Source organism: Vibrio sp. Vb0888, assembly GCF_033338835.1.
GTDB lineage: Bacteria > Pseudomonadota > Gammaproteobacteria > Enterobacterales > Vibrionaceae > Vibrio > Vibrio alginolyticus.
On the sequence record NZ_JAWOTL010000019.1, the window covers coordinates 1 to 57,671 of the forward strand.

Consider the following 57,671-nt stretch of genomic DNA (forward strand, 5'->3'; position numbering starts at 1 on the left):
GGAGCGACACACGAGGTTCGAACTCGTGACCTCAACCTTGGCAAGGTTGCGCTCTACCAACTGAGCTAGTGTCGCATCAACAACGTTTCCGCTGTTTAGGGCTGCGAATTATAAGAGCATTTTTTTGTGATGCAAGTCCTTCCTTCAAAAAAACTTTATTTTTTTACTGAACGACGAAAAAGCAATCAAAAGCGATATAAATTACAACAATTTGGATCGCAACCTTAACAGTTAAATCTTGAAAATAGTACCTCGATAGTACTTAAGTTCTGCGATGGACTCACGAATGTCGTCCAAGGCCAAATGTGTTCCCTGTTTTGTGAACCCATTTAGCACCTCAGGTTGCCAGCGACGTGCTAGTTCTTTAAGAGTACTAACGTCAACATATCGGTAATGGAAGAACTCTTCCAACTCAGGCATATGCTTGTATAAAAAGCGGCGATCCTGCCCAATGCTGTTACCACATATTGGCGAAGCTCCTTTCGGCACCCATTTTTCTAAAAATTCAATGGTTTGTGCGACTGCGTCTTGTTCTGAGATTTGACTGTTTCGAACGCGCTCCACCAAACCGCTTGCCGTATGCGTATTAGTGCACCAGTCGTCCATTTTCACCAGTTCTTCTTCCGGCTGATGAATCGCTAACACTGGACCTTCAGCCAAAATATTTAGTTCGCTATCTGTGACAATAGAAGCAATTTCGATGATTTTGTGCGTTTCAGGATCAAGCCCTGTCATCTCTAAATCAACCCAAATTAGGTTTTGATCGCTAAAGGACATGGTTACGCCGCCTATTTGTTTATCGATAAAAGAGGTACTATACCTCAAAATACGAGAAACACGATACTCATACACGGAGCCAAGAGTACGGCTCAACCATTTGAGTAAATTCACATAAAGTACAGAATTGTGGCAAAGAAGAAAAAGTTAACCAAAGGTCAGGTGCGACGCGTACGTAGCAACCAACAAAAGCGTTTGAAGAAGCAAGAAGAGTCCATCCAGTGGGATGAAAACATGCTAGGCGCCAGCAAGCAAGGTCTCGTGATCACTCGTTTTGGTCAGCACGCGGACATTGAAGACCTTGAAACAGGCGAAATTCAACGCTGTAACCTCCGCCGTGGTATTGAGTCTCTAGTATCTGGCGATCGTGTTTTATGGCGCGAAGGATTGGAGTCTATGGCGGGCATCTCTGGTGTTGTTGAAGCGGTAGAACCTCGCTCTTCAGTGCTCACTCGTCCAGATTATTACGATGGCCTAAAACCCGTTGCAGCCAATATTGATCAAATGGTCATTGTCTCTTCGGTATTACCAGAGCTATCGCTAAATATTATTGACCGCTATCTCGTTGCATCAGAAACACTGAATATTGCGCCATTGTTGGTCTTAAATAAGGTCGACCTTCTAGAAGCCGATGATCGTGCAATGTATGAAGAATGGCTCAAAGAATATGAACGTATTGGCTATAAAGTGCTTCTGGTCAGCAAGAAGTCTGGAGAAGGCATTGCTGAACTAGAAACCCTGCTGCGTGACCGAATTAATATCTTTGTTGGTCAATCAGGCGTAGGGAAATCCAGCTTAGTCAACGCGTTAATGCCGGAACTAGAGAGCGAAGTGGAAGAAGGCGAAGTCTCTGAGAACTCTGGCTTGGGCCAACACACCACGACGGCTGCACGTTTATACCACATTCCAACGGGTGGCGATTTGATCGACTCACCTGGAGTACGTGAATTTGGTCTTTGGCATTTGGAAGCAGAAGAAGTAACAAAAGCATTCATTGAATTTCGACCATATTTAGGTGGTTGCAAGTTCCGAGATTGTAAACACAATGATGACCCAGGCTGCCTTCTACGTGAAGCTGTCGAGAACGGGGAAATTAACGAAACTCGCTTTGAAAACTATCATCGCATTTTGGAAAGCATGGTTGAAAATAAAGCAAATCGTCAGTATTCACGTAATAAAAAAGCCGATCTGTAATTGAGTTAAGGCTGTAACTGTGTAAAAAGTCTTCACCTAATACTGACAAGCAAATTAAATTTCAGTAACATCACGCGCCCTAAAGCGCGAATCTAACAGAAGTATCGGAATTAAAGATGGACAAGTTTAAAGTTGGACTGCAGTACTGGATCCCACAACACGGCCTCACTCGCCTAATGGGTAAACTGGCTTCAGCAAAAGCTGGCGGTCTAACAACAGCAGTTATTCGTTGGTTTATCAAACAATACAATGTGAATATGGATGAGGCAAAGCACTCAGATCCTAAGCATTTTAAAACGTTCAACGAGTTTTTCGTTCGTGAGCTAAAAGAAGGCGCACGCCCAATTTCTGAAGGCGAAAACGTCATCACTCATCCAGCCGACGCTTGTGTTAGCCAGTTTGGCCCTATTGAAGATGGTCAACTTATCCAAGCAAAAGGTCATCACTTCTCAGCACAAGAATTGCTGGGCGGTGACGCGAATTTAGCGGACGAATTTAAAGATGGTTCTTTTGCCACATTGTATCTATCTCCGCGCGATTACCACCGTGTACACATGCCATGTGACGGCACTCTGCGCCAAATGATTTACGTACCAGGTGACCTGTTCTCAGTAAACCCTCTGACAGCAGAAAACGTACCGAACCTATTTGCACGTAACGAGCGTGTGGTGTGTATCTTCGATACTGAGTTTGGTCCAATGGCACAGGTGCTTGTTGGTGCGACAATTGTTGGTAGCATTGAGCAAGTATGGGCTGGCACGATCACTCCGCCTCGTGGAAACACTGTCTACAAATGGGATTACCCAGCAGAGGGTGACAAGGCCGTGATCTTGAAAAAAGGTGAAGAGATGGGCCGCTTCAAACTGGGTTCTACTGTTATTAACCTGTTTGCCAAAGACGCGATTGAGTTTGACGCAAGCATGGAAAACGGTAAGCCAACCGTTATGGGCACACCTTACGCCTTGAAAAAATAAGTAAAACACCGTTAAAGAGCCCTTTATTAAGGGCTCTTTTTATTGATAAAAAGCAAAACTCCGTTCGAAATTTAGCCTCTATTTCTCAAACTCATACCTGCCTCTAAGACCCTCATTCCACAATCAATTATCCTGCGCTTAGAATGAATATTTAGAGGGGCAGCCAATGCCAAAGATGAGTGTAAACACGTTGGCGAAATTGCTGGTGTGCTTTTTAATTCCGCTCGGTGTTTTGATGATGCCGATCGATGCTATTCCTATTAACGATCTCACTTTAATTCAGCATCGCCTGTTGGCTATTTTTCTTCTTGCTGCCCTACTTTGGGTTCTCGAGCCGGTTCCCGTTTTTGCTACGTCCATTCTTATTATCGCTCTTGAACTGATCATGATATCGGATAAAGGTTTGCATCTATTTCGCAATCCACCAGCGGGGCATGATTTAGGAGAGTTAATTGCTTACACCGATATTTTCTCGGCCTTCTCTTCACCGATCATTATTCTTTTTATGGGTGGTTTTGCTCTTGCGATTGCGGCTTCCAAATACGAGCTCGACAACAACCTCGCCCGAGTACTATTAAAACCATTCGGCACCCAACCTAAGTTCATCATGCTGGGCTTGATGTTAATTACCGCCGTTTTTTCAATGTTTATGTCCAATACTGCCACGACCGTGATGATGCTAGCCCTGCTTGGCCCCATCGTCGCTTCAGCACCTAAAGGGGATTTAGGCATTAAAGCACTGGTGTTGTGTATTCCAATTGCCGCGAATACAGGCGGCATTGCGACTCCGATAGGCACGCCACCTAATGCGATAGCGCTTCAATATCTCACTGGAGAAAACGCGATAGACTTCCTATCGTGGATGACAATGGGTCTACCATTTGTGTTGGTACAACTCACTGTAGCTTGGTTCTTGTTGCAAAAGCTGTTTCCGTCTAGCGAACCAGAAATGAAACTAAAGCTAGATGGTACATTCAAAAGGAGCTGGCGTGCGATCGTCGTCTACATCACTTTTGCACTAACCATTTTGCTTTGGATGACAACGAAAGTGCATGGCATGAATACATATGTTGTCGCGATTATCCCACTAGCAGTGTTCACGTTAACGGGCATTATGGGAAAAGAAGAGCTCAAGCTGATTAACTGGGATGTTTTATGGCTAGTTGCCGGTGGTATAGCAATTGGCATTGCCTTAGACAAAACGGGCTTAGCCGAAGCATTAGCGCACGCCATTGATTACAGCCTGCTATCACCATTTGCCGTTGTTTTAGCCCTATCGGTAGTGTGCTGGTTAATGGCGAACTTTATGTCTAATACCGCAACGGCAAACTTATTGATGCCTATTGCTGCCGCTATTGGTACATCCATGCCAAGCCTTATTGCGGTTGGTGGCCTACAAGGTTTACTGGTTGTCGTCGCCTTCTCCGCATCACTTGGCATGATCTTACCGGTTTCCACACCACCAAACTCTTTGGCTTATTCAACAGGCCTCATCGAGAGCAAAGACATGGCGAAAGTAGGCCTGATTCTCGGTTTGATTGGTCTACTTATCGTGTATGGCGCAGTTTTGGTACTGTTTTAATCGAAGAGCTCCATGAAAAAGCGTGTTATCATGGAGCTGCTCTCCAGCTACTGCCCTTACAGAGCGGCTTTTACATCCCATAAATTTCGTGCATATTAAGACTCCTCTACTCTACAAGGACGTCGACACATCATGGGTTACGAATGGCTTGCTTTATGCGCCGCTTTTCTGTGGGCAGTTTCTAGCCTAATTTCGGTCATTCCTGCACAACACCTAGGCGCATTTTCTTACAGCCGCTGGCGTATGGGCTGCACAGCCGTGATCTTATCAACAATGGCCTGGATAACTGGCGGCTGGTTAACGGTTTCTTGGGAACATGTAACGCCAATGATGGCCTCAGGACTGATTGGTATTTTTATTGGCGATACCGCTCTATTCGCGTGTTTGAATCGTATGGGGCCAAGACAAGCCGGGTTACTCTTCTCTTGCCACGCCGTGTTCTCTGCCATCTTGGGCTACTTCTTATTTAGCGAAGTCATGACCACAATAGAACTACTGGGCGCATCATTGGTATTTAGCGGCGTGGTGATGGCGATATTCTTTGGCCGAAGAGGTCAAGTGAATAACGTCTTGGAAGACATTAAAGGTAACATCTGGGTAGGTATTGGACTTGGCTTAACCGCAGCAATGTGCCAAGCATTGGGAGGCATTATCGCCAAGCCAGTAATGCAAACCAGTATTGACCCAGTTGCGGCTTCTGCTATTCGAATGATCAGTGCCTTTTTCGCCCACAGCATGTTGTTAGTTCTAGGGGTCAAAGTCGCTCGCTCGACGCAACACATTACTTGGCGCGTATTTGGTATTACTGCCCTTAATGGTTTCTTGGCGATGGCCGTCGGCATGACGCTAATCTTATACGCACTGCAAGAAGGAAATGTAGGTATGGTTGCACTTCTATCTTCAACCACGCCAATTATGTTGCTACCACTGCTCTGGATTTACACTAAACGCCGACCAAACCGATTTGCATGGTTGGGCGCAGCCCTAGCTGTGATTGGTGCTGGCATTTTGGTTCAGTAACCTTACAGACCAGCCCTTACTGCCAGATACAAAAAAGCCCGAGTTTAAACTCGGGCTTTTGTCATTCGGAGCCGTTAGTTAATTATTTAACTAGTACTTCACCCGTCATTTCTGCTGGGATTTCTAGACCAGCTAGAGAAAGCATGGTTGGTGCAAGGTCAGACAGTTTACCGCCTTCTTTGAATTCAACCGCTTTGTCACCTACATAGATTAGAGGTACTGGTAGGTTAGTATGAGCAGTGTGGATGCCGCCAGTTTCAGGGTCGATCATCATTTCTGCGTTACCGTGGTCCGCAGTGATCAATAGTTGACCGCCAACTTCTTTGATTGCTTCAACCACTTTACCCACACTTTCATCTAGAGCTTCGATTGCTTTCTCAGCCGCTTCATAAACGCCAGTGTGACCAACCATATCTGCGTTCGGGTAGTTACAGATGATGGTATCGAACTTACCAGACTTGATAGCCGCAACCATCTTATCTGTTAGTTCTGGAGAGCTCATTTCAGGCTGCATGTCGTACGTTGCAACTTTTGGTGAAGCAACCAATTGACGCTCTTCGCCTTCAAATTCGTTCTCAACACCACCGTTGAAGAAGAAAGTCACGTGTGCGTATTTCTCTGTTTCAGAGATACGTAGCTGAGTTTGACCTTGTTTAGATAGCCACTCACCGTAAGTGTTTTCTAGAGACGCAGGTGGGAATGCGATAGCTAGAGGGATATCAGCCGCGTATTGAGTCAGCATCACAAAGTTGATTGCTGGGAATACTGCACGCTCAAAGCCGTCAAACGCAGGAACGAATGCACGAGTGATTTGACGTGCACGGTCAGCACGGTAGTTCATGAAGATAACCGCATCACCATCTTGCATGATTGCGTCTTCTTGACCTTCCGCTTTGATAGCTGTTGCTTTAACGAATTCGTCGTTTTCTTCACGAGCGTAAGCCGCTTCTAGACCTGCAACTGCCGTTTCTGCTGTGAACTCAGCTTTAGCTTGAGTTAGAAGATCGTAAGCAACTTGGACGCGATCCCAGTTGTTGTCACGGTCCATTGCGTAGTAACGACCTACTAGAGAAGCAACGCGGCCTTTACCTAGTTTCGCAAATAGGTCTTGGAAACGTTGTAGTGAGTTTTCAGCACTACGTGGTGGTGTGTCACGGCCGTCTAGGAAGCAGTGTAGGTAGATTTTCTCTGCGCCACGCGCCGCTGCCATTTCAACTGCAGCGTAAATGTGGTCTTCGTGAGAGTGAACACCGCCTGGAGACATCAGGCCCATGATGTGTACTGCTTTTTCAGCTTTCACAGCAGAGTCGATTGCTTCAACTAGCGCAGGCGTTTGTTCGAACTCACCATCAGCAATTGATTTAGTGATACGAGTCAGGTCTTGGTATACAACGCGGCCTGCACCAATGTTAGTGTGACCAACTTCAGAGTTACCCATTTGACCATCAGGAAGGCCAACATCCATGCCTGAAGCAGAGATTAATGTGTGTGGGTTATTCGCAATCAGAGCATCCATTACTGGTGTTTTCGCATTCGCAATTGCGTTACTTGCTGTGTCTTCACGGTAACCGTAACCGTCAAGGATAACTAGAGCCAGTGGCTTCTTAGCTGACATAGTGATGACCTCATCAAATTTAAGTAACTTTTGGCGTAGGGCCTCGCTGCCCTATCTAACCTTGAAACAAAACTAGCGTAATTTTACTACACTTTTTAACCAAAACTGTAGGTTAAGATCAAATAATGTTTGCGATTTATTGTTGCTATCTTACAAGTTAAGCGAACAACGAGTCAGTGCCGACAATCGTGTTCCACAAGCATAGTCATTTCTAATACGCTTTGTACACCCCAGTCTAAGTTCGGTTTTCTTACGCTTCTCATTCTTATTTTTGCACTTGAAACAGCGCTCATTTAAAGCAACATCAAACAAGATGGGTTAATACCTATTGTTCTCTTTTCTCAGTAAAACAGAAGTCACTTAAACCGATAAGTCCAATAGGCAAAAGCAATCAAGCTACCAGAGCAAAATGTACGGATAGTAAGGGCATAAAGGGTTTATAGAGATCTCAATTATTCGTTAGAAAATTTTAACCCTCTCGCCTAAGAGCCGTAACCTCGCTATACTCCTGCTTTATTTTTCCGCCAACAGCGTAAGAGCTCAAGACATGCAAGAGTACATTGAATTTTTCCAACAGAACATGATTCTATCTTTGGTTTGGGTAGGTCTTCTTGTCGCCTTTATCATGAACATCGTGAAGTCAGCGACAGCCGCATACAAAGAAATCAACGTAAACCAACTGACTCATCTTATGAACCGTGAAAACGGCGTTGTAGTGGATATCCGTACCAAGGACGAGTTCAAAAAAGGTCATATCACCGACTCACTTCACATTTTACCGTCAGACATCAAAGCGGGTAACTTGGGTAGCCTTGAAAACCACAAATCAGACCCAATCATTGTGGTATGCAAGACAGGACAGACCGCTCAAGAAAGCGCAAACCTATTAGTAAAAGCTGGCTTCGAAAAAGTGAGCCTACTAAAAAATGGTTTGATTGCGTGGAACGAAGCGAACCTGCCGTTAGTTCGCGGTAAAAAGTAGGAACGTGGCAAGAACGAAAGTTCGCGTTTAAACGCGCTTTTACCAAGCCTCGCGGACAAAAAACTGAGCAAATTGAAAGCAGTTGGAGCACTAAGTTGTGACGCTTTGCACGTAATACACGCTTCATCTAGTCAAGGTAGATTGGCTCAGTTAGTCTCAGGACATACCAGTTTTCTGAGCTTAGACGTTTCTAGGCTCAACAAATATTGATTTAAGGATTAAAAAATGGCTGAAGCAGCACCTCAAGACGCACAACAAAACTTCGCAATTCAACGCATCTTCCTAAAAGACGTTTCTTTTGAAGCGCCGAACTCTCCAGTAATTTTCCAGAAAGAGTGGAACCCAGACGTTAAACTAGACCTAGACACTCAAAGCCGTGAGCTTGGTGAAGGCGTTTACGAAGTTGTTCTACGCCTAACCGTTACTGTGAAGAACGAAGAAGAGACTGCGTTCCTATGTGAAGTTCAACAAGGTGGTATCTTCACTGCTGAACAAATGGAAGCTGGTCAACTTGCACATTGCCTAGGCGCATTCTGCCCGAACATCCTATTCCCATACGCTCGTGAAACTATCTCAAGCCTAGTCGTTAAAGGTACGTTCCCTCAACTGAACCTAGCGCCAGTAAACTTTGACGCGCTATTCATGAACTACCTACAACAGCAAGCTCAACAAGGCGAAGCTGAAGCGTAATTCACGTTTTATAAGTGACGAATAGCCACAGTGCTGACGTCACCGACTCAAATAAAATGCACAGAGCGTCTACCATTCGATGCAATGTGCATTTTTTATTTCTGACAAAAGTTCCTAGTTCCTAATCGTCAGAAGGCGTAAAATTTGACGATTAGGAACTAGATTCTACTAGTAGCAAGACAATTAGGCGGTAGCATGACACAAGCAAATACAAACAATGCTTACGGTAAAGACATCGCAATGACTGTGATTGGCGCAGGCTCATACGGCACCTCTTTGGCAATCTCACTCGCTCGTAACGGCGCGAACGTTGTCCTTTGGGGACACGAGCCAGAGCACATGGCTCGCCTAGAAGCAGACCGAGCTAACCATGCCTTCTTACCAGGTGTTGATTTCCCTGAAAGCTTGATCATTGAATCGGATTTAGAAAAAGCCGTTCAAGCAAGCCGAGATTTGTTGGTTGTGGTTCCAAGCCATGTCTTTGGCATCGTGCTAAACAGCTGTAAACCATTCTTGCGCGAAGACTCTCGCATCTGTTGGGCAACCAAAGGGCTTGAACCTGAAACGGGGCGCCTACTGAAAGACGTTGCTTATGACATTATCGGTGAAAACTACTCACTAGCAGTATTGTCTGGCCCAACGTTTGCGAAAGAGCTCGCAATGGGTATGCCGACTGCAATTTCAGTTGCGTCTCCAGATTCTGAATTTGTTGCGGATCTACAAGAAAAAATCCACTGTAGCAAAACCTTCCGCGTATATGCCAATAGTGACTTTATTGGTATGCAATTGGGCGGCGCTGTGAAAAACGTTATTGCGATTGGTGCGGGTATGTCTGATGGTATTGGTTTTGGCGCCAACGCCCGTACTGCATTAATTACTCGTGGCTTGGCTGAAATGAGTCGCCTTGGTGCTGCGCTGGGTGCACAGCCAGAAACCTTTATGGGCATGGCAGGTTTAGGCGATCTTGTCCTGACATGTACCGATAACCAATCACGTAACCGACGCTTTGGCTTGGCATTAGGCCAAGGTAAAGACGTTGATACGGCTCAAGAAGAAATTGGCCAAGTGGTTGAGGGTTACCGCAATACAAAAGAAGTATGGCTACTCTCTCAACGTATGGGTGTTGAGATGCCGATAGTTGATCAAATTTATCAAGTATTGTATCAAGGAAAAGATGCGCGCTTAGCAGCGCAAGATTTACTTGCTCGTGACAAAAAAGCCGAAGGAAAGTAGCAATCTACCGCCCTTTGCAGCTCATCTGAGAAAAATTGAAGTTGTCGGGTCACGGAAGAACCACTCTGGATATTGAGAATGAAACACTGCGAAAAACAAAAAGTCTGGAACAAAATTGTCTCAGAAGCCCGTGAAATGTCAGAACAAGAGCCTATGCTGGCGAGCTTCTATCATGCCACCATTATCAAGCATGAAAGTTTGTGTGCCGCTCTGAGTTATATTCTGGCTAACAAATTGAACACCGCTTCCATGCCAGCGATGGCTGTGCGTGAAGTGGTTGAAGAAGCCTTTGCAGCTGATCCAACCATCACTGACGGCGCGGCTTGTGATATTTGTGCCACGGTCAATCGCGACCCTGCTGTTTCAATGTACTCAATGCCATTGCTGTACCTAAAAGGCTATCACGCACTGCAAGGCTACCGAGTAGCAAACTGGCTGTGGAAGCAAGGTCGTCACGCTCTTGCGACTTACCTACAAAATCAGATTTCGGTAGCATGTCAGGTCGATATTCACCCTGCAGCGCGCATTGGTAGTGGTATCATGCTCGACCATGCAACAGGCATCGTGATTGGTGAAACTGCCGTGGTCGAAAACGACGTGTCTATACTGCAAGATGTCACCCTTGGTGGTACTGGTAAAGAATGCGGTGATCGTCACCCGAAAATTCGCGAGGGTGTGATGATCGGAGCTGGTGCAAAGATTCTTGGCAATATCGAAGTCGGTGAAGGCGCGAAAATCGGATCTTGCTCTGTGGTATTGCAAGCCGTGCCTCCTCACACAACGGTGGCTGGCGTGCCTGCAAAAATCGTCGGACGTCCAAAAACGGACAAACCCTCTCTCGATATGGATCAAGGCTTTAACGGCAAGTCGCAAAGCTTTATCCATGGAGATGGTATTTAATCGTCAACAAACCTTTTTGACAACAACGTGGTAGGTAACTCTCAAGTGCGAAAACAAAATCACCCTGTTCTACGCTCGGCTATTTTATTAACTTGTGCTTTATCTGCCACTTATCCCATTACCTCCTCTGCTGTGAGTCAGCAAGAGCTCAAAGGCGTATCCAGTGAGATAAGCCGCCAGCGCAAATCGCTCTCTTCCCAAGAAAAGCAGCTCAATGAGTTACAGAAGTCACTAAAAGATCAAGAGCTTGGAATTTCTAAGCTTGAGCGTGAAATACGACAAACCAAGTCTAATCTCGCGCAAGCAGACAAAAACATAGAAAACCTGGAAGAGAAAATTGCCTTGCAAGAAGCACAGCGTCAAGAGCAAGAAGAAGAACTCAAACAGCTACTGCAAACGTATTACGTAACCGAGCGAGCGAAAGCCAATGGTCACTTGTTAAATCAAGGTGTGGAAGAAGACCGCATGAGCCAATACTTCCAGCATTTAGCTAAAGCACGTGCTGAAGTGATTGATGCGATCACCAAAATAACCCAAGAATTAGCGCACAACAAAAACCAACTCGAGCTAGAAAAAGAGCAAATCGAGACTCTGCTCAAGCAGCAATCCGAAAAACGTACAGCGCTAGCGAGTACACAATCCAAGCGTAAGCAAACCCTGAATAAAATTCAGAGCAGTATCAAGAATGACAAACGCTACTTAGCCGAGCTGCAACGCAACGAAACCCGTTTAAAAGCAGAGATCGCCAAAGCAGCGAAGCGTAATGCGGTGCCAATGGACGGACTCGGCAAACAGCGCGGTAAGTTGCCTTGGCCACTCAAAGGCAGTGTGTTACACAACTTTGGTACGCGACAAACCGGGCAGGTAAACTGGAAGGGCATGGTGCTGTCTGCCAACTATGGTCAACAAGTGAAAGCCGTTTATCCCGGAACTGTCGTATTTGCGGAGTATCTGCGCGGATACGGTTTAGTGGTACTGCTCGACCACGGCAAAGGTGACATGACCCTCTATGGTTACAACCAAGCCTTAACTAAAAAAGAAGGCGACCGAGTCACCGCAGGCGAAGTGATTGCTCTCGCGGGTGATACGGGCGGTCAAGACAGGCCATCGCTGTACTTCGAAATTCGTCGTAATAGTGAAGCGCAGAATCCGAAATCTTGGTTAAAGCGCTGATTATCTGACTTATTGACTTGTCATAAAAAAGGAGCCACTCGGCTCCTTTGTTGTATTCATGTTTTGGAAAACGCTATGCGTAGTAGGTTTCTACCGCATCAATAAAAGCATTCACATCATCTTTGCTTAACGCGTTGATTCCTGCCGCCGCCTCTCGCCCCCCACCTGTCGGGAACTGACCACACACGGCAACGGCACCTTGTTTATTGTTTAATGGGGCACGGAGTGAAACCGTATAAGTCCCATCTGAATTTTCAGTAAGTACCGCATGCGCAGAGTCAGGGGTTTGGTTTGCTAGCCAGTTGCCATAAACACCACTGATTCGGCGTGATGCCGCCGTGTTTGGTAACTCAAACAACTTCAGCTTACCGCTCTCATGCATGGCAGGCACTGCGAGAGCCGCCTCCATGTCTTGTTGGTAAGCCGATTGCAATTGGTAGTATGGCGAGGCCGTATCTTCAATAGCTTCAAATGGTGACGTGTACTTCAGCAAAGCTCGGTACAGCTCCGCAGGGTGAAAGTGTAAATCTTCGACCTTCGATCCGTAGCCGTTGTAGTTAATTAAAGTACCCAGCTCTTTTAGCTGCTCTTTCTGTTGCTGCAACAAGCCCGCGTTATTCGCTAACTCATCGGCTTTAGCAATCATGTTATCGCCATAAGCCGCCGTAATCGCCCAGTCATGAAAACGCCCATCAAGCAACTTATCGACAATCAACGCCGTGCACATGTTGGCATCGAGATCGATGTGCGCATCCAAATTACCATGCTGAGGAATGTCGCCCGCTTTGTGATGATCGGCGTAAAAGACGTGCGCGCCTTGAGCCAAAGCTTGCTCTAGACCTGCCATGTTCTTTTCCATCGAAATGTCTAACACAGTCAGCTCATCACCCGCTTGCACGTCTACTTTTTCCACCAGCTTGATGTCGCGCTTTACACCGGTTATTAACTGGGCATCGACAGGATCAGCCAAACGCAATTGTAGAAGAGCAATGATGCCATCAGCATCACCATTAAAAATGTCGTAATTCATGGGGCGATAGTTCCTTTATCGAGAATCTTATCCCTGCAAGGGTTTTTAGCGTATGGGACTATTGTGCGTGGCATATTTGACAAGTCAACTCGAGCCACGACTCGAAAATGAGAGTGACTCTCGAAATATTAAGCAGTTTGACGTTTAACTGTGTAGATTGCTAACCGCATCTTCTAATAACAGTAGCTGCTCTAAGCCCTGCTCAGTTGCTAATGGCTTAACGACATTAAGCATCTGCAACATCCCTTGCTTCACCATTTGCTCGGTAATGTTGGTTTTTGAAGCCATCGCGGATTGATACGCCAACCAACTACACGCAATCAAGTGTAATGTACATACCAATGACTTCAACTGTTGTTGATCGACATTCAACAGCTTCATCGTTACGAACTCTTGCATAATAGCAATGAGGTTCGCTTGCAGCTTCTCTTGCACATCGATGTACTGTTCGTGTAGCTGTTCATCTCGTGACAAGATTTCTGGTAAGTTTGCGTAGAAAAAGCGGTATTTCCACATCAAGGTAAAAATAGAGTCTAGGTAGCTCTTCAGCATAGTCAGGCTCTCTTGCGAACCTTGAATAGGGGTAAATCTTTCTAAAAGTTCTGCTGAATAAAGCGCAAAGATCTCACGAACGATTTCTTGCTTATTGCGGAAGTGGTAATACAGATTACCAGGGCTAATTTCGATGTGATCGGCAATGTGATTGGTGGTGATGTTGCGCTCACCATGTTGGTTGAACAACTCCAGTGCCGCGTAGACGATTTTGTCGCGCGTTTTCATTGTTATCGTGTTCCCTCTTCATTAACGAATCGAGTATAGCGACTTCACCAACCTAGGTCGATAGAGGCTCCAAATACGGTAACATAACAGACCAGTTAAGATGCCAGTTGAGTTGGCGACAAGGTCTAACCAAGAAGTTTGTCGCCCTACATACCCTTGCAACCACTCAATAACGGCGCTGAATAGCAAAATACTAATCGCCACCGCCCAACGTTGACGCCAACGCCACACACAAAAACAACCTAAAAACGCAAAGCCGCTATACGCCATAGCGTGCTGCATTTTGTCGAGATACGCGATATTGCCCCAGTCTTGCAGTTCACCTGAACTCAGAGATAAAAAAGCGATCAATATGGCGTAGCTAAAGATGACGAAACGTGCAGCCGTCAGGTTCATTGGACGTCCTTATGCAATTGGAAATGGAAAGGCCGTCACTTGATCAATGTGGTCACAGCCTAGCGCCAGCATGATCAAACGATCGATACCCAACGCGACCCCTGCACAATCTGGCAACCCTGCTTCCAGTGCAGAGATCAGATGATAATCGATCGGCTGTGGTTTTAAACCCATTTCGATACGCTTTGCGTTATCTTGTTCAAAGCGCGCTAATTGCTCTTTCGGGTTATCCAGTTCATGAAATCCGTTCGCCAGCTCTATCCCCTTAAAGTACACTTCAAAACGATCCGCGACGCGATGATCTTGAGGATTGATTTTCGCAAGCGCCGCCTGTGATGCAGGGAAGTCGTACACAAAAGCCGGCACGTCCTGACCAATTTTGTTTTCTACTCCCACGTTAAATAGTAGTTGCAGCAGCGTATCGCGATCTTCTTCTGGCTCAGCAATGTCACTCAAACCCAGCTTGCTTGCCGCCGCTTTCAGCTCAGTCATCGAGCCTTCCAGTGGACACACACCCAACACATCAATGAAGGCTTGCTGATACGTCATGCGCTGCGCTGCGCCACACTTCAATACCAGCTGCAACAGGTCATCCATTTCATCCATCAATTTATGATGGTCAAAGCCAACGCGATACCACTCCAACATCGTGAATTCAGGGTTGTGGTAGCGACCATTCTCTTCATTACGAAATGCTTTGTTGATTTGATAAATACAACCGCTGCCCGCAGCCAAAAGGCGCTTCATATGGAATTCTGGGCTGGTCATAAAAAACAGCTTACTGCCATCGGCATAGCCTGGGCCAACAAACTCGGTTTGGAAAGTATGCAAATGGATGTCAGTCACGGTTGCGTGACTCATGGCTGGCGTATCGACTTCCATCACCTGTCGGTCAGCGAAGAATTGTCGAATCGACGCGATTAACGTCGCACGTTGACGAAGTTGGTCAATGGAAGCAGTAGGTTGCCAGTTGGTTTGCATAACAAGTCTCTCAAACTTTAATTCAGCGAGGAAAGTCTCATTCTACATGCTTTTTACTCTTCAAGAAGAGAGGAATATCCCTTCTTCTTTTTACTAATGTGCTCGCAAATTTGAGGCAAGCATTACTCGTGCCGCAGAACAAAAAACACTCAGTTAAAATCCTATTATCCATGCGGTTAATGTCACGCAACACGGGTTTAACATCCCTAATGTTAATGCTTGAGGGCCAAAACCTCGATGCCGTGATAGCAGTCACATAACCTATAAATTCTATGCCCTTAAGTGCATTACCGAAGCAAAAACCCAATTACATCAATTTTTCTGCCATGTGGCTCATCTACACTAACCCTACTACTTTTGGGGAGTTCTTTTTAAGGAGCGCCTCGTAATGACAATAACAAGCGGATTTCCGCAATCACACACTGGAGGATAACTGTGCAAATTATCACCACAGATATCGCAGTCATCGGCGCAGGCGGCGCTGGTCTTCGTACTGCTATTGCAGCGGCTGAAGCAAACCCAGACTTAGAAGTCGCTCTGATTTCTAAAGTTTATCCAATGCGCTCCCACACGGTCGCTGCAGAGGGTGGCTCAGCAGCAGTTATCAAGGATGAAGATAGCTTAGACAACCACTTCAACGACACTGTTGGCGGTGGTGACTGGCTATGTGAACAGGATGTTGTTGAATACTTTGTAGAGAACGCGACTCGCGAAATGATCCAAATGGAGCAATGGGGTTGCCCATGGAGTCGTAAAGAGAACGGTGAAGTCAACGTACGCCGCTTTGGTGGTATGAAGGTTGAACGTACTTGGTTCGCTGCAGACAAAACTGGCTTCCACATGCTTCATACGCTATTCCAGACATCAATGAAGTACAGCAACATCAAACGTTTTGATGAGTACTTTGTGGTGGATCTGCTTGTTGATGAAGGCGAAGTTCAAGGTCTGATTGCTATTCACATGTCTGAAGGCGAGCTTGTTACTATCAAAGCAAAATCGGTTGTTCTAGCAACAGGTGGCGCGGGCCGTGTTTACCACTGTAACACCAACGGCGGTATCGTAACGGGCGATGGTATGGCAATGGCTTACCGTCACGGCGTTCCTCTACGTGATATGGAATTCGTTCAATACCACCCAACCGGTCTTCCAGGCACAGGTATCCTGATGACGGAAGGTTGTCGTGGTGAAGGCGGTATCATCGTTAACAAGAATGGCTACCGTTACCTACAAGATTACGGCATGGGCCCTGAAACTCCAGTTGGCCAACCGAAGAACAAATACATGGAACTGGGTCCTCGTGACAAAGTTTCTCAAGCTTTCTGGCACGAACAACAGAAAGGCAACACCATCAAACACCCACTGGGTGACGTGGTGCACCTAGACCTTCGCCACCTTGGTGAAGAGTACCTACAAGAACGTCTACCGTTCATCTGTGAGCTAGCAAAAGCTTATGTAAACGTGGACCCTGCAAAAGAGCCAATTCCAATTCGTCCAACCGTTCACTACACGATGGGTGGTATTGAAACGGACGGCGGTTGTGAAACTCGCATTAAAGGCCTATTCGCGGTGGGTGAATGTGCGTCTGTTGGTCTTCACGGTGCAAACCGTCTAGGTTCTAACTCACTGGCTGAATTCGTAGTATTTGGCCGCGTAGCTGGTGAAAACGCAGTGAAACGTGCGGCAGAATTCAAAGGCTGGAACGACGCGGCAATTGACGCGCAAGTCAAAGCCGTTGAAGAACGCATCGCAAAACTGATGAACCAAGAAGGCGACGAAAACTGGGCAGAGATCCGCACAGAAATGGGTCACACCATGGAAGCGGGCTGTGGTATCTACCGCCAAGAAGATTTGATGCAAGCGACTATCGACAAAATCACTGAGTTGAAAGAACGCTACAAACGCATCAGCATCAAAGACAAAGGTAAAGTGTTCAACACAGACCTTCTATATGCAATCGAAGTGGGTTACGGCCTAGAAGTCGCAGAAGCGATGGTTCACTCTGCGATTCTACGTAAAGAATCTCGCGGCGCGCACCAACGTCTAGACGATGGTTGTACAGAGCGTGATGACGTGAACTTCCTAAAACACTCACTTGCTTTCTACAAGCCAGAGTCAGCACCAAGTATCGATTACAGCAATGTGACCATCACTAAGTCACAACCAAAAGCTCGTCTATACGGTGAAGCAGCAGAAAAAGCCGCGGCTGAAGAGAAGAACGCAGAGGAGCAAGCATAATGTCAGCAAATCGCATTCAAAAAGTAGACATCCTGCGTTACGACCCAGAAAAAGATGCAGAACCATACAAGCAAACATTCGAAGTACCATTCGATGAAACCATGTCTGTGCTTGACGCACTTGGCTACATCAAAGACCACCTAGACAAAGATCTGTCTTACCGTTGGTCTTGCCGTATGGCGATCTGTGGTTCTTGCGGCATCATGGTGAACAACGTACCGAAACTTGCTTGTAAGAGCTTCCTACGTGACTACCCAGACGGCGTGACTATCGAGCCTCTAGCGAACTTCCCAATCGAGAAAGACTTGATTGTTGATATGACGCCATTCATCGAGCGCCTAGAAGCAATCAAACCATACATCATTGGTAACGATCGTAAACCAGAAGACGGTACGAACTTGCAAACGCCAGAACAGATGGCGAAATACAAGCAATTCGCTGGCTGTATCAACTGTGGTCTGTGCTATGCAGCATGTCCTCAGTTTGGTCTTAACCCAGAGTTCATCGGTCCTGCTGCACTAACGCTAGCCCACCGCTACAACCTAGACAGCCGTGACAACGGTAAAGATGAGCGCATGAAGCTTATCAACGGTGAAAACGGTGCTTGGGGTTGTACGTTTGTTGGTTACTGTTCTGAAGTTTGTCCGAAGAACGTTGACCCAGCAGCGGCAGTAAACCAAGGCAAAGTGGAGTCTTCTATGGACTTCGTGATTGCTATGTTGAAACCTGATGGTTCACCAAAGAAAGTGGAGGCATAAGGATGAGCAATCGTAAACCTTACGTTCGTGAAGTAAAACGCACTTGGTGGAAGAACCATCCTTTCTACCGCTTCTACATGCTACGCGAAGCTACGGTGCTTCCGTTAATCCTATTCACTCTGTTCCTAACTTTCGGTTTAGGTTGCTTGGTGAAAGGTCCTGAAGCATGGCAAGGTTGGTTAGCATTCATGGCGAACCCAATCGTAGTCGCAATCAACATCGTTGCACTACTCGGTAGCCTATTCCACGCTCAAACTTTCTTCAGCATGATGCCACAAGTAATGCCAATTCGTTTGAAAGGCAAACCAGTGGACAAGAAGATCATCGTATTGACTCAGTGGGCCGCTGTTGCGTTTATCTCACTGATCGTTCTCATCGTGGTGTAAGGAGCTGAGCAATGAAACCGAATTATAGTGTAAACACATCACCAAAACGTTCTGATGAGCCAATCTGGTGGGGTCTGTTTGGCGCAGGTGGTACTTGGTTCGCGATGATCACGCCAATCACGGTATTGGTGCTGGGCATCTTGGTCCCACTAGGCGTGATTGATGCAGAAGCGATGAGCTACGAGCGTGTCTCCGCATTCGCAACCAGCATCATCGGTGCGCTATTCATCATTGGCACGCTAGCATTGCCAATGTGGCATGCAATGCACCGTGTACACCACGGCATGCACGACCTTAAGTTCCACACTGGTGTGATTGGTAAAATTGCATGCTATGCATTTGCAGGCCTCATCACTGCACTAGCAGTTATCTTTATCTTCATGATTTAAGAGACTGACCAAAAAAGAAAAAGCTGGCTAAATGCCAGCTTTTTTATTGCTTTGGGTTACCTATGATCTTTTTGCTTTTTAAGCTTTTGACCACCCATGATCTTATTGCTGTGTGACCTTCTTTGTCTGGTCCATAAGACCCAGAGCACCAAAGCCAGTAATCACATCTAGGTTTGTTTTCAAGCCCGTTTCGTCACTTCCACCAATGTAATTTTGTGGCATCTGAACTTGGAAGTTTTGCAAATTGTTGTACAGCGAGTTCGCTACGTCTCGATTCAATTCTGCCAAGTAAACTTCACGGTTTGCTCCTAACGCCGCATACTTACCTTTAAGGACTTCAGATTCTGCGCGACCTTTCGCTAATATCGCTTTCGCTTCAAACTCAGCAGAAAGTGCGTTCGCTTTTTGAATCGCTAAGTTAGCCTCTGCGATAGCTAGCTCTTTCTCCTTCTCGACTTCAGCAAGTCGTTTGGTTTTTTCCACTTCAACGATTTCACGCTCTGCAATCTGACGTGCAACTTCCACTTCTTTTTGCTGAGCAATAATTGCGAGTTCTTTACCACGCTGAGCGTCTTGCACCTCACGTGTTCGTTGAATCTCTTTGCGTAACTGCTCTGTCTCTGCCTGTGCTTTCGACGTTTCTTGTTCCTGAATCGCGCGAATACGATCCGCCACTAGACGCTTTTTATCTGCCAATAACTGATCTAATTGCTTTTCTGGCTGCGGGTCACCAATGGTCACCTGCGTCACTTGAATACCGTATTGTTGTAACGGATTGTCTTGACGAATTGGTTGCCCGGTTTTGTCTACGACTGGCACAGTTTTCCATACCAGTTGATTGGTGCGCTGTAATTGGTTCGGATTGGCTTGATTCGCCCCAACAGGCGCAAGATCCAACTCTTCCACTTCAACCTGACGTCGCTCTGTTAGATAAATCCCCTCTCGTAACTGATCGCCAAGTTTCGATTTGAACTGGTTCAAACCACCTTGGAAAAACTCTTCACCCGTGTATTGGGTTGCGGTAATCACCGTTACGTTACGTGCGTTCTTTACAAGCAGCGCATCGATCAAGTTACTGTTGTTGCGGAACTCTTTATGCATCTTCTTCACCGCTTCAGGGTCATTACTGAGCTTAAAGCGGAATGTTACGGGGATCTGACCAATATAGGTGTCGGCAAATCGAACCTGAATCGCATCAAGACGTTGATAAAAATCTTCGCCCTTGCTGTTACCGAATGACACGGTGATCACTTGGTCATACTTGGTGATTTTGGACAGAAATGGCATACGAAAATGAATGCCAGGTTCAGTAAACACATCCAACTCACCAGTAATATTATTCTGATGCACGTAGCTGTAACCCGCATCGGTCATCAGCACCGAGCTATTAATCGTTAAGCCTATTGCCAACAGCGGTACGCCAAATACGGCTGCTTTTAATCCTTTATGTAGTAACTGACGTCTTTCTTCCACCTTTAAACCCCTTCCTAAACCTCTGCTTTCCATTTTGTTCTCCTTTTTTGGATTGTTACTGAGTTAAATCGATAAAAATCAGATTGCTATGCAACTCAGCAACAAGTACTAATGTATCAAAATGTTACATTAAGGAATAATCGACAGATTCATGGAATAAATAAGATTTTTACGAATAATACAAAATCATCAAAAATTTGCGGAGGATATCGATGTTTTACGCAGAGGGATTAAAAGAGAAGAATCACAGGCAATAAAAAAGGCCGCCGAAGCGACCTTTCTAACAATCATATAAAGTGCTTACTTCACACGACCTACGTATTCAGCAGTACGAGTATCTACGCGAATCACTTCACCAATTGAGATGAACAGAGGAACACGAACAACAGCGCCAGTTGATAGCGTCGCTGGTTTACCGCCAGTACCTTGAGTATCACCTTTCAGGCCTGGGTCTGTGTCTACAACTTCTAGCTCAACGAAGTTTGGTGGAGTAACAGTAATTGGGTTACCGTTCCAAAGTGTGATCATACAAGTGTTGTTTTCTACCAACCACTTAGCGTTTTCACCTACCGCTTTTGCATCCGCTGCGATCTGTTCAAACGTTTCACTGTTCATAAAGTGGTAGAATTCGCCGTCTGAATATAGATAATCTAGGTCGATATCCATTACGTCTGCCACTTCACAAGTGTCACCAGACTTGAATGTTTTCTCTAGCACTTTACCAGAAAGAAGTTTACGAATTTTAACACGGTTGAACGCTTGGCCTTTACCTGGTTTAACGTATTCGTTTTCCAGAATTACACAAGGCTCGTTATCAAGCATTAACTTAAGACCGCCTTTAAATTCATTGGTGCTAACTGTAGCCATTTTTTCCTCTTACATTCTTAGAGCTAAATTCAATGCCGCACATAATAACCCGAAAAGTCGAATCTGTTGAGCAAAACTGGCTCAAACAGTTGGCGAATGGGATCTCTGATCCTGCAAAATTGCTCGAAATACTGGAAATTGATCCTTCACCGTGGCAAGACGGGTTTGCCGCGCGCAAGCTGTTTGCACAGCGTGTACCTCAAAGTTTTGTCGATAGGATGGAGAAAGGCAACCCTAAAGACCCTCTTTTACGTCAGGTTTTACCACTGAGCGACGAATTTGAGGTGCATCCGGGTTACTCCAATGATCCATTGGAAGAGCAGGACAATGAAGTCCCTGGCCTGCTACACAAGTATCGCAACCGCGCCCTGATGATTGTCAAAGGTGGCTGCGCGGTAAATTGCCGTTACTGTTTTCGTCGTCACTTCCCTTATCAAGAGAACAAAAGCGGGAAACAAGCCTGGACCAAGTGCTTAGAGTACATGGCACAACAACCAGAGTTGAACGAAGTCATCTTCTCAGGTGGTGATCCATTAATGGCAAAAGACGATGAGATTCATTGGCTTTTAGAGCACATTGCTCACATTCCTCACATCAAACGTCTGCGTATTCATAGCCGTTTACCTGTGGTGATTCCTGCTCGAGTCACTGATGAACTATGCCAACTTTTGCAAGCATCAAGGTTACAAATCATCCTCGTCACTCACATCAACCATGCCAACGAAATCAATGACGAATTTGCTGAACAGATGTTCAAGCTCAAAAGAGCGGGCGTTACGCTTCTAAACCAAGGCGTTCTGCTGAAAGGCGTGAATGATTCGGTAGAAGCTCAAGTGGCGTTAAGTGAGGCCTTATTTGACGCGGGTATCTTGCCTTATTACCTCCACGTTCTTGATAAGGTGCAAGGCGCAGCGCACTACTTTATTTCGGACGAAGAAGCGAAAGCTATTATGCGCGGACTCATCACGCGTGTATCGGGTTATCTGGTACCAAAACTCACACGAGAAATTGGTGGCAGGCCAAGTAAAACGCCGTTGGATTTGCATTTAGAGTAAGCTCTGACGCTCAATTAAATTTGTCGTCTAGATTGATTATTTTTGTTCGCTTTGCACGGTAAGTCTATGCATACTCCGCACTTTTGGAGGTCAAGATGCATACAGCATTCGAACAAATTTTCGATCTTGGCCCATTCAGTTGGCCTGCCCTACTATGCTGCGCCATTAATGGGCTCATGATCGGTATAGAGCGCCAAACTCGTGGTAAACCGGTTGGCATTCGCACAGCAATATTAATTATTTCAGGCACCTACCTGTTTATGTCGATGGCAGTGTCGTTATCGCCAAATACACTTGATCAAGCACGAGTGCTTGGTCAGATCATTACTGGCGTCGGCTTCTTAGGCGCTGGCGTTATGATGACACTTGATGGAAAAATCCATGGCGTAACATCCGCGGCTGTAATATGGGTGCTAGCAGGTTTAGGTTTGATGATAGGTTTGGGTTATTTAACGCAGTCGGTGGTTATTACTCTCCTGACACTAACCGTGTTGTTAGGTGTGGATAAAGCAGAAAACCACATCAAAGCATTACGCCGCGGTGTTCATCAAAGAATTCAACAACGCAAAACTTCATCACGATTAATTAAATAGTTAACGCTCCGAGAAACTCGCTTCATCTCATCAGTAATTAAAGAGCCCTCGACGAACATCGAGGGCTTTCTGTATATAAAGATTCTGACTTTCTCAGGGATTACTTAGCAAAGTTGATGAGTGGGAAACACTTGAAGAAACCGTTATCCGCACAGTTCAAAAGACCAATTTGCACGCCATCGATTTGATCGGTCATGTTGAAGAAACCAAACTGGAAATTAGACTTCTTAGAGATACTCGCTAAGCCCACATCCGCCATGGTGTAGCCTTCAGAATAGTTCACCGCGCTCCAGTTCAAGCCTTTTACGTTGTTCGTAATGTTAACAGCACCCAAGTTAACACCCGTCGTCTGACCTTGGTTCCAGTTAACTAAGCCTAAAGACGCGCCTTTCATTTCTTGATTTACTTTTGCTGCACCAAAAAACAGACCGAAGTTCACACCTGTCGTACGATCCGTTTCTGACATACCAAGCAGTGAAAAGTCGACACCTTTAACCTCATTTACCTGCCCATGCAACACAGCTAAACGAACGCCACCTACTGAAGAATTAGAGGGTGCGTTTGTGTTATCGATAGTAGAGAACATCACAGGTGTACTGTCGGCAAAAGCAACAGGTGATGCGATAGCGGCTGCAACCGCCAATGACGTCATAAGCTTTTTCATTTTCATCTCCATGATGGGAAGCAACAATTTACAACATAGTGTAATGTTCAGATTTTGCTCTGTCCCCGTTCAAAAAGTGTTAGTAATAGGTCAGATTTAACCATCTGACTCAAAAGAAAAAATATTTCTCTTCGATTTTTTGCTTCTGAAATGGCGCTTTTTACGCTCAAAAATTTCATGATAAGCCACACCAGAACGTCATGTTTCTCAGGTGACACGCATAAAAAAGTCGAGGCATCTGCCTCGACTTTTAAGGGTTTGGTCGGTTATCTTTCCGCTATAAGGTTTCCCTAGAGCGATGAGATAAGCTGGCTTACATCATGCCGCCCATACCGCCCATGCCACCCATGCCGCCCATGTCAGGCATCGCTGGCGCGTCTTTTTGCGGTAGGTCAGTAACCATCGCTTCAGTTGTGATCATCAGACCTGCAACCGATGCTGCGAATTGTAGTGCAGAACGAGTAACTTTAGTTGGATCTAGGATACCCATTTCTAGCATGTCGCCGTATTCGCCTGTTGCCGCGTTGTAGCCGTAGCTACCTTCACCCGCTTTCACGTTGTTCGCAACAACTGAGTCTTCCTCACCTGCGTTCTTCGTGATTTGACGGATTGGCGCTTCCATTGCACGTAGTGCAACGCGGATACCAACGTTTTGTTCTTCGTTGTCACCCGTTAGGTGAGCAATCTTAGATGCCGCGCGGATAAGTGCAACACCACCACCAGCAACAACACCTTCTTCAACCGCTGCGCGAGTTGCGGCTAGCGCATCTTCTACACGGTCTTTCTTCTCTTTCATTTCAACTTCAGTCGCAGCACCAACTTTGATTACTGCAACACCGCCAGCCAGTTTAGCTACGCGCTCTTGTAGTTTCTCTTTGTCGTAGTCTGAAGTTGCGTCTTCGATTTGTTGACGAATCTGAGCAACACGGCCAGAGATCATCTCTTCTTCACCGATACCATCGATGATAGTCGTGTTTTCTTTCGTGATAGAAACACGCTTCGCTTGACCTAGATCTTCTAGTGCAACTTTTTCTAGCTCTAGACCGATCTCTTCAGAAATCACAGTACCGCCAGTTAGGATAGCGATGTCTTGTAGCATTGCTTTACGGCGGTCACCGAAACCAGGTGCTTTCACAGCTGCAACTTTTACGATGCCACGCATGTTGTTCACAACCAATGTTGCTAGCGCTTCGCCTTCTACATCTTCTGCAATGATAAGCAGTGGACGAGATGCTTTCGCGACAGCTTCTAGCGTTGGAAGAAGCTCACGAATGTTTGAGATCTTCTTGTCTACTAGAAGAATGAATGGGTTTTCTAGATCAACACTGCCTGATTCTTGGTTGTTGATGAAGTAAGGAGACAGGTAACCGCGGTCGAACTGCATACCTTCTACTACGTCTAACTCGTCTTGTAGCGCCTGACCTTCTTCAACCGTGATAACGCCATCACGACCCACACGCTCCATTGCTTCTGCAATGATATTACCTACGCTTGCGTCTGAGTTTGCAGAGATAGTACCAACCTGCGCGATCGCTTTTGTGTCGTTACATTCAACAGAAAGCTCTTTTAGTTGCTCAACTGCCGCGGCAACAGCTTTGTCGATACCACGCTTAAGATCCATTGGGTTCATGCCCGCTGCGACTGCTTTTAGACCTTCGTTAACGATAGATTGCGCTAGTACCGTTGCTGTTGTTGTACCGTCACCCGCTGCGTCGTTTGCTTTAGACGCAACTTCTTTAACCATTTGTGCGCCCATGTTCTGGAATTTATCTTCCAGCTCGATTTCACGCGCTACTGATACACCATCTTTAGTGATAGTTGGTGCACCAAAAGATTTGTCTAGAACGACATTACGTCCTTTAGGACCCAGTGTTACTTTTACTGCGTCAGCCAGAACGTTTACACCTTCCAGCATTTTAACTCGTGCGTCATTACCAAATTTAACGTCTTTAGCAGCCATCTTTGATTTCCTTTCTAAAATTCTTTGTGTGTAATTTCGTAATTGAATCTGAGCAAAAAATTACTCAATGATTGCTATTATTCAACGATCGCCATGATGTCGTTTTCAGACATGACAAGCACTTCTTTACCGTCGATTTTTTCAGTTTTTGTACCGTAACCTTCAGCGAAGATAACGGTATCACCGACTTTAACGTCTAGTGGCAGTACGGTGCCGTTTTCTAGGATGCGGCCTTTACCCACAGCTAGAACAACACCGCGAGTCGATTTTTCTGCAGCAGAACCAGTCAGAACGATGCCACCAGCAGACTTAGATTCAACTTCTTTACGTTCAACGATAACTCGGTCATGTAATGGACGAATGTTCATCGGTCGTCTCTCCTGAAAATTTCCATGTTTATTTGATAATTGTCCTTAGGGACTGTAGCCCCAGACACGTGATCCCTATATAAGGGGTCGAAGCAGCGATCCCAAGGGGGTGGCACAAAATTTTTGTGACTTAGTTAAAATAACGAACAACTAGGCAACGGTTTGCGTTAGAAATGCTCACTCGCTCGGCATCTCGCTTTCTTGTATCCTTGCAGTTTGCTCACCAGATAGTTGTCACACATGCAGGAAAATAACAAGCTGGAACCCCAAGCGACCGATAAGCATGGTTTGTTGACCGCACCCATTCCTGAAACGCTGCGGAAAATGACCGTACCCATGACCATGGGCATGATCGCAATTTTGATGTTTAACTTGGTGGACACGTTTTTTATCTCGTTGCTTGGCACTCAAGCGCTAGCGGCTATCAGCTATACCTTTCCTGTCACCTTTGCGGTTAATTGCATTACGATGGGGATTGGGATGGGACTATCGACCAATATTGGTCGCTTGCTTGGGCAAGGTCATGCACCACAAGCTGCTCGGTTCACCACCCACGGTTTGTTGTTAGCCGTGTTACTTGTGGCTATCGCGTCTTCTATTGGCTTTACCACCATTGCGCCATTGTTTCGTTTTCTTGGTGCGTCTGATGATCTCATCCCTCTTATTGAGCAATATATGCAGGTCTGGTATCTCACCATTCCTCTGCTAGTGATCCCAATGGCGGGCAACAGTGCTATCCGAGCTACTGGCGACACAAAAACACCAGCAAAAGTCATGATGTTGGCTGGTTTGATTAATGGCATGCTCGATCCATTGTTGATTTTCGGTTATGGCCCTTTTCCGGAACTTGGCATTCAAGGCGCAGCCATAGCAAGTGCCTTTAGCTGGTTAGGTGCTTTGTGTGGCTCATTCTATGTGCTAATTAAACGGGAAAAATTGCTTGCTCAACCCCAATGGGCTTTGCTGAAACAAGACTGGCAACAGACACTAAAAATTGGTACCCCTGCAGCGCTATCAAACGCGATGAATCCGTTGTCCGGTGCCATTCTGATGATGCTGTTATCCAACCACGGTACGGCGGCGGTTGCTGCTTACGGCGCAGCGCAGCGTATTGAGTCTATATTGATTTTAGTATTGATGTCGCTGACCTCTGCCCTCACACCGTTTATGGCACAAAATTTAGGAGCCAAACAACCGCAACGAGCCTTTTCCGGTTTATTTATTAGCATGCGTTTTGCATTGGTATTCCAAGGGTTTATCTTCTTGATGATGGTGCCACTGAGCATTCCTCTGGCTGCGCTGTTTTCTCAGGAAGATGCGGTGAAAAACCTGCTTTGGCATTATTTACTGGTGGTGCCATTTAGTTATGGCTTCCAAGGCATCGTGATGATGTTAGTCAGTGGTTTGAATGCGATGCACAAGCCATTGCGTGCATTCCAGTGGAGCTTTATGCGGCTGTTCATTTTTACCTTGCCATCGGCGTGGATCGGGAGCCAAATCTACAGCATTGAAGGCTTGTTTATCGGTATCGCGGTTGGGAATACGTTGGGTGGGCTACTGGGCTACTTGTTTGCGCTGCGCGAGCGAAAATTAACGCTCATAGAGCAGAGCAGCGTGTCTTAACACTCGTCTATCGCTAGTTTCTTTTTGTTGATTCTCAAATACAAAAAAACCGCGGAAAGCCGCGGTTTTGTTTATCTATTTCAAGCTTGCTTAGAACAACTCTTCAGCAACTTTGTATAGATCGTTGCGTACTGGACGCTTCATGTTTTCGATTGCGTCGATGATATCGTGGTGAACAAGTTGCTCTTTCACGATACCTACACAACGACCACCATGACCTTCGATCAATAGGTGAACAGCGTAGTTACCCATACGAGATGCTAGTACGCGGTCAAATGCAGTTGGACGACCACCACGTTGGATGTGACCAAGTACTGTTGCACGAGTTTCACGACCTGTCGCGGCTTCGATGTCACGTGCTAGTTCATTAGCATCCATCATTAGCTCAGTAAGCGCGATGATCGCGTGTTTCTTACCTTTAGCGATACCATCTTGGATGTTGCTGATCAGCTTGTCTTTGTCTAAACCAGTTTCCGGAGTGATGATGTATTCACAACCGCCCGCAATTGCAGACATCAGAGTCAAATCACCACAGTGACGGCCCATGATTTCTACAATTGAAATACGTTGGTGAGATGAAGAAGTATCACGTAGACGATCGATTGCATCGATAACGGTGTTTAGTGCACTTAGGTAGCCCACAGTGTAATCCGTACCTGCGATATCGTTGTCGATTGTGCCCGGAAGACCGATACATGGGTAACCCATTTCAGTCAGTTTCTTCGCACCCATGTACGAACCATCACCACCGATTACCACTAGTGCATCGATACCATGTTTTTTAAGGTTCTCAATCGCTTTTTCACGAACTTCCACTTGTTTAAATTCAGGGAAACGTGCAGAACCTAGGAACGTACCACCTTTGTTGATCACATCTGAAACGCTAGAACGATCTAGCTTCTCGATGCGGCCTTCGTATAGGCCTAGGTAGCCGTCGTACACACCGAATACTTCCAATCCTTCGGATAGTGCTGTACGTACTACGCCGCGTATCGCAGCGTTCATACCAGGTGCGTCACCGCCACTTGTTAAAACACCGATCTTCTTAATCATGCTCACCCTCGATCTTTGGCAATCAATTATTTAATTTTCTTTTAGGCCCCTTGTTACCAAGCAACCTGCATAATCCAGAACTGTGCGTTATGTTACATTTCCTCTACAGGATTACCAATGAAAACGCACTTTTTTATGTAACTTTTCTACTTATGTAAGAGTATTACAGTTTCTCTATGAAACTTTGTTGATTCATATCAGGATCACGAATCTTAATAAGTATTGATGGAAAGATAGTCAATAAGTACCTGTTTGTCGTCGGGCACTGATGGATTTTTCAAGCCTACCAATCTTGCGCTTTCTGCTCTTTCTCAGGTCCGAAAACGACAGACAATGGATCTTGATGGATCAGTACGTCCGCATCAGGAAACAGAGCCAATAAATTATCTTCCACTTTATCAGCGATGTAATGCGCCTCAATTAATCGTAAGTTATCGTCTAGCTCTAAATGCAACTGTATAAAGCGCGTCGGTCCGGACATTCGCGTGCGTAACTGATGCACGCCCAATACCCCTTTTACGCTCAAACAAGCTTGGTTAATTTGCTCAAGTTCTTCATCGGGCAACTTTCTATCAAGTAAGGTTTGAATCGCTTCGCTGACCATTTTGAAAGCGCTATAAAGAATGAAGACACCAATACCAATCGCAAACACAGCATCCGCTTGAGTCACTCCAAAATAACTGAGCCCCAGAGCCACCATGATCGCAGCATTCATATACAAGTCAGTCTGATAATGCAGAGAATCCGCCGCTATTGCTTGGCTCCCCGTCACGCGAACCACATGTTTTTGGAACATCACCAAGCCAAGTGTGACCACAATCGCAAACAGCGATACATACACACCTAACTCCGGTGCGTGTAAAGCATGTGGGCGGAAAAATCGGTCAATCCCGTTAAGAATCAAAAATACTGCCGAGCCCGAAATAAACATTGCTTGGGCTAGGGCCGCTAAGGACTCAGCTTTACCATGTCCAAACGTATGTTCGCGGTCTGCCGGTTGTAAGGCGTAACGAACCACCACAAGATTCACAACCGAAGCCGCGATATCTAACATGGAGTCAATCAATGACGCCAATAAGCTCACTGAGCCGGTTACCCACCACGTGATGACTTTTACTATCAGAAGAAGCGTCGCCACAATGGTTGCAGTCCAAGCGGCGGTCGTAACTAAACGTGCGTATTGCTGTTTCATAATCAAAGAGTTAACTAAAACCATACGTTGAGTATATTGAATGACCATGAAATAACCAGATCAAAAAGAGGCAACCAATGGCTGCCTCTTTATATAACATCAATTCATGACTTAATTATTGCGCGACTTTTCCATGCGCTTGTGCATTCTGTCGCCACACTCTTGCATACGTTCATTTTGTAGCTCAACAAATTTCGCTTTCTGCTCAGGTGTTAATACGCTAAGCATTTGGTGCTTTCTTTCTAGCATTTGCACGCGACGTTCCGTTTGGCGCTCAACCATCTCTTTTGCTAACTCGGTAGCTTGAGCTTCATCAAAATTATCCGCCAGCAAAAGCGATTGCACTTTTGCGTGATGCGCTTGACGCTCAGCCATACGTGCTTCTTTGCCATCAGCGAATTTTGCTTTCATTTCTGCTTTGTTTGCTTCACGCATTTCTTTTAGCTGATCTTTTTGTGCATCAGTCAGGTCTAGTTGACGCATGACACCTCGGTCCATACCCATGCCGCATTCGTCACGAGGACCTTTATGATGGTTTTTACCACCGTAAGCGAATGCGCTTGCGGCGCCAAGAGTAAGAGGTAGAACAACAGCAGCTAACACAAGTTTTTTTGCAGACTTCATAATACGATTCCTTACACAGGTGAGTGGTTCTTCTGAGCTGTTCTCACAGCGCTTGAGTATAGAATACGACCCGCTAGGTAAAGCGACGTATAGGGAGCGTAAAGAATCGTAAAGAGTGATTTTTCTCCTCTTCGTTGCGCATCATTCCAATGTAATATTAGGCTATCGGTAACTTACTATAGGTGCCCCCATGGCAAACATTCTTTTAATCGATGACGATATCGAGCTAACCAGCTTATTAAAAGAAGTACTCAGTTTCGAAGGGTTTGACGTCAGCGAAGCAAATGACGGTGAAGCCGGCTTAGCCGCGATCAATGATAAGATTGATTTGATTTTGTTGGATGTCATGATGCCAAAACTCAATGGCATGGAAACGCTGAAACGCTTACGTGAAAATTGGGAAACTCCCGTCTTGATGCTGACCGCTAAAGGGGAAGAAATTGATCGCGTGATCGGCTTGGAACTGGGCGCGGATGATTATTTACCAAAACCTTTTAGTGACCGAGAGCTGTTAGCGCGAATCCGCGCGATTTTACGCCGCACTAGCAGCACACAAAAAAATACCAAAAACAGCGATTGCATTGAGTATCAAGAAATCCGCCTCTATCCCGGTAAGCAAGAAGCGTATTGTGAGCAACAGTTACTCGATCTCACAGCAACCGAGTTTGCGCTACTCACCCACTTCGTACAAAACCCAGGACAAGTGCTGACCAAAGAGACACTGAGCTTAGATGTGCTTGGTAAACGACTCGCTGCTTTTGATCGCGCTATCGATATGCATGTCTCGAACTTACGTAAAAAATTACCAGATCAAAGCAATGGCAAGCCGCGAATCAAAACCCTGCGTGGTCGTGGCTACATGCTGCTTGAGGAGGATTAATGCGCCTATCACGCATCAAACTGCCAAACATCAATAGCCTGTATGGACGCATCTTTGCCATTTTTTGGTTCACCATGTTATTAGTATTGATAGCCGTGCTATCACTGCCACATTTGGACCCACGCAAAGCTCGCGATATTCCAGAAGAACACTACAAACGTATGGTAGAAACGCGTGACTCAATCCAACAAAAATACAGCCAGCAAACAGATTTAGGCCGCATACTTTTTCGTATCGAGGGCAACCGTCACGGCAAGCACGACCCTCGCCCACGAGTCTTTTTTTCTGACTACAGCGGTAATGTTCTTACGACAGAAAAACGCAGCAATTTTCAATTGCGTGCCATGCAAAACTTTGTCACCAGTATCGAAGATTACAATAATCCAAAGCAGAAGCTGTATGGTCGATACATGATTGCGGGCCCAATTCCTATTACTTTGGCAGGTTCCGATATCTTGATGTACGTGGGCTTCAAATGGAATGAGCCACCACCTCTACTCCTGCGTCTGTTTGATCACCCATTCCAGCTCTTGCTTGCGGTCATGTTGGTTAGTACACCATTGCTGTTATGGCTTGCTTGGGCTTTGAGTCAGCCTGCACGTCGTCTTGAAGCCGCTGCTCAACGTGTAGCGAAAGGTGAATTTGTCACAGACCCAAATTTAGAAAAAGGTACGGCGGAATTTCGTCAAGCAGGCAGCAGCTTCAACCAGATGGTCGAAGCGGTTAATCAAATGATTTCAGGACAACAACGTTTGCTATCCGATATCTCTCACGAGCTGCGCTCACCTTTAACTCGTCTGCGCATGGCAAGCGCATTAGCGACGCGTAAACAAGGCGAAAGCCCAGAACTGACTCGTATCGATACCGAAGCGCAGCGCTTGGAACAGATGATCAGCGAACTATTAGAGCTTTCTCGCATGCAGGCGAACAGTCATATGACTCGCGAAACACAGCCACTAGAAAGTTTATGGGAAGAAATCATTAAAGATGCGCAGTTTGAAGCAGAGCAAATGGGCAAACAGCTACACTATTCAGAATTACCTAAGCGCAATATTTCCGGTAACCCTAAACTGCTGATGAGTGCGGTGGAAAATATCGTTCGTAACGCCATTTACTACGGAAAAGATGAGGTACAAATCGACATCAAAGCCGATGACGATACGCTTCGTATCACGGTTGACGATAATGGAGAAGGTGTACCAGAAGAGGAACTGGCCGCGATTTTTCGCCCGTTCTATCGCGTTTCCACGGCACGCGATCGCCACTCTGGCGGCACAGGTCTCGGCCTAACCATTACCGAAAGTGCCATTCGCCAGCACAGTGGCACGATCGCAGCCAGCCGAAGTCCTTTAGGCGGATTGCGTATGAGTATCACCTTACCGATCAATTGTTAGTCTCAATTTGATGAACTAACAATAATTCGCACCATATTTCTAGAGTGAGTGATTAACAGCCCCACCCTCACTTTAGAAATTGGTGAGGCTTCTTAGAATACCCTTACAAAGATCAAAGTTGATAATAATTATCGTTAGCATTAAAGTAAATTTTCCAATTAAGGAGGATTTACTATGTCACATACATTTCCCGCTCTGCCTTACCCGTACGATTCACTAGAGCCGTACATCGACGCGAAAACCATGGAAGTGCATTACAGCAAACACCACAAGACGTACTTTGATAAGTTTGTAAATGCCGTTGAAGGGAGCGAGCTCGAAACTCAGTCATTAGACGAGATCTTTGACAATATCTCTAAGCTCAGTCCAGCAGTACGTAATAATGGTGGCGGCTATTACAACCACATCATTTATTGGAATTGCATGTCACCAAACGGTGGCGGAGAGCCTCAAGGCGCGCTTGCTCAAGCAATTAACGATAAATTTGGTAGCTTTGCGCAATTTAAAGAGGCGTTTGCCCAAGCTGCCATCAATACCTTTGGGTCTGGCTTTGCATGGCTGATCGTAAAAGATGGTGAGATTCACATTACGTCCACCAGTAATCAAGACAACCCTCTGATGGACGTAGTGGATGTGCGCGGTGAACCAATCCTCGCATTAGACGTGTGGGAGCACGCGTATTACATCAGCTACCAAAACCGTCGCCCAGAATATATTGATGCGTGGTGGAACGTCGTCAACTGGCGAGCAGTTGAAGAAAACTATGCTCACGCTCTCTTATAAAGAGCATCGCTACTTACGGTATTAACATCCGCGCTAATGCCTGCTTTCATACCCAGGTCAATTTTGCTGAATCTCGCATCTCTCGGTGACTTGGGTATATACTGCCCTTCTCTTTGACCAACTCTATTTCAATACCATGTTTGATATCGCTTTATACGAACCAGAAATCGCGCCGAACACCGGCAACATCATTCGACTATGCGCCAACTGCGGTGCAAACCTTCACTTAATTGAACCTCTGGGTTTCGATCTTGAAGAGAAAAAAGTCCGCCGTGCTGGTTTGGATTACCATGATTTAGCTCGCGTAACACGCCATAAAAACTATCAAGCGTTCTTAGAGTATTTAGAGAAAGAGAAGCAAGGTAACTATCGATTGTTTGCCTGCACCACCAAAACCACAGGTCACCACGTTGATGCACAATACCAAGCGGGTGATGTTTTGATGTTTGGTCCAGAAACTCGTGGCTTGCCTGCTGAAATCATCGATAGCTTGCCAATGGAGCAGCGTATTCGCATTCCAATGATGCCAGATGCGCGCAGCCTAAACCTTTCGAATGCCGTTGCGATCATTGCTTTTGAAGCATGGCGTCAAATGGGCTTTGAAGGCGCATTGTAAGCAGCACGAATTCCAAATACAGAAAAGGGCGCTTGATGCGCCCTTTTGTTTTCTTTACTGTCTAACTCAATCAGTTGAGCTTGTTGCGATCATCATCGTCTTTACGCTCGTATTCCCCTTCGAAGGTCTTGCCATTATCTGACTGGGAATCAAATGGGTCACGACGGAACGGGTCTTGCTCAAATGGCCCCTGGTTAGAGAAACCACCTTGGAAGCCACCGCCATGCATGGTTTTCACCACCATTTTGCTCATCAAGTATTTAGCTATCGCGGCGCGTGGCGCAGGAAGCAACACCAACATACCAAGGGCATCGGTCATAAAGCCCGGGGTTAACAGTAGCACGCCAGCCACCGCTAGCATTACGCCTTCAAAAATTTGCTGGGCTGGAATTTCACCTTGTTCAAGACGCCCCTGTACTGAAATCAGTGTTTGTATACCTTGGCTACGAACCAACGATGCACCAACAAATGCCGTGATTAAAACTAGTGCAATGGTCGGCCATAAACCTAAAAAGCCGCCCACCTGAATAAATAAGCCGATTTCAATGATCGGAACAAAAATAAACGCTAATAATAAGATAGGAAACACACGCCCTCCTTTGTTTAATTCAGTGTAATGGTAAAAGCAGACTAAGCTCAAACGAATCGTTGTAAAAAAGCGTGTTCATACTGGTCTCCTTCTCTTTTAGGCAAAGTAGCAGGAGCACGTTTCATTCAATTGCATACCGATTTTTTCGTGCTTTTAAAGTGCTAATTTCGAACTCTAAAAACTCATGTTTGTCGAGGAAAATCGAGTACCTATAAAGGGTTATTAATAACCCGTTCATACTTTGCAAATTATTGACTCATGAAAAACGAAAAAGGTGATCTAGTTACTATTTTTATGCGCTAGGTGCAGTATCATGTGCCACATAAGTCAGGACGGATTTTCCAGCCAAAAATTCTGATGAATGGATTCTAGATTGCAGAAATGGCTAATAAATAACTTTATTATCAGAATTATCATCTAAGGATCCTGCTATGGCTACCCTATCTGATGCTCCAAAAACAGCAAACCCAGCCACTCGTATTGAAGAAGATCTATTAGGTCAACGTCATGTCCCTGCAGATGCGTACTACGGTATTCATACGCTACGTGCGATCGAGAACTTCAACATCTCTAATATGACCATCTCTGACGTACCAGAATTTGTACGCGGCATGGTAATGACCAAAAAAGCAGCAGCGTTAGCAAACAAAGAACTTGGCGCTATTCCAAAAGACGTTGCAAACTACATCATCGAAGCGTGTGATTTGATCCTAGAAACTGGCAAGTGTATGGATCAGTTCCCATCAGACGTATTCCAAGGCGGTGCAGGCACTTCAGTTAACATGAACACGAACGAAGTGATCGCAAACGTTGCGCTTGAGTTGATGGGTAAAGAGAAAGGCCAATACGAATTTGTTAACCCAAATGACCATGTAAACAAGAGCCAATCAACCAACTGTGCGTACCCAACAGGTTTCCGTATTGCGGTATACAACAGCGTACACAAGCTAATGGAAGCAATTGAGTACCTAAAAGGCGCATTCGAACTTAAAGCCGTTGAGTTTAAAGATGTACTGAAAATGGGCCGTACTCAGCTTCAAGACGCAGTACCAATGACAGTCGGTCAAGAGTTCCATGCGTGGGCGGTAACACTAAACGAAGAGATTCGTGCTCTAGATTACACATCTAAACTCCTCCTAGAAATCAACCTAGGCGCAACCGCAATCGGTACTGGTCTAAATACACCAACTGGCTACCAAGCGCTTGCAGTAAAACACCTAGCGGAAGTAACAGGCCTTGACGTTGTTGCAGCAGAAGACCTTATCGAAGCAACGTCTGACTGTGGTGCATACGTAATGACTCACGGCGCGCTAAAACGCCTAGCAGTGAAACTATCGAAGATCTGTAACGACCTTCGTCTACTTTCTTCTGGTCCTCGTGCGGGTCTAAATGAATTGAACCTACCTGAAATGCAAGCAGGCTCTTCAATCATGCCAGCTAAAGTAAACCCAGTTATCCCAGAAGTAGTAAACCAAGTTTGCTTCAAAGTTCTCGGTAACGACAACACGGTTTCTTTCGCAGCAGAAGGCGGTCAGCTACAGCTAAATGTAATGGAACCAGTTATCGCACAAAGTGTGTTTGAGTCTATCTCTCTACTACACAACGCGTGTGTGAACTTACGTGATAAATGTATCGACGGCATCACAGTGAACAAAGAAGTTTGCGAAAACTACGTTTACAACTCTATCGGTATCGTCACTTACCTAAACCCATACATCGGCCACCACGAAGGTGACATCGTAGGTAAGATTTGTGCAGAAACTGGTAAGAGTGTTCGTGAAGTCGTGCTAGAGCGCGGTCTGCTTACAGCAGAGGAGCTTGATGAAATCTTGTCAGTAGAAAACTTCATGCATCCTACTTACAAAGCAAAACGTTACGAGTAATAACGAATCCGAAGGGGGCCACTCAGGCCCCTTTTTTAGGCTCTCATACGGTTAACCACATTTTTTATATGCTTTTATTGCCGCTAAACCACTAGGTTCTCATTCTCTGAGCATTTACTCCTGTTCCTGAGTGTTCAAAAAATCAGAATCAAATAAAAAACTAAAGAGGTATCAATATGGTCATGGTCGAACTCTTCGTGGTTCTGCTCTTCATCTATTTGGGGGCAAGAATCGGTGGTATCGGCATTGGTTTTGCCGGTGGTGCTGGGGTCATTGCGTTGTCTTTGATCTTGGGCGTACCAACAAGCCAAGCTTACATTCCCGTTGACGTAATTTTGATCATCATGTCTGTAATCACCGCTATCGCAGCAATGCAGGTAGCGGGTGGTTTAGACTGGATGGTGCAAGTTGCTGAAAACTTTTTGCGCAAGCATCCTGAGCGCATCACCTTTTATGCGCCTATCGTAACTTACCTAATGACATTAATGGCGGGTACTGGCCACACGGCATTCTCTACTTTGCCAGTGATTGCAGAAGTAGCGAAAGGCCAAGGCGTGCGCCCTTCTCGTCCACTGTCTATCGCGGTCGTAGCATCGCAAATCGCTATCACCGCATCACCAATCTCAGCGGCTGTTGTAGCGTTCGCGGCAATGCTGCACCCATTTGGCGTTGACTACCTAACACTACTAGCAATCTGTATCCCAACGACGTTCATCGCGTGCATGATCGGTGCGTTCGTGGCGAACTTCATGGGCTGTGAGCTAAAAGACGATGCTGAATACCAAGAGCGTCTAGAAAAAGGCTTAATCAAGCTAAATACAGAAGCAAAACGCGAAATCCTACCAACAGCGAAGAAAGCAACCTTCATCTTCCTAGGCGCAATCGCATTTGTCGTGTGTTACGCAGCAGCAATTTCTGGCTCTGTTGGCCTTATCGAGAACCCTGCTCTAGGTCGTAACGAAGCTATCATGACGGTAATGCTAGCAGCTGCGGCAGCTATCGTAATGAGCTGTAAAATCGATGCTGGCAAAATCCCAGCCGCAGCAACATTCCGCTCTGGTATGACAGCGTGTGTGTGTGTTCTTGGTGTGGCATGGCTAGGTTCTACGTTCGTTAACGCGCACGTTGACGGCATCAAAGAAGTTGCGGGTGCGCTACTAGCAGACTACCCATGGATGCTAGCACTTGTTCTATTCTTCGCTTCAATGCTGCTTTACTCACAAGGTGCAACCACTGTTGCGCTGATGCCAGCAGCACTAGCAATCGGTGTTGCACCACTTACCGCAGTTGCATCTTTCGCAGCAGTAAGTGCGCTATTCGTGCTGCCAACTTACCCAACGCTTCTAGCAGCGGTTGAGATGGACGACACGGGCTCAACTCGTATCGGTAAGTACGTATTCAACCACCCATTCTTTGTACCTGGTGTGGTAACCATCGCTTCTGCGGTAGCACTTGGCTTCGCATTCGGTGGTCTACTGATCTAGTAGAAACAGAGTCTTACTCGGGGAGCTTCGGCTCCCTTTTTTATTGCCTGTTGTCTTGATTTATGCTCAATAAATCTTCATTTTCATGAAACTTATTGACTCGCCTCCGGGTCTGATTGAGTTACACTAACGGCAATTATCTAAGATGAATTGACTCTTTTATGCGCGCATTACTTTCCGTTTTACTCTTAGGGCTCATTACCTTTTCCACTCCGTCTTTAGCTTTATTTGGCAAAGACCAGTTTAACAGTAGCCAGAACAACAGTTTTGGTAGCAGCAGCGACAGCTTTGTTCCGGTTGATCAGGCGTTTCCATTTAACTTCTACCAGCAAGATGACAAATTGATGCTCGATTGGCAGGTACGTGACGGGTACTACCTATATCAAGAGCGCTTGTCTGTAGCTGGTGAGAAAGTATCGCTAGGCGAACTGCAAATGGAAGACGGCACACCGCATAAAGATGAATTCTTTGGTGACGTGCATATCTATACGCAACCTCTCTTCGTTAACGTACCAATGTATGATTGGCAAGACGGTGCGCGCGTGGTGGTGCAATACCAAGGTTGTGCGAAAGCAGGCTTCTGTTACCCGCCAGAAACTCGCGTGATTCCTATCAGCGCGTTTACTTCGTCGAACTCAGATTCAACAACGGCGACAACTGCATCAAAAGCAGAACAGGCACCAACAGCAACGCCACCAGCGGTGCAATCATCTAGTTCTGCCGACACACCATCAGCTCCAGTAACACAGCAAGATAGCCTTGCAGCCAACCTTGCTGATAACTGGTGGACACCACTTCTGTTCTTGGCGCTTGGTGTGGGCTTGGCGTTTACACCTTGTGTGCTACCGATGTACCCAATTCTGACCAGCATAGTGCTTGGCAGTGGCAAACTAAGCCAACGCCGCGCGCTAGGCTTGTCATTCGTCTACGTGCAAGGCATGGCGCTGACTTACACCCTACTCGGCCTTGTGGTCGCGTCTGCTGGCATGCAGTTCCAAGCGGCAATGCAACACCCTTATGTGCTGATTGGTTTGAGCGTACTGTTCATCGCACTCGCTTTGTCTATGTTTGGTCTGTACTCATTACAGCTACCAAGCAACGTTCAAACGTGGTTAAACAACCTCAGCAACAAACAACAAGGCGGCAGCAGTGCAGGCGTATTCGCTATGGGGGCGATTTCTGGACTGGTGTGCTCACCATGTACCACAGCGCCTCTGTCTGGTGCGCTACTTTACGTTGCACAAAGCGGCGATTTGCTTACCGGTGGTATCGCGTTATACGCGCTGGCGATGGGCATGGGTATTCCGCTGATTCTTGTTGCGGTCTTCGGCAACAAACTGCTACCAAAAGCAGGTGGTTGGATGGACCGAGTGAAAACACTCTTCGGCTTTATTCTGCTTGCCGCACCTATCTTCTTACTAGAACGCATCATGCCAGAAATGTGGTCAACGATTCTGTGGTCAGCACTGGGTATTGCTGCTTTTGGTTGGCTATACCACATCAAAAACAGTCTAGAGTTTGGTGGCTGGAAACAAAGTGCCGTGGGCATAATCGCCGTCTTAGGTTTGCTAGCCTCAGCACAACCTATCTTAAATTACTGGTTTGGCAACAGCACAACACAAACTCAGCAAGCCACTGTTAGCTTTACTCGCATTGCTAACGTGGCGGAGCTTGAAGAACAACTGGCACTTGCGAAAGCGGCAGGTAAACCCGTCATGCTCGATTTCTACGCCGATTGGTGTGTAGCATGTAAAGAGTTTGAAAAGTACACCTTCCATGACCCAAGCGTCGAAGCCAAACTGCAAGACTTCGTTCTTCTGCAAGCGGACGTGACCAAAAACCAAGTGCAAGACATCGAACTACTGAAGCACATGAGTGTGCTTGGTTTACCAACAATTGAGTTTTGGGATGCCAGTGGTGAAAACGTTTCAAACGCTCGTTTGACGGGCTTTATGCAAGCCGAGCCTTTCTTAGAGCATATCAAGCAGTTCTGATAACCAGATATTCAAACGCCAGTGATGTCCACTGGCGTTTTTATTGCTCAGATTTGAATAAGAACATTGCGTTTATATGCAATTTTCCTAATAAAAGTCGATTTGGTTCAGACTTTTAGCGAATAAATATTGTCCACTCTCTCAAAGCTGGACAATAATAAATTTAACGAAATAGTCAAAAGTGTTTAACGTCATGGATTCGACCTACACCATCATTATTGCAGATGATCACCCACTCTTCCGGAATGCCTTGTTTCAATCTATCCACATGGCTATTAGTGGTGCAAATTTGCTGGAAGCGGACTCACTCGACGCACTTCTGGCTTTGTTGGAGCGAGAGGAAGAGCCAGATTTAGTGCTATTGGATCTCAAAATGCCAGGAGCAAATGGTATGTCTGGCTTGATTCATTTGCGAGCAGAGCATCCAGATTTACCTATCGTCGTCGTTTCAGCGAGTGAAGAGCCGGCGATCGTGACGCAGGTGAAAAGCCATGGTGCATTTGGTTTTATTCCCAAGTCCAGCGACATGCGCGAATTAGTGAACGCGCTCAATCAAGTGCTGAATGGCGACCCATACTTCCCTGAAGGGTTGATCACCAATAACGCGGCATGTAATGACTTAGCGGAAAAGATTGCTGCGCTAACACCGCAGCAATATAAAGTGTTGGGAATGTTGTCCGATGGCTTGCTGAACAAGCAAATCGCTTACGAATTGAATGTTTCAGAAGCCACCATAAAAGCGCACATGACAGCGATTTTCCGTAAGCTCGGTGTAAAGAACCGCACGCAAGCCGTGATTATGCTGACGGAAATGAGCGACTAGATTGACGTCTTATCGTCAGACTTACTTTTTTCGTTTGGCAATCGGATACCGACTTTAGTGACCTGCTGATCAACAACATCAGCGACGATCCAATGCAAACCTTGCCACTCGAAATGGTCTCCCAATACTGGCGTGCTACCTAATTGCTCTTCGACAAGGTTTCTCAAACTTTTATCCAGCGGTTCATCCCCCAGATTCAAACCATACATCACGGCAATATCGGCAAGCTTCACTTCAATATCGAGGAAGAAGTCACCGAAGAATCGCGCTAGCGACGCTTTCTCTGGGGCTTCACTAAACAGTAAGCTCAGTGCATCTAAATCCTTTTCTTGTGCTAATACACACAAGGTATCATCTTCCTCAAGACGCGTACTGCCGGATGGGTGCAATAGCTCTTTACTGCGAAATACAGCGGCGATACGCGTTCCTTCCGGCATCGAAAGACTACGTAATGGCTCACCAATGCACCATTTATCTGCTTTAAGTCTATAGATAAACAGCTCCCACTCACTGGTCGGGTAAATCTCTACACCCGTACGCGAAATTGGCTCAGGCTTCGAAGGTAGCTCGACCTTTGCAAGAGACATCGCCTTAGTCAACGTGCCCCCTTGTACTATCAAAGACACCATTACTACAAAGAATGCCAAATTGAAGTACAGTTGAGCATCTGGCAACCCTGCCATCATCGGAAATACCGCGAGGATGATAGGTACAGCACCACGCAGTCCTACCCAAGAGACAAACCACTTTTCACGTGGCGTGAAACTCTTGAATGGCAGTAAACCAATCCAAACTGAGATTGGTCGGGCAAACAAAATCATCCCGAAAGCAAGCGCAAGACCTGGCAACGCAATAGAGAGTAAATTGGATGGTGTAACCAACAAACCAAGCACCAAGAACATACCAATTTGAGCTAGCCACGTCATACCATCTAAAACATGAAGAATAGAGTGGCGGCTGCGTGTTGGACGGTTACCTAATAAAAGACCAACAAGGTAAATCGACAAAATACCACTGCCACCCAAAGTGTTAGATAAAGCGAAAATAAGCAAGCCACCACTGACCGTTAAAATAGAATACAGCCCATCTGGTAATTGATTACGATTGATAACTTTCCATAAGATCCAGCCACCAGCGAAGCCAAGTAACGCGCCGATACCAAACTGCTTAAGAAAACTGAACGCCAAAAAGCCCGCACTTAAATCTGCGCCAGGGTTCGCTAAAATAGCAATCAGAGTTACGGTCAGAAACACCGCCATAGGGTCATTGGTGCCGGATTCAATTTCCAGCGTTGAACCAACACGTTCGTTCAGGCTACGACCTTTGAGTAGAGAGAAGACCGCGGCAGCATCGGTGGAACCAACAATCGCACCAACCAATATGCCTTGCAATAAATCTAAGTCGAATAACCACGTTGCCATCAGCCCGGTTAAAATGGTGGTGATCGCAACGCCAAATGTCGCCAAAGAGACCGAGGGCCATAACGCAACCCTAAAGCTGGCGACCCGCGTTCTCATCCCACCATCAAGCAAAATGATGGCTAATGCGAGGTTACTAACCAAATAAGCGATCGAAAAGTTATCGAATAAAATGCCGCCTAAGCCGTCTTCCCCCGCTAGCATTCCAACGGCTAAAAATACCAAAAGAATTGGGATTCCCAACTTAGAAGACACTGGGCTTAAAAGAACGCTAAGTGCGATTAACAACGCACCTATTAGAAAAAAACTGTTAATGGTGTCTGCGTCCATTCTCACCCTCCCTTAATGAAAAACGATAATAATTGTGATGAGCAAGGCTACTTCGTTAATGAGGTAATGCCCTAATCTGCCTCCCCTTTACACCGTCTCAAAATGCGAGGTTGTACGAGAATGACTCAGTTATATTACTTTATTGTGCGTTAAAACGGTGATTTGATGCGAAAACTTTATGTAAATAAATTACTTGTGAGCTTTCTTATCTACGCCTTCTCTCTTTAAGAGCCACAAGATCACCACCAATACTTACACAGCATCTCCAAGTTCAATGAAGAAAAGATTAATGGCCCGTCTTAATCATGCCTGTTTATCCAATCAACCTTTAGACCTTTGGCTAACTTAACAGTTTATTAACATAACGTTTTACCCCTTTGTTCGCTGCAAAAGCCCATAATATGGGGATTCTTCATTTTTAACACCCCGACTAAAGTTGAAAAGAGTTATTGCCAACACCTTGCTAATGTACATATTGAAACATTTCATTAACAACAATACCAATCGTAAGGAGACGGCAATGGCATTTGAAAGCGAAGAAAGAGCCAAAGCCTATTGGGACAAAAACGTGAAGCTCATGATCGGCCTAATGGTCATCTGGTTCGTCGTGTCTTTCGGCTGCGGCATTTTATTTGTCGACGTACTAAATCAATTTCAACTAGGCGGTTACAAACTCGGTTTCTGGTTTGCTCAACAAGGCTCCATCTATGCGTTCCTAGGAATTATTTTCTATTACGCATGGAAGATGCGCCAAATTGACCGTGAATTCGGCGTGGACGAATAAGGAGTCACTCAGATGGATTTGAAAACTATTACCTACCTGGTCGTTGGCGCCACGTTCATCCTGTACATCGGGATTGCTATTTGGGCTCGCGCCGGATCAACCAAAGAGTTTTATGTTGCTGGTGGCGGTGTAAACCCGATTGCAAACGGTATGGCAACCGCAGCCGATTGGATGTCCGCAGCGTCGTTTATCTCAATGGCAGGCTTAATTGCCTTCATGGGCTATGGCGGCTCAGTATTTCTAATGGGTTGGACTGGTGGCTACGTTCTGCTTGCGCTGTTGCTAGCGCCTTACTTACGCAAATTTGGTAAGTTTACGGTGCCAGAGTTTGTTGGTGAACGCTTTTACTCCAACACAGCACGTATCGTAGCGGTTGTTTGTCTTATCATCGCATCAGTGACTTATGTTATCGGTCAGATGAAAGGCGTAGGTGTTGCGTTTGGTCGCTTCTTAGAAGTGGATTACTCCACCGGCCTATTAATTGGTATGTGTATCGTTTTCATGTACGCGGTTCTTGGCGGCATGAAAGGCATCACTTACACGCAGATTGCTCAATATTGCGTACTCATTCTTGCTTACACTATCCCTGCAATCTTTATCTCTCTGCAACTCACTGGTAACCCAATCCCACAAATTGGTCTGGGGAGTACCATGGCTGGTACCGATGTCTATCTACTCGATCGGCTTGACCAAGTGGTGACCGAACTCGGATTCAGTGAATACACGACCCAAGTACGTGGCGACACACTTAATATGTTTGTCTACACCATGTCACTGATGATTGGTACTGCCGGTCTACCACACGTAATTATCCGTTTCTTTACCGTGCCGAAGGTTCGCGACGCACGTACATCAGCAGGCTGGGCTCTGATCTTCATCGCAATCCTTTACACTACTGCACCAGCGGTATCAGCGATGGCTCGCCTCAACCTAATGAATACGGTAAATCCAGCTCCGGGTCAGCACCTAGCGTATGACGAGCGTCCTGCGTGGTTCAAAAACTGGGAAACAACTGGACTACTCGGTTTTGACGATAAAAATGGCGATGGCAATATCCAATACACTTCAGATGCGTCCACCAACGAACTGCGCGTTGATAACGACATCATGGTATTGGCTAACCCTGAGATCGCTAAACTACCAAACTGGGTGATTGCACTTGTGGCAGCAGGTGGTCTTGCAGCTGCACTATCTACCGCAGCAGGTTTACTACTCGCCATTTCTTCAGCTATTTCCCATGACTTAATCAAAGGGGTTATCAATCCGAACATATCCGAGAAAAAAGAGCTACTTGCTAGTCGAATATCAATGGCAGTAGCGATAGCAGCCGCAGGCTATCTCGGTTTAAATCCGCCTGGATTTGCCGCAGGTACGGTAGCACTCGCCTTTGGTCTTGCCGCTTCATCCATCTTCCCTGCATTGATGATGGGCATCTTCAGCAAGAGCATCAACAAAGAAGGCGCAATCGCCGGTATGATTGCGGGTATCAGTATTACGCTGTTCTACGTATTCCAACACAAAGGCATTCTTTTCGTTGCTGATTGGAAATATCTAGAAAGCTGGGGAACAAACTGGTTCCTAGGTATTGAGCCAAACGCGTTTGGTGCTATCGGCGCACTATTTAACTTCATTGTTGCATTCGCTGTATCCAAAGTAACTGCAGAAACGCCACAAGAAGTAAAAGACCTAGTCGAACACGTTCGCGTACCAGTAGGTGCTGGTAGTGCAGTGGATCACTAAAAACTAATCAAAACCACAAAAGCCCCGTTTGGAACCAGCCGTCCGGGGCTTTTTTATTCTCACTTTTCAGTTACCATATTCGCAGTATGTCGTTGCAAGGAAGCCAAGATGTTCAAAAACAAGCACTTTATTCTCGCTCTACTGATTGCGCCAGTTCTCTCTTTGATCGCTTACTTCGGTACCGATATGGCCCTCAGCGAGAAACCCCACGCGGCGCAAGAAGGGGAAACTTACAAACTCGCGAGTAAGTCTAATTGTCGTTACACCAGTGGTCTGTGTGATATGGAAAATGGCGATTTTAAAGTGAAATTTCGCTCTGAAAAACTCACTAAAAATAACTTAGAATTGTCACTCAACGCCGCTTACCCACTAGAAGGGGTTAAAGTTTCTATTGTGAGTGACAAAGAGAAAAACGCTCAACCGATTGATATGAAGCCCGCCGATCAAGCAGGCCAAAGCTGGTACATCACCTTACCAAAGCCTGCATCTGCAGAAAGCTGGTTAAGAGTCGTCATTCAATCAGGCGGCACACTATATTATGGTGAAACACAAACCGCATTTGTGAAGTACGAAACCTTATTTACTGAATAACGGTGACAAGCTAATTCACCGGTCTTCAAACGACATTGAATTAGTTTCACTTAGCATAAATGAATTCCTACTCAGCCGACGCCTTTGCGTCGGCTTTTGTTTCCGTAAGTCTTTCTTCAACAACCTCTTACTCTAAAAAGGGTTGCCAACCCACAAGTTAATTGATAATAATTATCATTACATTCAATGAGAGGTGGTTATGGACAACAAACGGGACATCTTTAACGCATTTTTTAAAGCCCAAGATAGATTCCTTCTCGCCGCACCACATGGCTTTGAGCCAGACGTGATTCATGACTATATTCATTGGGGAATGGTGTTGTCTTCCTGTTATGAACACGATGCCGATGAAGAAAATCTATTGTTGTGTGAGCTGTTTTTACGTCAGGTTTATTTCCATTTACTAGACGCAATTCAAGACTCAACTCGCAGTCGTATCTTCCGTCGTGTCTGTCTCGATTCTATCCATACGCCATTATTCTGCCTCAAACGCTATTACTACCAGTTTGAACAAGGCGACGTGAAATTTCTCGCACTACAACAACAATTACGCCTGATTCAAATCTCACTCGATTAACCAAAAGGATCCCTACCATGAGCACCGAATTCCGCATAGAAACTGACAGTATGGGCGAAGTAACGGTCCCTGCAGATGCTCTCTACCAAGCCCAGACTCAACGCGCCGTCGATAACTTCTCATTCAGTCAACATAAAATGCCATCTGGTTTTATCAAAGCGTTAGCACACATCAAGCAGACTGCGGCACTCACCAACGCACAGCTAGGGCTGCTTGAAGGAGATATTGCCAACGCGATTGCTGACGCAGCTCAAGCAATTATCGAAGGCAATCATATTGAGCAATTCCCAATTGACGTGTTCCAAACGGGATCAGGCACTAGCTCAAATATGAATGCGAATGAAGTGATTGCAACACTGGCCTCCCAGCATCTAGGCGGCACTGTCAGCCCTAATGATCACGTCAACATGGGGCAAAGCAGCAACGATGTGGTACCGACGGCCATTCAAGTTAGCGCAGCATTAGCCATTGAAAAACAGCTCTTCCCGGCACTGTCACACCTCAGCCAAACACTAGAGTCTAAACAGCAAGCATTGAAAGATGTTGTAAAAACCGGTCGCACCCACTTAATGGACGCGATGCCAATTACCTTTGCTCAAGAACTTGGCGGTTGGCAGTTCCAAATCGAGCACGCAAAACAAGCGATTGAACAAGCACTTCCTGCTGTAAAAGCCTTAGCCCAAGGTGGTACGGCGGTTGGAACGGGGATCAATGCCGATCCACGCTTTGCAGACTTATTCGCTAGCAACCTAACCCAGTCAACTCGTATTCAGTTCACGGCCAGTGATAACTTCTTTTTCAATTTAAGCAGTCAAGATGCGATCGTCGCTCTGTCGGGACAGCTCAAAACAGCAGCAGTTGCGATCATGAAGATCGCAAATGATCTTCGTTGGATGAATTCAGGCCCATTAGCTGGTTTAGGTGAGATTGAATTACAAGGCTTGCAACCGGGTTCTTCCATCATGCCTGGCAAAGTAAATCCTGTGATCCCAGAAGCCGCAGCTATGGCATCAGCGCAAGTCATTGGTAATGACACCACCATTACCGTCGCAGGCCAAACGGGCAACTTCCAGCTTAACGTCATGCTGCCAGTTATTGCTCATAACGTATTGGAGAGCATCGAGTTACTCTCTAACAGCGCAACCGCTTTAGCTGACAAAGCCATTGCGACGTTTGAAGTTCGCCAAGATAACTTGGATGTAGCACTCGCCAAAAACCCTATTTTGGTCACGGCTCTCAACCCTGTCATTGGTTACCTAAAAGCGGCAGAAGTCGCGAAAAAAGCCTACAAACAGGGACGCGCGATTATTGATGTCGCGGAAGAAGAAACTGATTTGGATAGAGCCACACTAGAGCGATTGCTTAATCCAGCCAAACTGACTCAAGGCGGCGTCGCAGAATAAGCGGCAAACTCAGCCTATCAACTAAGATTACAAACATCGAGACCTCCATTCGGAGGTCTCTTTTTATAGCGATTTTTCAAACACTCCAATCCTAAGCGACTCGATTGAGCACCGAACGCAGCTTAAGCGGCTTAACTGGCTTAGCAATAAAGCTGAACCCATTTGCTTTGATGCCATCAAGCATATCATCGGTACGATCTGCACTGATGATGACGCCTTCAAAGCTGTGGCCTAATCTCAGGCGGCATTGCTGTAGCACTTCTAAACCAGTACGACCATCATCAAGTCGGTAATCGGAGAAAATTACATCCGGAATCCAACCATCCTCAAGCGCTTGTAGACTTTCAACTAAATCAATCGCAACTCGTGTATCGCAGCCCCATCGGGAAAGTAAGTTTTCCATGCCGACTAGAATGTCAGGCTCATTATCGACACATAGGATTCTCAGATGACCAAGTTCAGATTGCTTACTCATTGCCACGTGAACTGGATGAGGCTGAACATGATCAGCTTTATCTAGGGTGATGGAAAAAACACTGCCTTTTCCAACCCAAGAGCGCATCGAAATTTCATGCCCAAGTACCTGAGCAATTCCTTTCGAAATCGCCAAACCAAGTCCGAGACCTTGGTCGGAACGAACTTGAGTTCCGCGATTAAACTCTTCAAAAATCTCTTGCTGCTTCTCTTCTTCAATCCCCACTCCATTATCCCATACATCAATACGCACTCGCCCTTTCACGCGGCGAACACCGAGTGCGACTTTGCCATTCGGGTTATAACGAAACGCATTGGTCAGGAAGTTTTGCACCACACGGCGCAGCAGTTTGGGATCCGACTTAACCATGAGTGAGGACGGAATCATGGTGAACTCTATACCTTGCTGTTTGGCTAACGCACTAAACTCAGCATTCAAATTCGATAACACATCATTTAACGCAAAGCCATGCACGTTGACTTCCAACTTGCCCGATTCCAAACGCGAGATATCCAGCAAATCTCCAATTAAGTCTTCGGCAGCCTCTAAAGCACTTTCAATGTGTGCTGACAGCTTTTTGGCTTCGCTGTCTTTGGCGACTTCCGATAGTGAAGATGCGAATAGACGCGCCGCGTTGAGCGGTTGCATCAAGTCATGGCTTACTGCCGCCAAGAACCGTGATTTGGACTTCGATTCCAAATCCGAGCGCTGCGTCGCTTCCACCAGCTGCTTGTTAAGTTGTTCTAATTCTCGAGTCCGCAGACGTACCCTTTCTTCCAATGTCTCGTTGGCGTCTTTCAGTGCTTGCTCTGCATCACGGAATACGGTGATGTCGGTAAAGCTCATCACAAAGCCACCACCTGGCATTGGGTTACCTTGCACCTCTATCACGCGACCATCGGGACGAACCCGAGAAGAGGTGTGCCGAGTCCCTTGCTCAAGGTGATAAACACGGCGACGGACGTGGTCATCAGGGTCACCAGGGCCACACAACCCCTGCTCTGCATTGTGCCGAATCACATCCGCAATCGGTCGACCTACTTGAATCAAGCCTGGCGGAAATTCAAAGAGTTCTAAATAGCGTTGGTTCCACGCTACCAAGCGTAGTTGCTTATCGACGACCGCAATACCTTGCCCAATATGCTCAATCGCGCCTTGGAGTAAACCCCGACTAAAATCGTACAGTTCAGAGGCTTCATCGACGATAGTCGCCACCTCTTCAAGCTGCATGTTTCTTCCTTGCAGAGCAGAAGTAAGCACTAACTTAGCAGAAGATGCACCAAATACCCCTGCCAGCACACGCTCCGTATGCCGAATCAGAGAAGATGGCGCTTGCTGATTCGGCATTAACTCTTCTCGTTGCTGGCTCCAGTAGGCTTGAAACGCCGCTTTAACTCGCGTTCGTCCTACAAATCTGGACGCTAGCATTTCCAGTTCCGCAACCGTAACGCGGCTCTGGTACAGGCTCATATTTTCGCTTTCAGGCAGCGGTGTACCAACGAATGATGCCGATTGTAAGCGCTCACTTAGGCTTGGTCGGGTAGCCATAGAAACCACAACAAAACACACTGCATTAGCGACCACGCTGAGGATCATCCCCCAATCTGAAATCGCGATATCAAAGCTAGCCAATACCTCTGGTGGCGTAATCAACCAGATCAGGAAGTTATTACTGGCGTCTCCGGCAAGCATGTCTGTTTGGCTCATTAACGTAATCAACCAGGTAGCAAAACCCACCGCGAGGCCAACATACACACCTTTCTTATTCCCTTGACGCCAATACATACCGCCAACCAGCGCAGGAGCGAATTGCGTGATAGCCGCGAACGAGAGAAAGCCGATAGCAGAAAGTGAATGAATGGTGTCCAACGCTTGATAGAAACACCACGCGCCAATCAACAAAACTAAAATCAAACCACGGCGGATCCGCAGTAATAATTCAGAAAAATGGTGATGGTTACGCTGCGTCAGTCGCATGCGACGCAATAGCAATGGCATAACCAAGTCATTCGAGACCATGATCGCTAAGGCAATCGTCGATACGATAACCATGCCACTTGCCGCTGAAGTACCGCCTAGAAACGCAAGCAAGGCGATTTCACTCGCCCCTACCGACATCGGCACACTGATGACATAAGTATCAGGCGAAGCGCCACTCAAGAGACCTTGCCCTACCCACGCAATAGGTAAAACAAAAATCCCCATTAAGATCAGATAAATGGGGAACAACCAACGAGCCACATGCAAATCTTGAGCACGTTCATTTTCCACCACCATCGTATGGAATTGTCGCGGAAGGCAAACGATCGCCAGCATCGTGAGTACAGTATGAATCAATATAGTCGGGATATTTGGTGACTGATACGTCTGTTCGGCAACATCAAGTAAGCTCAAATTCTCGGTGTTCATCGCCAACCAAACAATGAAGACACCAACCACTAAAAAAGCCAGCAGTTTGATAATGGATTCGAAGGCAATTGCCATCATCATCCCACGATGGTGTTCCGTGTTATCAATGTGGCGGGTACCGAATAGCATCGTAAAAATCGCCAATGCGACCACAACAAACCACGACACGCTATCGTTTTGATAACCAAAATCAGTAGCCAGCTCTGGTGCAATGATTTCAAGCCCCATAGTGATACCACGCAGCTGTAAAGCGATGTACGGCAAAATTCCCGCAACCGCTATGAGCGTAACAACCACGGCCAAACCTTGGGATTTACCGTAGCGTGCTCCGATAAAGTCAGCAATCGACGTGATGTGTTCCCGTTTAGCAATCAAAATAAGCCGAGCTAAAACGCGCCATCCGATGGTAAACACTAAAATGGGGGCGATATAGATGGGCAAGAAAGACCAAGGATTACTGCTGGCTTGCCCGACCGTGCCGTAGAAGGTCCACGATGTACAGTACACCGCAATGGAAAGGCTATAAATCCAAGGCCGCCAGCTCGCTAGCCACCTTTTCTGAATGTCGCCGTACCACGCGATGATAAATAAAGCTCCCAAATACGCTAAAGAAACGGGAACCACCAGCCATCCTTGCATCCGATATCCTTTCTTGCCTTTCTTGCTACTTTTAAAGCAAGAGAATAAAAAACCTCTCCATGAGGGAGAGGTTTATTTAACACTGCTTTGATAAAGGAGACAAAGCTTAGTTTTTAACCTTTGTTACATAAGTCTAATTCTGAGTTTCAAGTGGCTTGTCTGATACATCAACCACCTGATGTGGGTCTTGCGAATCAAGCTTGATGAACAGAGCCAATAACCCCATCGCGGCCATGCCCCAGAACACAAGCGGTCCCCAGTGCTCATAACCCCAACCACTCAATACGGTCATTAACGCGATAAATGCGCCCAACGGAATCGCGTTATACAACGCTTGCAACGCTACGATCTTATTTTCTTCGGAGTTTTGGATATATTGGATCGCGGCAATGTGTGCGGTAGCGAAAGTCACACCATGTAGTAGTTGAACAATCACCAAAGCAATAATCGATGTTGTCGACGCCGTAATACCCCAACGCATCATTACACCAACGGCAGCAGCAATAAACAGCGCGCGTATTGACCAACCTACGAATAAGCGCTTACTCAGTGCAAACACTGCCACTTCTGCGGCCACTCCTAAGCTCCACAAGTAGCCAATGACATCTTCCGAGTGACCAGCGGCCTTCCAGTGAATCGCACTAAAGCCGTAGTAAGCCGCATGACTGCCCTGAATTAGTGACACCAACACTAAGAATTTTAGTATCGGTTTGTCAGTCAAAAGAGCGGTCAGCTTTGGACGTTCTGCGCTTTGCCCACCATGCGTTACAGGCATTGGGTTAGTCGGTCGCATAGCAAACAGCAACGAGATAAACACGCCGAACATCGCAGTGTACAAGATCATATCGGAGCCAAATTCAGCCACCAGGTAGCCCACTGCCGTCGAGCCTGCGATAAAGGCGATCGAACCCCATAGCCGCGTGCGGCCATAATCGAGCATTTTCAGGCGAGCGTAGTAATTTGCCATCGCGTCCGACAACGGAATAATCGGTCCACAACAAAGATTGAACAACACTGTCGCTAGTGCCATTAACCAAAAGCTACCACCCGTAAAAAAGTGAAATCCAACAAAAAGGAGGGCAGCGAAACTCAACCAACGTAAAGCAGGCATAAGATGTTCGACTTTGTGTACTCGTGGGGTGATCACGATATTGGCAACACAACGTGTCGCAAGGCCTAACCCGACCAGCAAACCGATATCTGTCGAAGATACGCCCTGATCCTTAAACCAAAGTGACCAAAATGGCAGATACACGCCATACGCAAAGAAGAATCCGAGAAAGTACTGGGAAATCCAGCCATACGGAGAAGGTTTCAACATTACTAATATCCTAAAACGGGAACACCAACGTTCGAGCCGGGAATTATGGATCGCCATGCGTATTATAAAAAGGGAAGAATAAGAAACTTATCGTTTCCTCGATGGAATACTAACTTTGCGACATTTGGCATCTTCAAACGAAAACATCGTAATTTAGACCAAAGTCGTCTGGCTTCCGGTAAGAAATTTGTCAGACTTAGAGAGTGTTCCTTCCATCATTATTGGGTGTTCTCATGCCTGACAAATTTAACATGCAATCTCCACCGTTCGATCGCTTAACTGAAGCACAACAATCGCGACTGCGATCGTCTCTGGACGTCGCCTACTATCGAGCTCGAGATGTTATTTTATCCTGCGGACAGAAGAACCCCCACTTACATATTCTGATCAAAGGCGCGGTAGAAGAGCGCTCCAACGATCAACAGGAAGTGTTCGCACATTATGCCAACGACGATATGTTCGATGTACGCTCGTTACTTGAAGACAAGGTACGTCATCACTACATCGCGCTTGAGGACACGCTCTCTTACCTACTGCCGAAAGAAGTTTTCCTTGCCCTTTACAACGAAAATGGCCAGTTTGCAGCCTATTTCGATAACAATTTATCGAAACGGCAAGAGCTCATCGAAGCGGCCCATCAACAGCAAAACTTAGCGGAGTTTATTCTCACTAAAGTTGACCGCAGCATTTATCACCCACCGATGATCCTTGAACCAAATACACCAATTAACGAGGTAACACGTTCCTTAAAAGAAAATGGGATTGACGCTGCATTGGTTCAACTCCATGGCGATGATCCACGATTGGAAAAATGGCCATCAGCCCACCCGTACGCAATAGTGACTCGTACTAATATGCTGCATTCTGTGATGATAGATGGTTGCGCGCTCGACACACCAGTGGGTGAGATCGCGAGCTTTCCTGTTTATCACGTTGATGATGGTGACTTTCTATTCAACGCCATGATCACAATGACCAGAAATAGAATGAAACGCCTCATGGTATGTGAAGGCAACCGAGCCGTCGGCATGCTGGATATGACCCAAATTCTCAGCGCGTTCTCAACCCACTCTCACGTGTTAACGCTCAGTATTGCTCGAGCAAGCAGCGTGGAAGAGCTCGCTTTGGCCTCAAACCGCCAACGTCAATTGGTCGAGAGCTTATTGAAAAACGGCATCCGCACTCGCTTCATCATGGAGCTTATCTCAGCCGTAAACGAACAAATTATCGAGAAAGCGTTCGAGTTAGTGATACCACCAGCCTTGCACGACCATTGTTGCTTGATCGTACTCGGCTCTGAAGGCCGAGGAGAGCAAATTCTCAAAACCGATCAAGACAATGCCCTGATTATTCAAGATGGTTTGGAATGGCCTCATTGCGAACAAGTGATGCAATCCTTCACACACACCCTACAACAGCTCGGTTATCCACTTTGCCCTGGTAAAGTGATGGTTAACAACCCGAAATGGGTCAAAACACAGCAAGAATGGATAAGTACCCTAAACCACTGGATAGCTAAAGCCGAACCAGAACAAATCATGGACTTAGCTATTTTCAGTGACGCCCATGCTGTTGCTGGGAATTGCGAGCTGCTGGCTCCAATTGCGGCGCATCTTCGTGACACAATGAAAGATCGCATGTTGATATTGTCTGACTTTACTCGCCCTGCCTTGCAGTTTTCGGTGCCCCTAACTCTATTTGGCAACGTAAAAAGTGCTAAAGACGGATTGGACATTAAACGCGGCGGTATTTTCCCAATTGTACACGGCATTCGCACCTTGTCTTTGGAATATGCCATTGAGGAGAAGAACACGTTTGAGCGCATTGAAGCTCTGAGAAATAAGCGCATCTTAGAATCCGAAACGGCAGATAATCTCAACGAAGCACTGAAATTGTTCTTTAAACTTCGCCTTAATCAGCAACTCAAAAAGCAAGAAGCGTTGAATAACATTGATATTAAACAACTGGATAGAACTGAGCGTGATTTGCTTCGCCACAGCTTACATGTGGTGAAGAAATTTAAGCAATTTTTAGGCTTCCATTATCAAATTCGTGATTAACCCTGATTTTCATAAATCACAGAGGCGTAAGCAATGAACTGGTTACAACGCAAATACTGGCATTACAAATTGAAAGGCTCGCCTTATCAGTCGCTGTTTTGCACGCCAGATAAAACAGAATACGTCTCTCTTGACTGCGAAACCACCAGCCTTGACCCAAATCGCGCCGAGCTGGTGACTATTGCAGCCACCAAGATCATCGACAACCGCATCATCACCAGTCAACCATTTGAAGTCCGCTTACGCGCGCCGCAATCGCTCGACTCTGGCTCGGTCAAGATCCATCGAATTCGCCACCAAGACTTAGTCGATGGCATCAGTGAAAAAGAGGCGCTGCTCGAGCTGCTCGACTTTATCGGCAACCGACCACTTGTGGGCTATCACATTCGTTACGATAAAAAGATCTTAGACCTTGCTTGTCTGAGGCAACTTGGCTTCCCACTTCCTAACCCACTCATCGAGGTCAGTCAGATTTATCACGATAAGTTGGAACGACATTTGCCGAATGCCTATTTCGACTTAAGTCTGGATGCCATTTGTAAACACCTCGAACTTCCTATCCAAGACAAACACGACGCCTTGCAAGACGCGATTTCTGCCGCTTTGGTCTTTGTCCGCTTAACGAAAGGCGATTTACCCAACCTAACCGCACCGTATACATAAAAATCAGTTGACCTAGCTCCCAGAAATACTTTTGTTTCAGCGATTTCCCGGCGCTTCTATCACTCTCATCCTAAAGTCTAATTGTGGAAATACGCGCGGTGACTGACAGTTATAAGCACAACGTCGTCATTACCACGACCAAGTTATTTAGAACCAAAAAACAGCCCTACAAAAATATATTCAAAATCTTATCTAGATTGGTGTAAGGCCGAGAAATAAGGCACAAGGAGAGAAGCCATGAGCGAAGCCCACGTTTATCCGGTAAAAGAAAATATTAAAACTCATACACACGCGGATAATGATACTTACTTAGCCATGTATCAGCAGTCGGTAACCGATCCAGAGGGCTTCTGGAACGAACACGGCAAAATCGTTGATTGGATCAAACCTTTCACCAAAGTAAAAAGCACTTCTTTCGACACTGGCCATGTTGATATTCGCTGGTTTGAAGATGGCACACTGAACGTCTCGGCTAACTGTATTGACCGTCATCTTGCAGAACACGGGGATGACGTCGCCATCATTTGGGAAGGCGATGATCCAGCCGACGACAAAACACTCACTTTCAACGAACTGCACAAAGAAGTGTGTAAATTCTCCAACGCATTGAAAGAGCAATGCGTACGCAAGGGCGACGTGGTGTGTCTATACATGCCAATGGTGCCAGAAGCTGCAGTGGCTATGCTCGCTTGTACCCGTATTGGTGCGGTTCACACCGTAGTATTTGGCGGTTTCTCACCAGAAGCGCTATCCGGCCGTATCATCGACTCTGACGCTAAAGTCGTGATCACCGCAGACGAAGGCGTACGTGGCGGACGCGCTGTTCCACTGAAAAAGAACGTGGATGAAGCACTAACCAACCCAGACGTAAAAACCATCAATAAAGTCGTCGTGCTTAAACGTACAGGTGGTGATGTTGAATGGCATGAACACCGTGATGTTTGGTGGCACGAAGCAACAGCCAACGTTTCTGACGTTTGCCCACCAGAAGAGATGAAAGCCGAAGACCCGCTGTTCATCCTCTACACATCTGGCTCGACAGGTAAACCTAAAGGCGTACTACATACTACAGGCGGTTACCTCGTCTACGCGGCAATGACCTTTAAATATGTCTTCGATTATCAACCAGGAGAAACCTTCTGGTGTACCGCGGATGTGGGCTGGATTACAGGCCATACTTACCTAATTTATGGTCCACTAGCGAACGGGGCCAAAACCATTCTGTTTGAAGGTGTTCCAAACTACCCAAGCACGGCCCGTATGAGTGAAGTGGTTGATAAGCACCAAGTGAACATTCTCTACACTGCGCCAACCGCTATTCGTGCACTAATGGCAAAAGGTAACGAAGCGGTAGCAGGGACATCTCGTTCAAGCTTACGTGTGATGGGTTCAGTAGGTGAGCCTATCAACCCTGAAGCGTGGGAGTGGTACTACAAAACGATTGGTAACGAGAGCTCGCCTATCGTTGATACTTGGTGGCAAACAGAGACCGGCGGTATCTTAATTGCACCACTACCAGGCGCAACAGATTTAAAACCAGGCTCAGCAACTCGACCATTCTTCGGAGTCCAACCTGCACTGGTTGATAACATGGGCAACATCATTGAAGAAACCGCAGCAGAAGGTAACTTGGTGATCCTTGATTCATGGCCAGGTCAGATGCGTACTGTTTATGGCGACCACGAGCGCTTTGAACAGACCTACTTCTCAACCTTTAAGGGAATGTACTTTACTAGTGATGGGGCTCGTCGTGACGAAGACGGTTACTACTGGATCACGGGCCGTGTTGATGACGTACTAAACGTGTCGGGTCACCGCATGGGTACCGCTGAAATAGAATCGGCTCTTGTCGCACATCATAAAATTGCTGAGGCCGCTATTGTGGGCATTCCGCATGATATCAAAGGCCAAGCTATCTACGCTTACATTACCTTGAACGATGGTGAATTCCCGTCAGCAGAGCTACACAAAGAAGTGAAAGATTGGGTGCGTAAAGAAATTGGTCCAATTGCAACACCAGATGTACTGCACTGGACGGATTCCTTACCGAAGACTCGTTCTGGTAAGATCATGCGTCGAATCCTGCGTAAAATTGCAACGGGTGATACTAGCAACCTCGGAGACACATCAACGCTTGCCGATCCGAGCGTTGTAGATAAACTTATCGCAGAGAAAGCAGAATTGGCATAAATTCAACCAACTGTTTTAAAAGCACTTTAAAAACCGCCATCACTCATGGCGGTTTTTT

At 46.2% G+C, this 57,671-nt stretch carries 50 protein-coding genes and 1 tRNA gene; 32 read left to right on the forward strand and 19 right to left on the reverse strand.

Annotation, left to right across the window (positions count from 1 at the left end; translation table 11 throughout):
* Positions 1 to 2: 2 nt before the first annotated feature.
* Both R7P72_RS19870 and orn read right to left on the reverse strand, forming a co-directional pair.
* Positions 3 to 75, reverse strand: a tRNA-Gly gene (locus tag R7P72_RS19870).
* A 156-nt stretch (positions 76 to 231) separates the two neighbouring features.
* Positions 232 to 777: an oligoribonuclease gene (gene orn, locus R7P72_RS19875; protein WP_005381461.1), complete on the reverse strand. Its 546-nt coding sequence runs from the start codon at positions 775 to 777 to the stop codon at positions 232 to 234.
* Between the two features lie 129 nt (positions 778 to 906).
* On the opposite strand from orn, the gene rsgA reads away from it, so the two are divergent.
* The 4 genes from rsgA to R7P72_RS19895 all read left to right on the forward strand — a co-directional run bounded on the left by rsgA (position 907) and on the right by R7P72_RS19895 (position 5,547).
* Positions 907 to 1,971 carry a small ribosomal subunit biogenesis GTPase RsgA gene (gene rsgA, locus R7P72_RS19880; protein ID WP_005381463.1) on the forward strand — a complete coding sequence of 355 codons (1,065 nt, stop codon included), beginning with the start codon at positions 907 to 909 and terminating at the stop codon, positions 1,969 to 1,971.
* A gap of 116 nt (positions 1,972 to 2,087) precedes the next feature.
* Positions 2,088 to 2,945, forward strand: a complete 858-nt coding sequence (asd, locus tag R7P72_RS19885; RefSeq protein ID WP_005381465.1) for an archaetidylserine decarboxylase — start codon at positions 2,088 to 2,090, stop codon at positions 2,943 to 2,945.
* A gap of 166 nt (positions 2,946 to 3,111) precedes the next feature.
* On the forward strand, positions 3,112 to 4,527 hold the full coding sequence (locus R7P72_RS19890; protein WP_005381467.1) for an SLC13 family permease: 1,416 nt from the start codon (positions 3,112 to 3,114) through the stop codon (positions 4,525 to 4,527).
* A 132-nt stretch (positions 4,528 to 4,659) separates the two neighbouring features.
* Positions 4,660 to 5,547 carry a DMT family transporter gene (locus tag R7P72_RS19895; protein WP_005381469.1) on the forward strand — a complete coding sequence of 296 codons (888 nt, stop codon included), beginning with the start codon at positions 4,660 to 4,662 and terminating at the stop codon, positions 5,545 to 5,547.
* Between the two features lie 82 nt (positions 5,548 to 5,629).
* On the opposite strand, the gene gpmM is transcribed toward R7P72_RS19895, so the two are convergent.
* Positions 5,630 to 7,162, reverse strand: coding sequence for a 2,3-bisphosphoglycerate-independent phosphoglycerate mutase (gene gpmM, locus R7P72_RS19900; protein ID WP_005381471.1), 1,533 nt, complete (start codon positions 7,160 to 7,162; stop codon positions 5,630 to 5,632).
* A 547-nt stretch (positions 7,163 to 7,709) separates the two neighbouring features.
* On the opposite strand from gpmM, the gene R7P72_RS19905 reads away from it, so the two are divergent.
* The 5 genes from R7P72_RS19905 (at position 7,710) to R7P72_RS19925 (ending at position 12,140) form a co-directional block, all read left to right on the forward strand.
* On the forward strand, positions 7,710 to 8,144 hold the full coding sequence (locus R7P72_RS19905; RefSeq protein WP_005381472.1) for a rhodanese-like domain-containing protein: 435 nt from the start codon (positions 7,710 to 7,712) through the stop codon (positions 8,142 to 8,144).
* A gap of 225 nt (positions 8,145 to 8,369) precedes the next feature.
* Positions 8,370 to 8,834 carry a protein-export chaperone SecB gene (gene secB, locus R7P72_RS19910; protein WP_005386410.1) on the forward strand — a complete coding sequence of 155 codons (465 nt, stop codon included), beginning with the start codon at positions 8,370 to 8,372 and terminating at the stop codon, positions 8,832 to 8,834.
* 195 nt (positions 8,835 to 9,029) lie between these two features.
* Positions 9,030 to 10,067 carry an NAD(P)H-dependent glycerol-3-phosphate dehydrogenase gene (gene gpsA / locus R7P72_RS19915; RefSeq protein ID WP_005381474.1) on the forward strand — a complete coding sequence of 346 codons (1,038 nt, stop codon included), beginning with the start codon at positions 9,030 to 9,032 and terminating at the stop codon, positions 10,065 to 10,067.
* Positions 10,068 to 10,145: 78 nt separating this feature from the next.
* Positions 10,146 to 10,967, forward strand: coding sequence for a serine O-acetyltransferase (cysE, locus tag R7P72_RS19920; protein ID WP_005381475.1), 822 nt, complete (start codon positions 10,146 to 10,148; stop codon positions 10,965 to 10,967).
* Between the two features lie 27 nt (positions 10,968 to 10,994).
* Positions 10,995 to 12,140: a murein hydrolase activator EnvC family protein gene (locus tag R7P72_RS19925; protein ID WP_005381476.1), complete on the forward strand. Its 1,146-nt coding sequence runs from the start codon at positions 10,995 to 10,997 to the stop codon at positions 12,138 to 12,140.
* Positions 12,141 to 12,213: 73 nt separating this feature from the next.
* Here R7P72_RS19925 and R7P72_RS19930 read toward each other — a convergent pair whose 3' ends face one another.
* The 4 genes from R7P72_RS19930 to epmA all read right to left on the reverse strand — a co-directional run bounded on the left by R7P72_RS19930 (position 12,214) and on the right by epmA (position 15,327).
* Entirely contained in the window at positions 12,214 to 13,170 is a 957-nt protein-coding gene (locus R7P72_RS19930; protein WP_005381478.1) for an acetyltransferase, read from the reverse strand.
* Between the two features lie 144 nt (positions 13,171 to 13,314).
* A complete protein-coding gene (locus R7P72_RS19935; RefSeq protein ID WP_005381480.1) occupies positions 13,315 to 13,950 on the reverse strand; it encodes a TetR/AcrR family transcriptional regulator in 636 nt (211 codons plus the stop codon).
* Positions 13,951 to 13,971: 21 nt separating this feature from the next.
* Positions 13,972 to 14,346 carry a VanZ family protein gene (locus R7P72_RS19940; RefSeq protein ID WP_017635567.1) on the reverse strand — a complete coding sequence of 125 codons (375 nt, stop codon included), beginning with the start codon at positions 14,344 to 14,346 and terminating at the stop codon, positions 13,972 to 13,974.
* Positions 14,347 to 14,355: 9 nt separating this feature from the next.
* Positions 14,356 to 15,327 (reverse strand): elongation factor P--(R)-beta-lysine ligase, encoded by a 972-nt coding sequence (epmA, locus tag R7P72_RS19945; protein ID WP_213907342.1) that lies wholly within the window; start codon positions 15,325 to 15,327, stop codon positions 14,356 to 14,358.
* Positions 15,328 to 15,762: 435 nt separating this feature from the next.
* Between epmA and frdA the strand changes: the two genes are divergently transcribed.
* From frdA to frdD, 4 genes are read left to right on the forward strand one after another with little or no spacing between them, the layout of a single operon-like run.
* The gene (gene frdA / locus R7P72_RS19950; protein ID WP_005381487.1) at positions 15,763 to 17,562 is read left to right on the forward strand and encodes a fumarate reductase (quinol) flavoprotein subunit; all 1,800 of its coding nucleotides are present in this window, start codon (positions 15,763 to 15,765) and stop codon (positions 17,560 to 17,562) included.
* Positions 17,562 to 18,320 (forward strand): succinate dehydrogenase/fumarate reductase iron-sulfur subunit, encoded by a 759-nt coding sequence (locus R7P72_RS19955; RefSeq protein WP_005381489.1) that lies wholly within the window; start codon positions 17,562 to 17,564, stop codon positions 18,318 to 18,320. The genes frdA and R7P72_RS19955 overlap by 1 nt, the downstream gene beginning before the upstream one ends.
* Before the next feature lie 2 nt (positions 18,321 to 18,322).
* The gene (gene frdC / locus R7P72_RS19960) at positions 18,323 to 18,706 is read left to right on the forward strand and encodes a fumarate reductase subunit FrdC (RefSeq protein ID WP_005381491.1); all 384 of its coding nucleotides are present in this window, start codon (positions 18,323 to 18,325) and stop codon (positions 18,704 to 18,706) included.
* An 11-nt stretch (positions 18,707 to 18,717) separates the two neighbouring features.
* Positions 18,718 to 19,095 (forward strand): fumarate reductase subunit FrdD, encoded by a 378-nt coding sequence (gene frdD / locus R7P72_RS19965; protein ID WP_005381493.1) that lies wholly within the window; start codon positions 18,718 to 18,720, stop codon positions 19,093 to 19,095.
* Between the two features lie 102 nt (positions 19,096 to 19,197).
* Here frdD and R7P72_RS19970 read toward each other — a convergent pair whose 3' ends face one another.
* Both R7P72_RS19970 and efp read right to left on the reverse strand, forming a co-directional pair.
* Complete coding sequence (locus R7P72_RS19970) at positions 19,198 to 20,601, reverse strand: SPFH domain-containing protein (protein WP_005381498.1); 1,404 nt, start codon at positions 20,599 to 20,601, stop codon at positions 19,198 to 19,200.
* A 267-nt stretch (positions 20,602 to 20,868) separates the two neighbouring features.
* Positions 20,869 to 21,435: an elongation factor P gene (gene efp, locus R7P72_RS19975; RefSeq protein ID WP_005381500.1), complete on the reverse strand. Its 567-nt coding sequence runs from the start codon at positions 21,433 to 21,435 to the stop codon at positions 20,869 to 20,871.
* Positions 21,436 to 21,467: 32 nt separating this feature from the next.
* On the opposite strand from efp, the gene epmB reads away from it, so the two are divergent.
* Both epmB and R7P72_RS19985 read left to right on the forward strand, forming a co-directional pair.
* Positions 21,468 to 22,490: an EF-P beta-lysylation protein EpmB gene (epmB, locus tag R7P72_RS19980; RefSeq protein ID WP_005381502.1), complete on the forward strand. Its 1,023-nt coding sequence runs from the start codon at positions 21,468 to 21,470 to the stop codon at positions 22,488 to 22,490.
* Between the two features lie 95 nt (positions 22,491 to 22,585).
* The gene (locus R7P72_RS19985) at positions 22,586 to 23,083 is read left to right on the forward strand and encodes an MgtC/SapB family protein (protein ID WP_005381504.1); all 498 of its coding nucleotides are present in this window, start codon (positions 22,586 to 22,588) and stop codon (positions 23,081 to 23,083) included.
* A gap of 100 nt (positions 23,084 to 23,183) precedes the next feature.
* Here the strand turns inward: R7P72_RS19985 and R7P72_RS19990 are convergent, their stop codons facing one another.
* From R7P72_RS19990 to R7P72_RS20000, 3 genes are all read right to left on the reverse strand, one after another.
* Entirely contained in the window at positions 23,184 to 23,747 is a 564-nt protein-coding gene (locus R7P72_RS19990) for a VC2662 family protein (protein ID WP_005381507.1), read from the reverse strand.
* Between the two features lie 313 nt (positions 23,748 to 24,060).
* Positions 24,061 to 25,707, reverse strand: coding sequence for a chaperonin GroEL (gene groL, locus R7P72_RS19995; RefSeq protein ID WP_005381509.1), 1,647 nt, complete (start codon positions 25,705 to 25,707; stop codon positions 24,061 to 24,063).
* A gap of 77 nt (positions 25,708 to 25,784) precedes the next feature.
* A complete protein-coding gene (locus tag R7P72_RS20000; protein WP_005381516.1) occupies positions 25,785 to 26,075 on the reverse strand; it encodes a co-chaperone GroES in 291 nt (96 codons plus the stop codon).
* Between the two features lie 240 nt (positions 26,076 to 26,315).
* On the opposite strand from R7P72_RS20000, the gene R7P72_RS20005 reads away from it, so the two are divergent.
* A complete protein-coding gene (locus R7P72_RS20005; protein ID WP_005381518.1) occupies positions 26,316 to 27,698 on the forward strand; it encodes an MATE family efflux transporter in 1,383 nt (460 codons plus the stop codon).
* A 90-nt stretch (positions 27,699 to 27,788) separates the two neighbouring features.
* Here the strand turns inward: R7P72_RS20005 and pfkA are convergent, their stop codons facing one another.
* The 3 genes from pfkA to R7P72_RS20020 all read right to left on the reverse strand — a co-directional run bounded on the left by pfkA (position 27,789) and on the right by R7P72_RS20020 (position 30,567).
* Positions 27,789 to 28,751, reverse strand: a complete 963-nt coding sequence (gene pfkA / locus R7P72_RS20010; protein ID WP_005381521.1) for a 6-phosphofructokinase — start codon at positions 28,749 to 28,751, stop codon at positions 27,789 to 27,791.
* Between the two features lie 283 nt (positions 28,752 to 29,034).
* Complete coding sequence (gene fieF / locus R7P72_RS20015; protein WP_025768809.1) at positions 29,035 to 29,943, reverse strand: CDF family cation-efflux transporter FieF; 909 nt, start codon at positions 29,941 to 29,943, stop codon at positions 29,035 to 29,037.
* Positions 29,944 to 30,054: 111 nt separating this feature from the next.
* Entirely contained in the window at positions 30,055 to 30,567 is a 513-nt protein-coding gene (locus R7P72_RS20020; protein ID WP_047104268.1) for a CpxP family protein, read from the reverse strand.
* Between the two features lie 190 nt (positions 30,568 to 30,757).
* Between R7P72_RS20020 and R7P72_RS20025 the strand changes: the two genes are divergently transcribed.
* The 4 genes from R7P72_RS20025 (at position 30,758) to trmL (ending at position 34,240) form a co-directional block, all read left to right on the forward strand.
* Positions 30,758 to 31,447, forward strand: a complete 690-nt coding sequence (locus R7P72_RS20025) for a response regulator (protein WP_005382384.1) — start codon at positions 30,758 to 30,760, stop codon at positions 31,445 to 31,447.
* Positions 31,447 to 32,841 (forward strand): envelope stress sensor histidine kinase CpxA, encoded by a 1,395-nt coding sequence (cpxA, locus tag R7P72_RS20030; RefSeq protein WP_005382383.1) that lies wholly within the window; start codon positions 31,447 to 31,449, stop codon positions 32,839 to 32,841. Before R7P72_RS20025 ends, cpxA begins: the two co-directional genes overlap by 1 nt.
* A gap of 174 nt (positions 32,842 to 33,015) precedes the next feature.
* Positions 33,016 to 33,624, forward strand: a complete 609-nt coding sequence (locus tag R7P72_RS20035) for a superoxide dismutase (protein ID WP_005382382.1) — start codon at positions 33,016 to 33,018, stop codon at positions 33,622 to 33,624.
* A 136-nt stretch (positions 33,625 to 33,760) separates the two neighbouring features.
* A complete protein-coding gene (gene trmL, locus R7P72_RS20040; RefSeq protein WP_005382381.1) occupies positions 33,761 to 34,240 on the forward strand; it encodes a tRNA (uridine(34)/cytosine(34)/5-carboxymethylaminomethyluridine(34)-2'-O)-methyltransferase TrmL in 480 nt (159 codons plus the stop codon).
* Between the two features lie 70 nt (positions 34,241 to 34,310).
* On the opposite strand, the gene R7P72_RS20045 is transcribed toward trmL, so the two are convergent.
* Positions 34,311 to 34,829 carry an FxsA family protein gene (locus R7P72_RS20045; protein ID WP_005382380.1) on the reverse strand — a complete coding sequence of 173 codons (519 nt, stop codon included), beginning with the start codon at positions 34,827 to 34,829 and terminating at the stop codon, positions 34,311 to 34,313.
* 431 nt (positions 34,830 to 35,260) lie between these two features.
* On the opposite strand from R7P72_RS20045, the gene aspA reads away from it, so the two are divergent.
* The 4 genes from aspA to R7P72_RS20065 all read left to right on the forward strand — a co-directional run bounded on the left by aspA (position 35,261) and on the right by R7P72_RS20065 (position 41,013).
* Entirely contained in the window at positions 35,261 to 36,712 is a 1,452-nt protein-coding gene (gene aspA / locus R7P72_RS20050) for an aspartate ammonia-lyase (RefSeq protein ID WP_005382379.1), read from the forward strand.
* A 176-nt stretch (positions 36,713 to 36,888) separates the two neighbouring features.
* Entirely contained in the window at positions 36,889 to 38,196 is a 1,308-nt protein-coding gene (locus R7P72_RS20055; RefSeq protein WP_005382378.1) for an anaerobic C4-dicarboxylate transporter, read from the forward strand.
* Between the two features lie 161 nt (positions 38,197 to 38,357).
* Positions 38,358 to 40,190 carry a protein-disulfide reductase DsbD gene (locus R7P72_RS20060; RefSeq protein WP_213907341.1) on the forward strand — a complete coding sequence of 611 codons (1,833 nt, stop codon included), beginning with the start codon at positions 38,358 to 38,360 and terminating at the stop codon, positions 40,188 to 40,190.
* A 193-nt stretch (positions 40,191 to 40,383) separates the two neighbouring features.
* Complete coding sequence (locus R7P72_RS20065; RefSeq protein ID WP_005382375.1) at positions 40,384 to 41,013, forward strand: response regulator; 630 nt, start codon at positions 40,384 to 40,386, stop codon at positions 41,011 to 41,013.
* On the opposite strand, the gene R7P72_RS20070 is transcribed toward R7P72_RS20065, so the two are convergent.
* Positions 41,010 to 42,761, reverse strand: a complete 1,752-nt coding sequence (locus R7P72_RS20070) for a potassium/proton antiporter (protein ID WP_005382374.1) — start codon at positions 42,759 to 42,761, stop codon at positions 41,010 to 41,012. The genes R7P72_RS20065 and R7P72_RS20070 overlap by 4 nt on opposite strands.
* 520 nt (positions 42,762 to 43,281) lie before the next feature.
* Here R7P72_RS20070 and R7P72_RS20075 point away from each other — a divergent pair.
* The 5 genes from R7P72_RS20075 (at position 43,282) to R7P72_RS20095 (ending at position 47,856) form a co-directional block, all read left to right on the forward strand.
* Entirely contained in the window at positions 43,282 to 43,545 is a 264-nt protein-coding gene (locus tag R7P72_RS20075) for a DUF4212 domain-containing protein (protein WP_005382373.1), read from the forward strand.
* A 12-nt stretch (positions 43,546 to 43,557) separates the two neighbouring features.
* On the forward strand, positions 43,558 to 45,285 hold the full coding sequence (locus R7P72_RS20080; RefSeq protein ID WP_005382372.1) for a sodium:solute symporter family protein: 1,728 nt from the start codon (positions 43,558 to 43,560) through the stop codon (positions 45,283 to 45,285).
* A gap of 108 nt (positions 45,286 to 45,393) precedes the next feature.
* Entirely contained in the window at positions 45,394 to 45,876 is a 483-nt protein-coding gene (locus R7P72_RS20085; RefSeq protein ID WP_005382371.1) for a hypothetical protein, read from the forward strand.
* A 199-nt stretch (positions 45,877 to 46,075) separates the two neighbouring features.
* Positions 46,076 to 46,453, forward strand: coding sequence for a hypothetical protein (locus R7P72_RS20090; protein WP_005382370.1), 378 nt, complete (start codon positions 46,076 to 46,078; stop codon positions 46,451 to 46,453).
* 17 nt (positions 46,454 to 46,470) lie between these two features.
* The gene (locus R7P72_RS20095) at positions 46,471 to 47,856 is read left to right on the forward strand and encodes a class II fumarate hydratase (RefSeq protein WP_005382369.1); all 1,386 of its coding nucleotides are present in this window, start codon (positions 46,471 to 46,473) and stop codon (positions 47,854 to 47,856) included.
* A gap of 91 nt (positions 47,857 to 47,947) precedes the next feature.
* Here the strand turns inward: R7P72_RS20095 and R7P72_RS20100 are convergent, their stop codons facing one another.
* Together R7P72_RS20100 and R7P72_RS20105 are read right to left on the reverse strand one after the other, a co-directional pair.
* Positions 47,948 to 51,379 (reverse strand): PAS-domain containing protein, encoded by a 3,432-nt coding sequence (locus R7P72_RS20100; protein ID WP_005382368.1) that lies wholly within the window; start codon positions 51,377 to 51,379, stop codon positions 47,948 to 47,950.
* Between the two features lie 133 nt (positions 51,380 to 51,512).
* Positions 51,513 to 52,700, reverse strand: coding sequence for a 3-phenylpropionate MFS transporter (locus tag R7P72_RS20105; protein WP_005382367.1), 1,188 nt, complete (start codon positions 52,698 to 52,700; stop codon positions 51,513 to 51,515).
* A 233-nt stretch (positions 52,701 to 52,933) separates the two neighbouring features.
* Between R7P72_RS20105 and R7P72_RS20110 the strand changes: the two genes are divergently transcribed.
* The 3 genes from R7P72_RS20110 to acs all read left to right on the forward strand — a co-directional run bounded on the left by R7P72_RS20110 (position 52,934) and on the right by acs (position 57,613).
* Positions 52,934 to 54,760: a DUF294 nucleotidyltransferase-like domain-containing protein gene (locus R7P72_RS20110; protein ID WP_005382365.1), complete on the forward strand. Its 1,827-nt coding sequence runs from the start codon at positions 52,934 to 52,936 to the stop codon at positions 54,758 to 54,760.
* A 33-nt stretch (positions 54,761 to 54,793) separates the two neighbouring features.
* Positions 54,794 to 55,423 carry a 3'-5' exonuclease gene (locus tag R7P72_RS20115; protein ID WP_005382363.1) on the forward strand — a complete coding sequence of 210 codons (630 nt, stop codon included), beginning with the start codon at positions 54,794 to 54,796 and terminating at the stop codon, positions 55,421 to 55,423.
* A gap of 237 nt (positions 55,424 to 55,660) precedes the next feature.
* Positions 55,661 to 57,613, forward strand: coding sequence for an acetate--CoA ligase (gene acs / locus R7P72_RS20120; protein ID WP_005382362.1), 1,953 nt, complete (start codon positions 55,661 to 55,663; stop codon positions 57,611 to 57,613).
* Positions 57,614 to 57,671 lie beyond the last annotated feature (58 nt).

What these genes read in the sequence shown, in the direction of transcription:
- R7P72_RS20080 (WP_005382372.1), top strand. Translation starts at nt 43,558, where the DNA reads ATGGATTTGAAAACTATTACCTACCTGGTCGTTGGCGCCACGTTCATC.
- R7P72_RS19955 (WP_005381489.1), top strand. Translation starts at nt 17,562, where the DNA reads ATGTCAGCAAATCGCATTCAAAAAGTAGACATCCTGCGTTACGACCCA.
- secB (WP_005386410.1), top strand. Translation starts at nt 8,370, where the DNA reads ATGGCTGAAGCAGCACCTCAAGACGCACAACAAAACTTCGCAATTCAA.
- R7P72_RS20035 (WP_005382382.1), top strand. Translation starts at nt 33,016, where the DNA reads ATGTCACATACATTTCCCGCTCTGCCTTACCCGTACGATTCACTAGAG.
- fieF (WP_025768809.1), bottom strand. Translation starts at nt 29,943, where the DNA reads ATGAAACAGCAATACGCACGTTTAGTTACGACCGCCGCTTGGACTGCA.
- R7P72_RS20065 (WP_005382375.1), top strand. Translation starts at nt 40,384, where the DNA reads ATGGATTCGACCTACACCATCATTATTGCAGATGATCACCCACTCTTC.
- R7P72_RS20090 (WP_005382370.1), top strand. Translation starts at nt 46,076, where the DNA reads ATGGACAACAAACGGGACATCTTTAACGCATTTTTTAAAGCCCAAGAT.
- efp (WP_005381500.1), bottom strand. Translation starts at nt 21,435, where the DNA reads ATGGCTACAGTTAGCACCAATGAATTTAAAGGCGGTCTTAAGTTAATG.
- R7P72_RS20005 (WP_005381518.1), top strand. Translation starts at nt 26,316, where the DNA reads ATGCAGGAAAATAACAAGCTGGAACCCCAAGCGACCGATAAGCATGGT.
- R7P72_RS19935 (WP_005381480.1), bottom strand. Translation starts at nt 13,950, where the DNA reads ATGAAAACGCGCGACAAAATCGTCTACGCGGCACTGGAGTTGTTCAAC.
- R7P72_RS19930 (WP_005381478.1), bottom strand. Translation starts at nt 13,170, where the DNA reads ATGAATTACGACATTTTTAATGGTGATGCTGATGGCATCATTGCTCTT.
- frdD (WP_005381493.1), top strand. Translation starts at nt 18,718, where the DNA reads ATGAAACCGAATTATAGTGTAAACACATCACCAAAACGTTCTGATGAG.
- acs (WP_005382362.1), top strand. Translation starts at nt 55,661, where the DNA reads ATGAGCGAAGCCCACGTTTATCCGGTAAAAGAAAATATTAAAACTCAT.
- R7P72_RS20020 (WP_047104268.1), bottom strand. Translation starts at nt 30,567, where the DNA reads ATGAAGTCTGCAAAAAAACTTGTGTTAGCTGCTGTTGTTCTACCTCTT.
- R7P72_RS19895 (WP_005381469.1), top strand. Translation starts at nt 4,660, where the DNA reads ATGGGTTACGAATGGCTTGCTTTATGCGCCGCTTTTCTGTGGGCAGTT.
- R7P72_RS20100 (WP_005382368.1), bottom strand. Translation starts at nt 51,379, where the DNA reads ATGCAAGGATGGCTGGTGGTTCCCGTTTCTTTAGCGTATTTGGGAGCT.
- R7P72_RS20085 (WP_005382371.1), top strand. Translation starts at nt 45,394, where the DNA reads ATGTTCAAAAACAAGCACTTTATTCTCGCTCTACTGATTGCGCCAGTT.
- R7P72_RS19890 (WP_005381467.1), top strand. Translation starts at nt 3,112, where the DNA reads ATGCCAAAGATGAGTGTAAACACGTTGGCGAAATTGCTGGTGTGCTTT.
- gpmM (WP_005381471.1), bottom strand. Translation starts at nt 7,162, where the DNA reads ATGTCAGCTAAGAAGCCACTGGCTCTAGTTATCCTTGACGGTTACGGT.
- R7P72_RS19985 (WP_005381504.1), top strand. Translation starts at nt 22,586, where the DNA reads ATGCATACAGCATTCGAACAAATTTTCGATCTTGGCCCATTCAGTTGG.
- R7P72_RS19940 (WP_017635567.1), bottom strand. Translation starts at nt 14,346, where the DNA reads ATGAACCTGACGGCTGCACGTTTCGTCATCTTTAGCTACGCCATATTG.
- R7P72_RS20105 (WP_005382367.1), bottom strand. Translation starts at nt 52,700, where the DNA reads ATGTTGAAACCTTCTCCGTATGGCTGGATTTCCCAGTACTTTCTCGGA.
- epmB (WP_005381502.1), top strand. Translation starts at nt 21,468, where the DNA reads ATGCCGCACATAATAACCCGAAAAGTCGAATCTGTTGAGCAAAACTGG.
- trmL (WP_005382381.1), top strand. Translation starts at nt 33,761, where the DNA reads ATGTTTGATATCGCTTTATACGAACCAGAAATCGCGCCGAACACCGGC.
- R7P72_RS20025 (WP_005382384.1), top strand. Translation starts at nt 30,758, where the DNA reads ATGGCAAACATTCTTTTAATCGATGACGATATCGAGCTAACCAGCTTA.
- groL (WP_005381509.1), bottom strand. Translation starts at nt 25,707, where the DNA reads ATGGCTGCTAAAGACGTTAAATTTGGTAATGACGCACGAGTTAAAATG.
- R7P72_RS19990 (WP_005381507.1), bottom strand. Translation starts at nt 23,747, where the DNA reads ATGAAAAAGCTTATGACGTCATTGGCGGTTGCAGCCGCTATCGCATCA.
- R7P72_RS20075 (WP_005382373.1), top strand. Translation starts at nt 43,282, where the DNA reads ATGGCATTTGAAAGCGAAGAAAGAGCCAAAGCCTATTGGGACAAAAAC.
- aspA (WP_005382379.1), top strand. Translation starts at nt 35,261, where the DNA reads ATGGCTACCCTATCTGATGCTCCAAAAACAGCAAACCCAGCCACTCGT.
- R7P72_RS20095 (WP_005382369.1), top strand. Translation starts at nt 46,471, where the DNA reads ATGAGCACCGAATTCCGCATAGAAACTGACAGTATGGGCGAAGTAACG.
- frdC (WP_005381491.1), top strand. Translation starts at nt 18,323, where the DNA reads ATGAGCAATCGTAAACCTTACGTTCGTGAAGTAAAACGCACTTGGTGG.
- epmA (WP_213907342.1), bottom strand. Translation starts at nt 15,327, where the DNA reads ATGCAAACCAACTGGCAACCTACTGCTTCCATTGACCAACTTCGTCAA.
- R7P72_RS20055 (WP_005382378.1), top strand. Translation starts at nt 36,889, where the DNA reads ATGGTCATGGTCGAACTCTTCGTGGTTCTGCTCTTCATCTATTTGGGG.
- cysE (WP_005381475.1), top strand. Translation starts at nt 10,146, where the DNA reads ATGAAACACTGCGAAAAACAAAAAGTCTGGAACAAAATTGTCTCAGAA.
- R7P72_RS20115 (WP_005382363.1), top strand. Translation starts at nt 54,794, where the DNA reads ATGAACTGGTTACAACGCAAATACTGGCATTACAAATTGAAAGGCTCG.
- gpsA (WP_005381474.1), top strand. Translation starts at nt 9,030, where the DNA reads ATGACACAAGCAAATACAAACAATGCTTACGGTAAAGACATCGCAATG.
- R7P72_RS19970 (WP_005381498.1), bottom strand. Translation starts at nt 20,601, where the DNA reads ATGGAAAGCAGAGGTTTAGGAAGGGGTTTAAAGGTGGAAGAAAGACGT.
- asd (WP_005381465.1), top strand. Translation starts at nt 2,088, where the DNA reads ATGGACAAGTTTAAAGTTGGACTGCAGTACTGGATCCCACAACACGGC.
- R7P72_RS19905 (WP_005381472.1), top strand. Translation starts at nt 7,710, where the DNA reads ATGCAAGAGTACATTGAATTTTTCCAACAGAACATGATTCTATCTTTG.
- R7P72_RS20070 (WP_005382374.1), bottom strand. Translation starts at nt 42,761, where the DNA reads ATGGACGCAGACACCATTAACAGTTTTTTTCTAATAGGTGCGTTGTTA.
- R7P72_RS20060 (WP_213907341.1), top strand. Translation starts at nt 38,358, where the DNA reads ATGCGCGCATTACTTTCCGTTTTACTCTTAGGGCTCATTACCTTTTCC.
- pfkA (WP_005381521.1), bottom strand. Translation starts at nt 28,751, where the DNA reads ATGATTAAGAAGATCGGTGTTTTAACAAGTGGCGGTGACGCACCTGGT.
- R7P72_RS20110 (WP_005382365.1), top strand. Translation starts at nt 52,934, where the DNA reads ATGCCTGACAAATTTAACATGCAATCTCCACCGTTCGATCGCTTAACT.
- cpxA (WP_005382383.1), top strand. Translation starts at nt 31,447, where the DNA reads ATGCGCCTATCACGCATCAAACTGCCAAACATCAATAGCCTGTATGGA.
- R7P72_RS20000 (WP_005381516.1), bottom strand. Translation starts at nt 26,075, where the DNA reads ATGAACATTCGTCCATTACATGACCGAGTTATCGTTGAACGTAAAGAA.
- orn (WP_005381461.1), bottom strand. Translation starts at nt 777, where the DNA reads ATGTCCTTTAGCGATCAAAACCTAATTTGGGTTGATTTAGAGATGACA.